General features: G+C 44.9%; 42 protein-coding genes. 24 read left to right on the top strand and 18 right to left on the bottom strand.

Annotation, left to right across the window (positions count from 1 at the left end; all coding sequences use genetic code 11):
- Positions 1 to 250 (top strand): sodium/glutamate symporter (locus tag IQQ51_RS26975; RefSeq protein ID WP_322632750.1); only part of this gene is annotated, 250 nt, incomplete at its 5' end.
- A 201-nt stretch (positions 251 to 451) separates the two neighbouring features.
- Here IQQ51_RS26975 and norW read toward each other — a convergent pair.
- Together norW and norV are read right to left on the bottom strand one after the other, a co-directional pair.
- Positions 452 to 1,621 (bottom strand): NADH:flavorubredoxin reductase NorW, encoded by a 1,170-nt coding sequence (gene norW / locus IQQ51_RS11325; protein WP_193841112.1) that lies wholly within the window; start codon positions 1,619 to 1,621, stop codon positions 452 to 454.
- Between the two features lies 1 nt (position 1,622).
- On the bottom strand, positions 1,623 to 3,122 hold the full coding sequence (gene norV, locus IQQ51_RS11320) for an anaerobic nitric oxide reductase flavorubredoxin (RefSeq protein WP_193841111.1): 1,500 nt from the start codon (positions 3,120 to 3,122) through the stop codon (positions 1,623 to 1,625).
- Between the two features lie 251 nt (positions 3,123 to 3,373).
- On the opposite strand from norV, the gene IQQ51_RS11315 reads away from it, so the two are divergent.
- Positions 3,374 to 3,793, top strand: a complete 420-nt coding sequence (locus IQQ51_RS11315) for a hypothetical protein (RefSeq protein ID WP_193841110.1) — start codon at positions 3,374 to 3,376, stop codon at positions 3,791 to 3,793.
- 113 nt (positions 3,794 to 3,906) lie between these two features.
- On the opposite strand, the gene IQQ51_RS11310 is transcribed toward IQQ51_RS11315, so the two are convergent.
- Positions 3,907 to 4,563: an NAD(P)H-dependent oxidoreductase gene (locus IQQ51_RS11310; RefSeq protein WP_193841109.1), complete on the bottom strand. Its 657-nt coding sequence runs from the start codon at positions 4,561 to 4,563 to the stop codon at positions 3,907 to 3,909.
- 291 nt (positions 4,564 to 4,854) lie between these two features.
- Positions 4,855 to 5,721: a glycerol kinase gene (locus IQQ51_RS11305; protein WP_193841108.1), complete on the bottom strand. Its 867-nt coding sequence runs from the start codon at positions 5,719 to 5,721 to the stop codon at positions 4,855 to 4,857.
- A gap of 571 nt (positions 5,722 to 6,292) precedes the next feature.
- Here IQQ51_RS11305 and IQQ51_RS11300 point away from each other — a divergent pair.
- From IQQ51_RS11300 to IQQ51_RS11290, 3 genes are all read left to right on the top strand, one after another.
- Positions 6,293 to 8,182, top strand: coding sequence for a PTS mannitol transporter subunit IICBA (locus IQQ51_RS11300; protein WP_193841107.1), 1,890 nt, complete (start codon positions 6,293 to 6,295; stop codon positions 8,180 to 8,182).
- Between the two features lie 183 nt (positions 8,183 to 8,365).
- Entirely contained in the window at positions 8,366 to 9,514 is a 1,149-nt protein-coding gene (locus IQQ51_RS11295) for a mannitol-1-phosphate 5-dehydrogenase (protein ID WP_009846102.1), read from the top strand.
- A gap of 50 nt (positions 9,515 to 9,564) precedes the next feature.
- Entirely contained in the window at positions 9,565 to 10,101 is a 537-nt protein-coding gene (locus IQQ51_RS11290) for an MltR family transcriptional regulator (protein WP_017065079.1), read from the top strand.
- A gap of 259 nt (positions 10,102 to 10,360) precedes the next feature.
- Here the strand turns inward: IQQ51_RS11290 and nagB are convergent, their stop codons facing one another.
- Both nagB and IQQ51_RS11280 read right to left on the bottom strand, forming a co-directional pair.
- Positions 10,361 to 11,161, bottom strand: a complete 801-nt coding sequence (nagB, locus tag IQQ51_RS11285; RefSeq protein WP_019819998.1) for a glucosamine-6-phosphate deaminase — start codon at positions 11,159 to 11,161, stop codon at positions 10,361 to 10,363.
- 606 nt (positions 11,162 to 11,767) lie between these two features.
- Positions 11,768 to 12,121: a DUF413 domain-containing protein gene (locus IQQ51_RS11280; protein ID WP_019819999.1), complete on the bottom strand. Its 354-nt coding sequence runs from the start codon at positions 12,119 to 12,121 to the stop codon at positions 11,768 to 11,770.
- A gap of 154 nt (positions 12,122 to 12,275) precedes the next feature.
- Here IQQ51_RS11280 and IQQ51_RS11275 point away from each other — a divergent pair, with 154 nt between their 5' ends.
- Positions 12,276 to 13,166 carry a LysR family transcriptional regulator gene (locus IQQ51_RS11275; protein ID WP_029405267.1) on the top strand — a complete coding sequence of 297 codons (891 nt, stop codon included), beginning with the start codon at positions 12,276 to 12,278 and terminating at the stop codon, positions 13,164 to 13,166.
- A 183-nt stretch (positions 13,167 to 13,349) separates the two neighbouring features.
- On the opposite strand, the gene IQQ51_RS11270 is transcribed toward IQQ51_RS11275, so the two are convergent.
- Positions 13,350 to 13,553: a hypothetical protein gene (locus IQQ51_RS11270; RefSeq protein WP_017061519.1), complete on the bottom strand. Its 204-nt coding sequence runs from the start codon at positions 13,551 to 13,553 to the stop codon at positions 13,350 to 13,352.
- Positions 13,554 to 13,789: 236 nt separating this feature from the next.
- Between IQQ51_RS11270 and IQQ51_RS11265 the strand changes: the two genes are divergently transcribed.
- From IQQ51_RS11265 to IQQ51_RS11255, 3 genes are all read left to right on the top strand, one after another.
- Positions 13,790 to 15,166, top strand: a complete 1,377-nt coding sequence (locus IQQ51_RS11265) for an AlkA N-terminal domain-containing protein (protein ID WP_193841106.1) — start codon at positions 13,790 to 13,792, stop codon at positions 15,164 to 15,166.
- A gap of 25 nt (positions 15,167 to 15,191) precedes the next feature.
- Positions 15,192 to 15,674, top strand: coding sequence for a methylated-DNA--[protein]-cysteine S-methyltransferase (locus IQQ51_RS11260; RefSeq protein ID WP_048614083.1), 483 nt, complete (start codon positions 15,192 to 15,194; stop codon positions 15,672 to 15,674).
- 170 nt (positions 15,675 to 15,844) lie between these two features.
- Entirely contained in the window at positions 15,845 to 16,231 is a 387-nt protein-coding gene (locus IQQ51_RS11255; protein ID WP_193841105.1) for a hypothetical protein, read from the top strand.
- On the opposite strand, the gene nhaD is transcribed toward IQQ51_RS11255, so the two are convergent.
- Together nhaD and IQQ51_RS11245 are read right to left on the bottom strand one after the other, a co-directional pair.
- Complete coding sequence (gene nhaD, locus IQQ51_RS11250; protein WP_048610290.1) at positions 16,228 to 17,667, bottom strand: sodium:proton antiporter NhaD; 1,440 nt, start codon at positions 17,665 to 17,667, stop codon at positions 16,228 to 16,230. The genes IQQ51_RS11255 and nhaD overlap by 4 nt on opposite strands.
- 282 nt (positions 17,668 to 17,949) lie before the next feature.
- Positions 17,950 to 18,126: a hypothetical protein gene (locus tag IQQ51_RS11245; RefSeq protein WP_017061524.1), complete on the bottom strand. Its 177-nt coding sequence runs from the start codon at positions 18,124 to 18,126 to the stop codon at positions 17,950 to 17,952.
- 526 nt (positions 18,127 to 18,652) lie between these two features.
- On the opposite strand from IQQ51_RS11245, the gene IQQ51_RS11240 reads away from it, so the two are divergent.
- The 4 genes from IQQ51_RS11240 (at position 18,653) to IQQ51_RS11225 (ending at position 21,403) form a co-directional block, all read left to right on the top strand.
- The gene (locus IQQ51_RS11240) at positions 18,653 to 19,390 is read left to right on the top strand and encodes a nucleoside recognition domain-containing protein (RefSeq protein WP_048610036.1); all 738 of its coding nucleotides are present in this window, start codon (positions 18,653 to 18,655) and stop codon (positions 19,388 to 19,390) included.
- Complete coding sequence (locus tag IQQ51_RS11235; protein WP_004737023.1) at positions 19,390 to 19,857, top strand: YjiG family protein; 468 nt, start codon at positions 19,390 to 19,392, stop codon at positions 19,855 to 19,857. Before IQQ51_RS11240 ends, IQQ51_RS11235 begins: the two co-directional genes overlap by 1 nt.
- 626 nt (positions 19,858 to 20,483) lie before the next feature.
- The gene (locus tag IQQ51_RS11230; RefSeq protein ID WP_193841104.1) at positions 20,484 to 20,870 is read left to right on the top strand and encodes an MAPEG family protein; all 387 of its coding nucleotides are present in this window, start codon (positions 20,484 to 20,486) and stop codon (positions 20,868 to 20,870) included.
- 8 nt (positions 20,871 to 20,878) lie between these two features.
- A complete protein-coding gene (locus IQQ51_RS11225) occupies positions 20,879 to 21,403 on the top strand; it encodes a hypothetical protein (protein ID WP_017061527.1) in 525 nt (174 codons plus the stop codon).
- Positions 21,404 to 21,444: 41 nt separating this feature from the next.
- Here the strand turns inward: IQQ51_RS11225 and IQQ51_RS11220 are convergent, their stop codons facing one another.
- Complete coding sequence (locus IQQ51_RS11220) at positions 21,445 to 22,080, bottom strand: START domain-containing protein (protein ID WP_193841103.1); 636 nt, start codon at positions 22,078 to 22,080, stop codon at positions 21,445 to 21,447.
- A 49-nt stretch (positions 22,081 to 22,129) separates the two neighbouring features.
- Between IQQ51_RS11220 and IQQ51_RS27755 the strand changes: the two genes are divergently transcribed.
- Positions 22,130 to 22,252 (top strand): hypothetical protein, encoded by a 123-nt coding sequence (locus IQQ51_RS27755; RefSeq protein ID WP_265584314.1) that lies wholly within the window; start codon positions 22,130 to 22,132, stop codon positions 22,250 to 22,252.
- Positions 22,253 to 22,269: 17 nt separating this feature from the next.
- Here IQQ51_RS27755 and IQQ51_RS11215 read toward each other — a convergent pair whose 3' ends face one another.
- A complete protein-coding gene (locus tag IQQ51_RS11215) occupies positions 22,270 to 22,746 on the bottom strand; it encodes a YHS domain-containing (seleno)protein (RefSeq protein WP_193841102.1) in 477 nt (158 codons plus the stop codon).
- A 110-nt stretch (positions 22,747 to 22,856) separates the two neighbouring features.
- Here IQQ51_RS11215 and IQQ51_RS11210 point away from each other — a divergent pair, with 110 nt between their 5' ends.
- On the top strand, positions 22,857 to 23,681 hold the full coding sequence (locus IQQ51_RS11210) for an AraC family transcriptional regulator (RefSeq protein ID WP_193841101.1): 825 nt from the start codon (positions 22,857 to 22,859) through the stop codon (positions 23,679 to 23,681).
- A 232-nt stretch (positions 23,682 to 23,913) separates the two neighbouring features.
- On the top strand, positions 23,914 to 24,792 hold the full coding sequence (locus IQQ51_RS11205) for a 6-pyruvoyl trahydropterin synthase family protein (RefSeq protein ID WP_048610300.1): 879 nt from the start codon (positions 23,914 to 23,916) through the stop codon (positions 24,790 to 24,792).
- 99 nt (positions 24,793 to 24,891) lie between these two features.
- Here the strand turns inward: IQQ51_RS11205 and IQQ51_RS11200 are convergent, their stop codons facing one another.
- On the bottom strand, positions 24,892 to 25,932 hold the full coding sequence (locus IQQ51_RS11200; protein WP_193841100.1) for an acyltransferase: 1,041 nt from the start codon (positions 25,930 to 25,932) through the stop codon (positions 24,892 to 24,894).
- A 123-nt stretch (positions 25,933 to 26,055) separates the two neighbouring features.
- Positions 26,056 to 27,012, bottom strand: coding sequence for an AEC family transporter (locus IQQ51_RS11195; RefSeq protein ID WP_048610304.1), 957 nt, complete (start codon positions 27,010 to 27,012; stop codon positions 26,056 to 26,058).
- 161 nt (positions 27,013 to 27,173) lie between these two features.
- On the opposite strand from IQQ51_RS11195, the gene IQQ51_RS11190 reads away from it, so the two are divergent.
- Both IQQ51_RS11190 and IQQ51_RS11185 read left to right on the top strand, forming a co-directional pair.
- Positions 27,174 to 27,767: a TetR/AcrR family transcriptional regulator gene (locus tag IQQ51_RS11190; RefSeq protein WP_193841099.1), complete on the top strand. Its 594-nt coding sequence runs from the start codon at positions 27,174 to 27,176 to the stop codon at positions 27,765 to 27,767.
- Between the two features lie 257 nt (positions 27,768 to 28,024).
- On the top strand, positions 28,025 to 28,873 hold the full coding sequence (locus IQQ51_RS11185; protein WP_017061536.1) for an alpha/beta hydrolase: 849 nt from the start codon (positions 28,025 to 28,027) through the stop codon (positions 28,871 to 28,873).
- 136 nt (positions 28,874 to 29,009) lie between these two features.
- Here IQQ51_RS11185 and IQQ51_RS11180 read toward each other — a convergent pair whose 3' ends face one another.
- Both IQQ51_RS11180 and IQQ51_RS11175 read right to left on the bottom strand, forming a co-directional pair.
- Complete coding sequence (locus IQQ51_RS11180) at positions 29,010 to 31,544, bottom strand: glycosyl hydrolase family 18 protein (RefSeq protein ID WP_193841098.1); 2,535 nt, start codon at positions 31,542 to 31,544, stop codon at positions 29,010 to 29,012.
- Between the two features lie 400 nt (positions 31,545 to 31,944).
- Positions 31,945 to 32,409: a DUF2850 domain-containing protein gene (locus IQQ51_RS11175; protein WP_017065063.1), complete on the bottom strand. Its 465-nt coding sequence runs from the start codon at positions 32,407 to 32,409 to the stop codon at positions 31,945 to 31,947.
- 307 nt (positions 32,410 to 32,716) lie between these two features.
- On the opposite strand from IQQ51_RS11175, the gene IQQ51_RS11170 reads away from it, so the two are divergent.
- The gene (locus IQQ51_RS11170; protein ID WP_017057600.1) at positions 32,717 to 32,998 is read left to right on the top strand and encodes a pyrimidine/purine nucleoside phosphorylase; all 282 of its coding nucleotides are present in this window, start codon (positions 32,717 to 32,719) and stop codon (positions 32,996 to 32,998) included.
- A gap of 211 nt (positions 32,999 to 33,209) precedes the next feature.
- On the opposite strand, the gene IQQ51_RS11165 is transcribed toward IQQ51_RS11170, so the two are convergent.
- A complete protein-coding gene (locus tag IQQ51_RS11165) occupies positions 33,210 to 34,082 on the bottom strand; it encodes a pirin family protein (protein WP_193841097.1) in 873 nt (290 codons plus the stop codon).
- 158 nt (positions 34,083 to 34,240) lie between these two features.
- On the opposite strand from IQQ51_RS11165, the gene IQQ51_RS11160 reads away from it, so the two are divergent.
- Positions 34,241 to 34,525, top strand: coding sequence for a hypothetical protein (locus IQQ51_RS11160; protein ID WP_048610314.1), 285 nt, complete (start codon positions 34,241 to 34,243; stop codon positions 34,523 to 34,525).
- Positions 34,526 to 34,550: 25 nt separating this feature from the next.
- On the opposite strand, the gene IQQ51_RS11155 is transcribed toward IQQ51_RS11160, so the two are convergent.
- Positions 34,551 to 35,744, bottom strand: a complete 1,194-nt coding sequence (locus IQQ51_RS11155; protein ID WP_193841218.1) for a GGDEF domain-containing protein — start codon at positions 35,742 to 35,744, stop codon at positions 34,551 to 34,553.
- Between the two features lie 315 nt (positions 35,745 to 36,059).
- Between IQQ51_RS11155 and IQQ51_RS11150 the strand changes: the two genes are divergently transcribed.
- Positions 36,060 to 36,398, top strand: coding sequence for a DUF1840 domain-containing protein (locus tag IQQ51_RS11150; RefSeq protein WP_193841096.1), 339 nt, complete (start codon positions 36,060 to 36,062; stop codon positions 36,396 to 36,398).
- Positions 36,399 to 36,583: 185 nt separating this feature from the next.
- Here IQQ51_RS11150 and IQQ51_RS11145 read toward each other — a convergent pair whose 3' ends face one another.
- The gene (locus tag IQQ51_RS11145) at positions 36,584 to 37,354 is read right to left on the bottom strand and encodes a hypothetical protein (RefSeq protein ID WP_193841095.1); all 771 of its coding nucleotides are present in this window, start codon (positions 37,352 to 37,354) and stop codon (positions 36,584 to 36,586) included.
- Between the two features lie 369 nt (positions 37,355 to 37,723).
- On the opposite strand from IQQ51_RS11145, the gene uhpT reads away from it, so the two are divergent.
- From uhpT to uhpB, 3 genes are all read left to right on the top strand, one after another.
- Positions 37,724 to 39,118: a hexose-6-phosphate:phosphate antiporter gene (gene uhpT, locus IQQ51_RS11140; RefSeq protein WP_048610001.1), complete on the top strand. Its 1,395-nt coding sequence runs from the start codon at positions 37,724 to 37,726 to the stop codon at positions 39,116 to 39,118.
- Between the two features lie 147 nt (positions 39,119 to 39,265).
- Positions 39,266 to 39,874, top strand: coding sequence for a transcriptional regulator UhpA (gene uhpA, locus IQQ51_RS11135; RefSeq protein ID WP_017061545.1), 609 nt, complete (start codon positions 39,266 to 39,268; stop codon positions 39,872 to 39,874).
- Positions 39,875 to 39,912: 38 nt separating this feature from the next.
- Positions 39,913 to 41,329, top strand: a 1,417-nt coding sequence (gene uhpB / locus IQQ51_RS11130) for a signal transduction histidine-protein kinase/phosphatase UhpB (RefSeq protein ID WP_265584313.1), incomplete at its 3' end; no start/stop codon positions are given.

Genomic DNA, 41,329 nt, shown 5'->3' with positions numbered 1-41,329 from the left:
GTTAGGTATCTTCTCTTACTTTGTGACGTTCAAAGTAATGGGTTCTAACTACGACGCAGCGGTTATGGCGGGTGGTCACTGTGGTTTCGGCCTAGGTGCAACACCAACAGCGGTAATGAACATGGGCTCTTTGGTGAATCGATACGGTCCATCGCCACAAGCCTTCATGGTTGTGCCAATTGTTGGTGCCTTCTTTATCGATATCGTTAACCTGATTATCCTTCAAGGTTACATCTCGTTTATTGGTTAATGTCCGCCTTTGCTTAAGTGCGATAAGCTCATCGCACTAAGATGAATACAAGAAAGCCAGTCTGTTGACTGGCTTTTTTATTGCTTGCTTATACTCGAGTTGCTCTAGTATAAGCATCAAATTTTCCCGAATTTGATGTGCATTTTTGTGTTGAATACAGCCGAACTATGTAATGAGTCGACTGCTTTTACACCTCTGTACTTATGATGGTGAACTGATTTGCAACTCCTTTAGTAAAGGAAATGCAGCCTTGATGTGCTCTCCTGTGACAATGAATCCAACCAACTGGTTATCTTCATTGAAGCCTTTGGTGACAATGCCTTTAGGATCGAATCGAGTTTCCCAGCTCTGAGCTGTGTGAATATCGCGCCCTGCCAGCTGAATCGGGTAACTCGGTGTTTTCACCTTGGTGATCATATGAGGCAAGCTGAGCTTTACTTCACCCACTTTGACCTCTCCTGTATCCATAGTCAGCTGCTTCGCCAACACGTTTGCCGACAAGATTGCTGGCTGAAGATAAGCCATCACACGACCTTCAATTTCAGCGCAATCACCAATCGCATACACATTGTTGGCGCTGGTTTTCAGGGTGTCATCGACCACAATGCCTCTGTTGATGTCTATTCCCGCTTGCGTGGCTAAAGTCGTATTTGGCCTTAATCCTGCTGCGGCAATCACGATATCTGCTCGTATTAATCGAGAGGCGGTAGTTTGCAGCCTGACTCCATCATGAAGGTAAGTCGCTCGACAAATCGCAGAGTCGGTTTCGACGGTAACCCCTGCTTTTGCCAGCTCCCTTTCCAACTCAAGTGAAACGAAAGGCGGCACAAGGCTGTTCAATAGATAACTTGCGGGTTCGATAATCGTGACATCTTTGCCCGCAGTTTGAAGGTCGAATGCAAGCTCGACCCCAATCAAGCCTCCACCAATCACAGTGATGCGTTGTGCGTCATCAACCTGAGCCTTGTGTTTCTCGAACTCTTCCAAGCTATTGAGAGTAATGGTCGCGCTGCGTTTTAACCCTTCCGCTGGTGGTATGAAGGGCGTTGCGCCAGTCGCTAATACCAACTTCGAATAGTGGATGATTTGCCCGTCAACATGAACACACTGCTGCTTGGTATCGATTTCACTGACGAAAGCTTTGGTTTTGATGACCACGTTGTACTGCTCAGCCAATTGCTGAGCGTTATTAACGGCTAACGACTGTGGTGTTTGAGCCTGGCTGAATGCGTGTGAAAGATTCGGTTTACTGTACTCAACCCCTGCATCTGCCGTGATCATGGTAATCGCGACATCTTGGTCAATTTTACGTACCATCTTTATGGTTTGTAGGGCGGCGAAACCACCGCCCACAATCACAATGTTCGACATGTTACTTCTCCACAAACACTTCTTTGCCTAAATGGCATTCTGGGCAAAGGAAATCATCCGGCACTTGTGCCCATGGTGTTCCTGGTTCAACGCCTTGGTAGGGTTCACCCAATTGTGGGTCGTACACCCATTCACACACAGTACAGCGCCAGCAAGTGCAGTCTGCGCTATGTACAGGCTTATCTTGCGCTTCTTCTGGCTTCTGCTCTGCCGTGTCTTTTAGCTCTGTTGGGGTGCTTGTCGGTGCTGATTCAATACGTTGAACGTTGCGCTCAACTTGCTTAGGCTCACTAACCTCGTCCGCATCGGTGCGCCAAACCTCGGCCAGTGTCATCCCGTAATCAATACATTGACGAAGTGCGTCTGTATCTGGTTTCCAGTGGATGTGCTGAGGTGCGCTCACTTCGAAGTTGGCTTCACGTAAGCGAGCATCGATGCGTTTTACTGCGCCGCCAGTCCAGCCTGAAGATCCAAATGCTGCGGCTCTTTTTCCTGCAAAGCGCAGGCCGTGTATTTCTTCAAGTAGCGCGGCGATTTGCGGCATCATCACGTTGTTCATGGTCGATGAGCCAACAAGTACACCCTTCGAGCGGAAGACATTGGCAAGGATGTCATTCTTGTCGTGCTTAGAAATATTGAACACCTTGATTGCCGTTTCTGGGCTGCCTTTACGGATACCCTTAGCGATAGCATCAGCCATCATGCGAGTGTTGTTGGACATGGTGTCGTAGACAATCGTGATGCGATCTTCATTGTAGGCTTTCGACCACTCGTAATATTGTTCAACGATTTGAGTCGCATTGTCACGCCAAATACAGCCGTGAGAAGTAGCAATGACATCGATCGGCACGCCTAAGCTCAGTACTTCTTCAATCTTTGCTTTAACCAGCGGCGCAAACGGTGTCAGGATGTTCGAGAAGTAACGCAGACACTGTTCATGCAGTTCAACTTGGTCTAGCTGGTCATTGAATAGGTTTTCGTCGCAGTAGTGTTGGCCGAAAGCGTCGTTACTAAACAGGACTTCATCACCGGTTAAGTAAGTCGCCATTGAATCTGGCCAGTGCAGCATTTTCATCTCTACGAAGATAAGTTGCTTTCCGTTACCGACATCAAGGGTGTCACCGGTTTTGACGGTTCTGAAATTCCAGTCTGGTTGGTGGTGGTGACCAACAATGGAGGTCACTCCAGCTTCAGTACAATAAACCGGCGTGTTGGGAATTTTAGCAAGCAGCGCAGAGAGAGCGCCTGAGTGGTCTTCTTCAGCGTGCTGGCAAATGATGTAGTCGATCTCATTGATATCGATTTCCATCTCTAGGTTTGCAAGGAATTGCTCAGTAAAGCGATGATCGACAGTATCGACAAGCACTGTCTTCTCTTCACGGATCAGGTACGAGTTATAACTCGTACCTTTGTTCATGTGGTATTCCTTACCGTGGAAGTGCTCGGTTTCCCAATCGTGGACACCGACCCAATGAACATTTGATTTAACGTGAATAGTCATAATGATAATACCTTATTGAAATATCTAAGGCTCTCATTGCACTAGTCGTGCCATGTTTTTAAATTGTTGTTTTGGTTGTGTTTGTTTGATTTTCGAGCTTAGTTTTGAGTCTAAATGACATGTTTGTTTTTGTAATTAAAATGAATCATTAGTGTCAATTAGACATTGTGGTACTTACAGCCTCTTACAGTCTGTATCTGAACAGCATGATAGTTTCAGCTTGTTTAAATAATGTCTGAATAGGAAAAGAAATGTTGAAGAAATTACTTACCTTCGCTGCTTTATTGCCAAGCATGGTTTTTGCTGAGTCAACGGTATATCTAGGTGGTGACTTTCTCACGAATGACTCAAAATACGCCTTTCAATATGGCTTCTACTTTCCCGCAAGTGCTGAGCTTGATTTTGGCTACGAGCTTGAATACGCAAAGTACAGTGATGACGTGCATTCGTTTGGTGTGAATATCAAACCACAGTTCCCATATGGCAATTTTTACTTCGCGCCAATTGGTGGTGTTCATTACTTCAATGATGATATTGATACGGCTTTTGTGTATGGAGCAGAGCTTGGTTACACGCGAGGTGCGATGACATTTAAGACGGGTTATAAAGAAATAAGTGAGGACTTTGAGTACAACGATAATGTGTACGTGGGTCTCGCGGTAAATTTTTAGTTGTTGATAGGTTAGGTTGGTGGTCGGCTTCAGATACAAAAAAGGCCAGACGAGCGTCTGGCCAAATAAAGCAGTGCGATTTGTTTGTGTCAGCTATTACAGATCAGTGTCTGTTATAGCGTAGTCACGACTTCATCAAGAGCTAGGCGCGCTTTTGGTTTGCCGTAGTTGTAGTCTTCGCCGTCTTTGTGGTAGCCGATAGCCAGTGCTACATCAACAATGTGACCTTCTAGTTCCTCAGCAAACTCTTCGCTGATCATAGCTGCGTCTACACCTTCCATAGGCGTTGAAGCGATACCTAGACGAGCGAGTGTGTGCAGCGTGTTACCTAGTGCGATGTAAACTTGAGACTTAGTCCAGTTACCGTTGAAACCTGTTTCGTCTGTGTTCATTTCTGCGAATGCGTAAGCACCTAAGAACTGCTCGTACATTTCAGCTGGTAGGTGACCAGAGCTTACTTCTGTATCAGCACGCTTCGCGAATTTCTCTTTAGTGTACTTAGGATCGTGAGCAAACAGGATCGTGTGTGACGCTTCTTTCGCATGTGGTTGGTTAAACTGGAACATGTTTTCGAAAGTATTGTGGAAGCGTTGTTTTGCTGCGTCACTCTCAATGATGATGAATTTCCAAGGCTGAGAGTTGATAGAAGAAGCTGACAAGCGAAGTGCTTCTTTGATTACTTCCATGTCTTCCGCAGAGATGCGTTTTTCTGCATCGTATTTTTTAGCTGTGTAACGAGTGTTTAGATCAGTAATGATTGGATGAGTCATGTTGAATCCTAATATCTATCAATAATAAATGTTGTAGGGTTTTATGTTCAGTCACGTCAACAATAAACGGATAACCAATTTAAACGAATCTCAATAGATTGAACGTCTAAATAGTTATCGAACATGCCCCAATAAATCGAGTATCTGCGGTAGCTCAAGTCGATGGGTGTAAGATAATAGAAGAATGACTCGGGAAAAATAGCGAACATATCAAATCACTATGGTTAATAATGTCCATAATGATTCAATAAGTGTGATCTTAATGGAGGTGGAATCTCTAGATTCAGTAGCTTAGTACGCTTTGATACCATATTGGCGCAATAATGGCGGAAGCACGTTGTCTAGGTTGGGGATATCTTCTGGCGTGATTTCTATTAAACCAAAACCATGCTCTTCATAGATTTTTCTCGTCGCTTCACGTTTATCTTCGGCGATTGGCGCAGAATCGGTTCCCCAGAACTGGATGTACACTTTGCCACTTGGTAGATAAAAATCGCTGATCACTTCTTTTGATATTGGCAGCGGACGCTCGTACGCATGAACCACTCCTGCCATATAAAGCCAGTTATCGATGATCAGCTCTCCCTTTGAACGAACATAATGCCCATCTAAGCTTCGGTGCTTCGCCTCAAATTTCTGACGAAAACTGGAGAATGACACATCGGTCGAGTGGCTTTCAGCATCATGCCCTAGGAATTCAACAACAGACTGCTTCAAACGTTTATTGCGAACCAGTGAGTCGTGCCATACCACGAATAAGTTTTGAGTCGCTTTGTCTTCTCTTTGTTCACCTCCGGCTTTTAAGCCTGTAGAGGTGACATGCCAACCGTCTTCTTCTTTTGTTATCCAACCAAGCTCGTTGAGCAGTAAGTTGATTTTCTTTGCGCTGAGTTGAAAGGCACTACCAAGCTGGGTGGCGGTGAGTGTTTTCCCTGAGAATGAGTCCAAATCGATAAGCAGTTTCTCTGGCCAGACAATAAAGACACCAAACTTCTTGTGTTCGACATATTCCCCACCAAAGCTTTCTCCCCGTTCTGTGAGAATCCAACGTTCTTGTGAACGCACTATATAGCCCGCTGTTTTTAGATCGCTAAATAAAGCTTTAGCTTCTATGCCTTTTTGTTTAGCGAGTGCGGATGTGGAAATTTTGTCTGACATAGTCTTTTCTCAAATAGCGGAGTGATCAGCTGATGGGTGTTGGAGATATATATGATGCGATAGCGTTGGTAAATACCATATCACATCTATCAATGCTAACTGCAGTCCAGTGGTCTATGTTTTTAGTAGAGCGTTAGGTCTCGTTTTGTATGTTTAGCAAAATGTAGCTCGATCTGTAATTAAATTACAGGTATAGCGATTTTGCTCATCTAGGTGCATATTTTATATACGTGACACGATGTTCTTTTATACGGTTTATATAGATCTTAGATGCTGTATTTTATTAAGTGTGATTTTAATCACTATTTATTTTTAAGTATTACAAAATAAAATGTGATCTTGATCGCGTGTCAATGATATCCATTCTCATTAATTTGGCTTTGTAATTTAAATTCATGGTGTTTTTGTGATCTAAGGTGTGCTTGTTAACCCGAAAGTGTTTTTCGTGTGTGATGGCTATCACGAAAGTTGGGCTAAGGTGCATTTTGGAAATGTTGTGATACATTTTAATCGACTTTTGAGTACACACTTTCGGTCATTTGACCAACCAATACATTACGGGGTTCTACCTATGTTATCACCAGAAGCAAAGATTAAGGTTCAAAACTTTGGTCGTTTCTTATCCAATATGGTAATGCCAAACATCGGCGCATTTATTGCGTGGGGTTTCATTACTGCACTATTCATCCCAACGGGTTGGTGGCCTAACGAAACGTTAGCATCAATGGTTGGTCCTATGATTACATACCTACTGCCACTATTGATTGGTTACACCGGTGGTAAAATGGTTGGTGGTGACCGCGGTGCGGTAGTGGGCGCTATCACAACAATGGGTGTTATCGTTGGTACTGATATCCCAATGTTCATGGGTGCAATGATTGTAGGTCCACTAGGTGGTATCGCAATTAAGAAATTCGATGAAGCTGTTCACGGTAAAGTGAAGAGTGGTTTCGAAATGCTAGTGAACAACTTCTCTGCGGGTATCATCGGCATGATCTGTGCGATCATCGCGTTCATCGTGATTGGTCCTGCGGTTAAGATTCTGTCTGGCGGACTTGCGGCTGGCGTAAACGCAATGGTAGAAGCGGGTGCACTACCTCTAGCATCTATCTTTGTTGAACCTGCGAAAATCCTATTCCTAAATAACGCAATCAACCACGGTATCTTCTCTCCACTAGGTATTCAGCAATCTGAAGAGATGGGTCGTTCTATCTTCTTCCTAATCGAAGCAAACCCAGGTCCTGGTTTTGGTCTTCTACTTGCTTACATGGTGTTTGGTAAAGGTAGCGCGAAGCAATCTGCTGCTGGTGCATCTATCATCCACTTCCTAGGTGGTATCCACGAAATTTACTTCCCTTACGTTCTAATGAACCCACGTCTAATTCTTGCGGTAATCGCAGGTGGTATGGCGGGTGTATTCACTAACGTAATGTTCGATTCTGGCCTTATCTCTCCAGCATCTCCAGGTTCTATCTTCGCAGTCTTACTGATGACGCCAAAAGGCTCTTACATCGGCGTGATTCTATCGGTTATCGCAGCAACGGCAGTATCGTTTGTTGTAGCGTCAATCCTTCTTAAAACATCAGCGCAAGATGATGAGGAAGATTCACTAGAGAAAGCTTCTGCACAAATGAAAGACATGAAAGCGTCTTCTAAAGGTGCAGCAGCAGAAGCAAACGTAAACCTAGCGGATGTAAAAGCAGTTTATGTAGCGTGTGATGCGGGTATGGGTTCAAGTGCAATGGGTGCAGGTCTACTACGTAAGAAAGTAGCAACAGCTGGCCTAGACATTGAAGTGACCAACTACGCAATCAACAACCTACCGGCTGATTCGCAAATCGTTATTACGCATAAAGACCTAACAGACCGTGCTCGTAGCACTGTGCCAGGTGCGATGCATATGTCTCTAAGCAACTTCCTAGACGGCGGCGTATACGACCAACTAGTTGCAGAACTTGCCGATGCTCAAAGTGGTGAAGCGAAAGTAGAAGCTCCGGCTGCAGCAGCTCCAGCGCAAGAAGGCAACAAGCTTGCACTCACTGACGACAGCATCTTCCTTGGCCTTAAAGCGACTCAAAAAGAAGACGCAATCAAGTTTGCTGGCGAACAATTAGTAAAACTTGGCAACGTATCACCAGAATACGTAGATGGCATGTTTGCTCGTGAAGAGCTTGTGTCTACTTACCTAGGTGAGTCTATCGCAGTACCACACGGCACAATCGAAGCGAAACAGTACGTACAAAAAACCGGCATCGTTTTCTGTCAGTATCCTGAAGGAATTCAGTGGGGCGAAGATGAAGATGATATCGCGAAGATGGTTATCGGTATTGCCGCACAAGGCGATGAGCACAACATGGTGCTGATGGCTATTACCAATTCACTCGATGATGAAGAAGCTGTGGAATGCCTACAGAACACAACAAACCCTGCTGATGTTCTACGTATTCTCAACGGAAACTAAAAAGCTCTAGTCAAGCTCCTGAGTGAAGGAGGCCGGTATCCCCCTACTGGCCTCATTTTCGGTCTTAATCTTTCTAACAAGATTCAGTCTGAATAGCTTACTGCTTAATGCCTAGGGCACATCGTCAAGGCATGTTGTTGAGCAGTTAGCTATCTAGATTCAAATATTTATAAGGTCAAAATTATGAAAGCGTTACATTTTGGTGCAGGTAATATCGGTCGTGGTTTCATTGGTAAGCTTCTTTCTGATGCTGGTATGAAGGTTACGTTTGCTGACGTAAATGAAACGGTTGTAAATGCGTTAATTGAACGCCAAGAATACCCAGTTAAGATTGTTGGCGAAGAGTGTGTTGTCGAAGTTGTTAAGAACGTGACAGCAGTAAACTCAGCGACAAGCGCAGTAGTAGATTGCATTGCTGAGTCTGATCTTGTGACGACTGCAGTGGGCCCTACGGTTCTTAAAATCATCTCTAAGTCTATCGCTCAAGGCATTGAAAAGCGTGCAGCAGCAAACAACACAGCACCAATGAACATCATCGCGGCAGAGAACATGGTTCGCGGTACTAGCCAATTAAAAGCAGCCGTGTTAGAGCACCTTTCTGATGAAATGAAAGCGTTCACTGAAGAGCACATTGGCTTTGTTGATTCAGCGGTTGACCGTATTGTTCCACCGGCAGAAGCGGGCGAAACAGACCCTCTAGCGGTAACGGTTGAAACGTTCAGCGAGTGGATCGTAGATCAAACACAATTCAAAGGTGAGATTCCAAACATCCCAGGTATGGAATGCACTGACAACCTAATGGCTTTCGTTGAGCGTAAACTGTTCACGCTAAACACGGGTCACTTGGTAACGGCATACCTTGGTGTGCTTGCAGGTCACGAGACAATCAAAGACTCTATCGAAGATGATGTAATCCGCGCTGAAGTAACGGCAACGATGGAAGAGAGTGGTGCGGTTCTGATTAAGCGTTACGGTTTTGATCCAGAAGCTCACGCTGCCTACATCCAAAAGATTCTAGGTCGTTTTGCTAACCCGTTCCTACGTGATGAAGTAGACCGCGTTGGTCGTCAGCCAATTCGTAAACTGAGCCCGCAAGACCGCCTAGTTAAGCCTCTAAACGGTACATTAGAGTACGGCCTACCGAATGCTCACCTAGTAAAAGCAATCGCTGCTGCGTTCCATTACAAGAACGAAGACGACCCTCAAGCGGTTGAACTTCAAGCAATGTTCGCAGAAAAAGGCTTTGCTGAGACATTAGCGCATTATTCTGAGCTGAATAGTGACTCAGAAGTTGTTAAACTAGCGGAAGAAGCTTATCTAGCATTGAAATGATAAACCATCAAAGTGCCACACCAGTGGCACTTTCTTATTGTCGAGCCGTTATGCCAATACAAACAAGCCATGAAACTGAATTACTCGAAGCCCTTTCGGAAGCTGAGAGTGCTGGCGCCTGCCTAATGGCTGCTTACGATGCATTGGACGACACGGTAGATGCCGTATTAAAAAACATCTTTAAGAAAGACGACACTGCAATTAAGTTCGTTGTAGAACCACTTCTCAACAGTGGTGGGCCGTTAGGCGAGATCATGATTCGTGCTAAGTTGCTACTCGGGCTTGGCGTGATCAGTAAAGAACTCTACGACGATCTCGAGGTTTTCGTTACCTTGAAAGAGTGGGCGAAAATACAGGGTGAAGACACCAGCTTTACAGAAGTTGATGTGATATTTGAGCTCAACAAGGTGCACGCAATTCAGCGTATTATGCCTATCGAATATGACGCGGAGATGGTGGAAACGATGTCTGGCCCAATGCTTGAAATGTTCTTGGGGCGACATAATCAAAAGGTGAAGTCGACGATCGTATTGGCTATCACTGACATTATCACTACCCTATGCCGAGATAACGCGTTGAGCTCTTAGCTCTAGTTTGCAGCCCTGCTTATCTTGTTTCACATCCTACATATCTTGTAGCTGTTGGTTCGTTTCAATACAAAGTTTAAAATGATGGCGGTTTCTCTCGTTGGAGAAATCGCTTTGTTGTTTTTGTTCCTCTAAAAATATCCGATACCTCTCCCCATTAAATACAAAATCAACAGGCACAAAAAAAGCCACATTCAGTGGCTTTTTCTATTCAAGACGCTCTGTTTATTTAGAGAGCCTTTTTATTCAAGACAATCGATTATAGGTCTTGGATGTTCTCAGCTTCTAGCTCTTGGAAGTAGCGTAGAGTCTTAACTTTTAGCTCTTGTTGAGCTGGCTCATCAGCAACGATGATAGCTTTACGGTGCATCTGTAGAGCTGTAACAGTCCACATGTGGTTTACAGAACCTTCGATAGCCATTTGAAGCGCTTGAGCTTTGTTGTGGCCTAGAGAAAGGATCATCACTTCTTCTGCATCTAGAAGAGTCGCAACACCGATAGTTAGTGCGTATTTAGGAACTTGGTTGATGTCGCCATCGAAGAAACGAGAGTTCGCGATACGAGTGTCTTCAGTCAACGTTTTGATACGAGTGCGTGAAGATAGCGAAGAACCTGGTTCGTTGAATGCGATGTGACCGTCGATGCCTACGCCGCCCATGAACAGGTTGATTTTGCCGTATGAACGGATTTTCTCTTCGTATGCCGCACAGTGAGCATCGATGTCTTCAGCTTTGCCGTCTAGCAGGTTGATGTTTTCTGCTTGGATATCAACGTGGTTGAAGAAGTTCTCGTGCATGAATGTGCGGTAAGATTCTGGGTGGTTTGGTTCGATACCAACGTACTCATCCATGTTGAATGTTACAACGTGCTTGAAGCTTACTTCGCCAGCTTTGTAAAGTTCAATTAGCTCAGCGTAAGTAGTTAGAGGTGTGCTACCAGTAGGAAGACCTAGTACAAATGGACGCTCAGCAGTTGGAGCGAATTTGTTGATCGAATCTGCGATATGACGAGCAGCCCATTTACCTACTTTTGCTTTGTTGCTTAATGGAATAAGTCTCATTGATTTTGCCCCTAGAAATAAAATTTTATAGTGTTCCGAAACATTAATTCGCATTATAAAATAAGTTATCCAGTTCCGCTATTGTTTTAGGTCAAGTTTTTGCTTTTTTCGTCGTATCTGTGACTGGAACTCTCAAAATTGCACAATTATTGTATGGATATTTGGTGGCGTTAAACAAGATTAATACGTTTGTCATATACAGCAATATCGATCTAATTCAGCACCTGAAAGGGTTGGTGTGCTTCTAGGTTTTGATACGCTTTTGCGATAATGGCGTCGCTCGAGCCATTGACGAACTTTGGTGTATTAACGTGTTTCGGCGTATAGACAAGCGTTGAGCGTATAGTTGAAGCTAGAAAAATAATGATGGCAATGGAGCGCTATCGTGATAAAAGACAGGGACAGGATGAAGAACGATGAATCTCAGTGGGATGAATACCCATAAGATTGAACGAGAGCCGTGTTTTAGTCACGCTATCGCTATGAATTGTATGTAAATATTGGTAAAAACGGACAGGTTGGCTAAACTTATCAATTACAAAGAAGATGTGTGTTTGAAGGCAAAAAAAAGCCCAAAGTGATGAGGTATCACTTTGAGCGATTTTACTAATCTTCTAACACTAACTCACTTTCGTATTCTTCCCTAGGCACTTCGCCGCGTTTGCAGCCGTTTAGGGTGTGAAAGCGACGGCGTCCACGAGCCAGTTGAATGTACTTCAACCAAACACGCTCTAACTTGGACTTTGCCTTATGAGGGTGAGACAACACTTTAATGAAGTGTTTTTCTTCTGCATTGATTGGTGCTAGTTCACCAGTTTCAAGTGCAAGCATAGTGTCACCAAACAAGGTTAGGATTTCCTCTTCTGAAAGAGTAAAATCACCCGACTTAGCGAACCCTCTCGGGAATTTAATGGTGTCATAAAAACGTTTTTTTCCGTGTCGGAATTCGGTCTCAGACATATCAGCCTCAGTAATGTGGTTAGATAGAAATTAGTGTTTATTGCTCACGCGAAAATATTGTTAAAAGGCTAAAATAGGAAACAAAACGTTTTTGCCTTTACGATAAACAATCCTAGATCGGCTAGTTAGCAGATTTATTACAGAGATGTATTTGATGGATGTGAAAGTATTTAGAACCTTTCTTGAGGTTGCAAGGGTGCGCCATTTTGGGCGTGCAGCTGAAAACTTGTATTTAACACAAGCGGCGGTGAGTGCGCGGATCAAACAGCTTGAAGGCTATTTTGATACTCAGCTCTTCATTCGTGACCGCAATAACATCAAACTCACATCTTCCGGTGAACGTTTGATTGGTTATGCCGAAGTGATGGTGTCTACCCTACAACAAGCCAAATTTGAGCTGTCGTTAGAGAGTGGTAAAGCCTTGCAGTTAACGCTGGGCGGCACGCCGAATATTTGGGATGCGTATCTACAAAACTGTTTAAGTGTGGTAACCGACTCTTTTGGTGGTTACGGCTTTATGGCAGAGGTGATGGGGCGCGAGCAACTGAACCGCAATTTGTTAGAACGAACCTTAGATATGGCTTTCGCGTTCGATCAGATCAAAGCGGAAGAGCTGAACTGTAAAAAAGTCGCTGACTTGGTTTTGGTGTTGGTATCAACGCAGCAAGATGATCTGGAATCTGTATTCCAACATAAGTATGTGTATGTGGATTGGGGAACGCGTTTTGGTTCTGAACACGCAGAACGTCACCCTAAAGTGCCAGCACCTTATCTACGCACCTCTACAGCCCGTATCGCCCTCGATTTCATTTTAGAGAAAGGCGGCAGTGCGTATCTTCCGGTGTCTCTAGTCGAACCTTTTATCGATTCGGGTCAGCTGCATAAGGTGAAAGGGGTTGAAGACTGGTATCGCCCAATTTATCTGAGCTACCGTAAAAGCAGTACTTCGGTTGATGCGATCATGCAGGTTGAGAAGTTGGTTAACGAGATTGACCCATCGACGGCTTACACATTGCAGCAAGCTGCTGAACAAGCGCCTGAGTAACGGCATTCGCGGTAAGCAATGGCTTTGTTGATTAGATTCAATAAAAAATGGCTCCCAACTAATTGTATAGTTGGGAGCCATTTTTGTTTTAAACCAGAAATGTACTTCTTTTCGGAACTAGAGATCGTTTCTAATTCCATAAATATCGTTTAAGCCTGGTATGTGTAGCCTTTATTAAAAGCCCTATAGGTTCATTAGATTCTCAATAGACTCTTCAAGAGAGTGTGACATGTACGAATGGATTTGATTGCCATCCGTTGCGTCAATCTCGATCATAGAAATCCCGTTGTCCGCTTTGTCTTCAAGAAAGCTTAGAGACTGCTCGACTGATTGACTGGTGAGAACCTGTTGATTTGATAAAACAATACGACATGTGTGTAGAACCATAGCCTTTTCCTTTTTATATTCGATAGGTCTCTGCATCTTGGCGTGCTAAGTACCGATCGTTGACGTTGTGAGAAGAATGCCTTCTCTAGGTTAAATTTAGTCGAATTGAATAAAATTAAAACCCTTTTTTGTGATTTATCTAACCTTCACTTCCGAAAGTGGCTAGCGACAATGGTGGTTCACGGTTAACTTTTAGGTATCGGATCAAACGCTATGGTAAATAGGAAGAGTACGGCATGTCGAAAAAGATCAATAACAACAGCACCTTAACCAGTGAACAGTGCCATTTGGCTCGATATGCACGAGATGTTCGCTTTGATGGGATGTTTTTTACAGCGGTGAAAACGACAGGAATTTTTTGTCGCCCGATTTGCCCAGCCACACCACCCAAAGAAGAAAACGTCGAATATTTTTCCCATCAAGCTCAAGCATTGAAAGCGGGGTATCGTCCTTGTTTACGTTGCCGACCAGACAGCGCGCCTTTTTCGCCGGCTTGGAAGGGTGTCGAAACCACTTTCTTGCGTGCGATGCAGCTGATTGATAATGGCGCACTGAATTCAGGATCTATCGTCGACCTTGCAACGCGGTTAGGTATTTCCGATCGTTATTTACGAACCTTATTCGACAATTACATCGGTGTGTCACCCAAGCAATATAGCCTGTACAGCCAACTGATGTTCGCCAAGCAGTTGCTACACACCAGCAGTATGAGCATTACGGATGTCGGCTTTGCTAGCGGCTTCAATAGTACGCGCCGTTTTAATGATGCCTTTCAAAAAGAGCTCCAGCTTTCGCCAACCCAAATTAGGCGAGCCAAGCCAAGTGACACTCTGAGTAATCATATTCAGCTTGGTTTTCATGGACCCTTAGATTGGAACCACTTGTTGGGTTTCTATCGACGAAGAATGATTGAGGGCTTAGAAGACGTTGGTGAAGATTATTATCAGCGTTCGGTAAATGTGAACGGATCAAAGGGTTGGTTCAAGGCGACTTTAGCCAAAGAAAACCGCTTGGATATTGAATTTGAGTTGGATGATATAAGCCAATTAAGAAGCTTGATTGCGAATATCCGCCGGATGTTCGATCTTGATGTCGATATTGCCAAGGTCGAGACGTTTTTTACGACTATCGATCCTAATTTGGTGGCTAAGAGTGGCATCCGTATTCCTGGCGTGTGGAGTGCTTGGGAGGCAGGCGTGAGAGCGATTCTCGGGCAGCAAGTCTCGGTAACGGCGGCGATTGGTCAACTTAACTTATTGGTCAAAGAGCTTTCTGATGAACATGAGAAAGCCAGCTTCCCAACACCAAAACAGATAGCGGACGCTGATGTTAGCTTCTTGAGAATGCCGGGAAGCCGCAAAGAGACCCTAAAGCGTTTTGCCGAATACATGGTCGACAATGAAGCTGAGCATCCTTCCAAATGGATTGAGTTAAAAGGGATTGGGCCTTGGACGATTCAATATGCACTGCTTCGCGGGTTAAGCGAACCTAATCATTTGTTGGTTGGTGACTTGGTGGTGAAGAAGTTTATTGAGCATCGCCCCGCCATCAACCCGGAGAGTGTTTCGCCTTGGGGTAGTTACGCCACGTTCCACTGTTGGAATCAGTCTTAATCGGAATACTAAGCTAGGAGATATCATGGACAACCGTTTTACTTACTATGAGAGCCCATTGGGAACCGTGACGTTACAGGCGAACGATGAAGGCTTGCTCGGCCTTTGGTTTGAAACATATACCACCAAGCCGGAACAGTTAGGTGTTCAAGATGATAGCTTTCCAATCTTTGCATTGGCTATCGAGCAGCTTAACCGTTATTTCTCGGGTGAAGCTATCCAATTTTCTGTGCCGATCGCAGCCAAGGGCACGCCATTTCAGCAGTCGGTTTGGCAGGCGCTGACGACCATTCCTTATGGAGAGACTTGGAGCTATGCACAACTGGCTGATGCGATAGGCAACCCGAAAGCCGTTCGTGCTGTGGGTTTGGCGAATGGCAAAAATCCGGTTTCAGTGATTGTGCCGTGTCACCGTGTGATTGGTAAAAATGGCAAGCTGACCGGGTATGCAGGTGGCGTAGAACGTAAACAGCGCTTATTGGTGATAGAAGGAAGAGAGCAAGACTAGAAAGCGATTTGGCAATGAGCCTGTCGAGATGCTGACTGAAGATCACGTATTACTCATGGTGAAGGCGAGTGGTTCTTAAAATGTGACTTTGCATTAAAATCAACGCTTTCTGGAAAATATCGATTTGGTTGCATATTCTTTGACTATGTTCTCTAGGCAAGGATGCCCAAATGAATAGATTCCCGTTACTAATATCTGGCTGCAGCTCTGTATTATTGCTGACCGGTTGTTTAACTGATACCAGTCGACCTTTCGAGGTTCCACAGCTTGCTCTGTTCAAAGGTATGTATGAGAACGCAGATAATGACAGTTATCTACTTTTTGAATCTGGGCAAGTGACTTATCAAACAACGGACAATTCCGTGACTCGAACCTATCGTGTCGATGATGACTTGATCACCATTGAGTTCAATTCTGGAAGCAGCCGAACTGACTCTAGACTGGTTATGCGCATTCAACATCAGGGCGAGATGTTAACTTGCAACCAATGCCCAGCGATACAATTGAGTAACGTCTGGACACTTGTTGAGAAGCCTCTGAAAGACAGTTCGAATTAGAAAAGCCCACCATTAAGCCATAGGTGAGCCGCGATACTGACGGCATAGCCAATCATGATCACTGGCATCCATTTCAAGTGGCCAAAGAAGGTGTATTTACCATGCGCCGCGCCCATTAACGCCACACCTGCCGCACTACCAATAGATAACAAGCTGCCGCCAACGCCTGCGGTTAAGGTGATCAGTAGCCAGTTACCCATCGACATTTGAGGCTCCATCGATAACACCGCAAACATCACCGGAATGTTATCGACAATCGCAGATAAGATCCCCACCATGATGTTGGCCCAAATTGGATCCCACTGGCTGTACATCACGCCAGAGGCAAGCTCCAAGTAACCAAGCAGGCTCAAGCCACCGACACACATCACCACGCCGTAGAAGAACAGCAGGGTGTCCCATTCGGCATGCGACACTCTTCGAAATACATCAAAGGGCACGACTGAACCGAGCCTTTTCAATGCCCCCTCATCATTGTTGGCAATCGCCACCGCTTTTTTCTTCGCTAGAGAATTTGGCAAGGTCTTACGCAAGAAATAGCCAAAGAACTGTAGATACGCCAGTCCCATCATCATGCCCATCACGGGAGGGAAGTGGAGTACGGCATGGAAAGCAACCGCAGTGCCGATGGTCATGATGAACAACAACACGATGCGTCTTGCACCGCGTTTTAATTCAACGTGCTGATGCACCGTGTCGGGTTGGGTTGTGGGAACAAAGTAAGACATGATCATTGCAGGGACGAGGTAATTCATCACTGAAGGAATAAACAAGGGGATGAACTCACTGAAGCTCACATAGCCAGCCTGCCACACCATCAACGTTGTAATGTCACCGAATGGGCTGAATGCGCCGCCAGCGTTAGCGGCTATCACGATGTTTACACAGGCTAGGTTAACGAATTTAGGGTTAGATCCTGCGACTTTCAGAACCACGGCGCACATCAATAGAGCTGTGGTGAGGTTGTCAGCGATAGGTGAGATAAAGAAGGCCAGAATACCGGTTAGCCAGAACAGAGAGCGGAAATTAAAGCCTTTGCCCACCATCCACGCTTGCAGCGCATCAAACAGTCTTCTCTCTTCCATGGCGCTGATGTATGTCATGGCGACGAGTAGGAAAAGTAGGAGCTCAGCGTATTCCAATAAGTTGTGTTCGAGCGCTTGCTTAGCGACTTCAACAAGGTTGTGTTCTTGGTAGATAAAACCAATGATTATCCAGATCAGGCCTGCTGCAAGTAACACTGGCTTAGATTTTCGGAGCTTTAGGTACTCTTCCATCATCACCACGATGTAGGCGATAACGAAAATGGTCAGGGATAGGTAGCCAGCGAATGAGTTGGTGAGCTTGAGTGGTTCTCCCAACTGAGAAGTGGCAGCACCTGCTACCGTAGAAAAGAGTAACAAAGAGAGAACAGCAGAAAGCTGGATACCTAACATGGATTACGCTCCGAAGTTAATAAGTTATTAACACGGGTAAAAGCGTAGACCTAAATAACCATGTGCAGTGTGATAGATATCTTAATAATTCAATAGATTATAATGAAAGGAATAGACTGTGATGTGAACGAAATACGGTCTTGCATGCTCAAAATTACTGTCTTCCACACTTAAGTTAAAGACTAAAGACTAAAGACTAAAGACTAAAGACTAAAGACTAAAGACTAAAGAAAAAGCCCTACCGGACTCAGTGCCGATAGAGCTTATTCGAAATTGCCAACATTATGCAGCATTGAGATCAAACGTCAGTGTTTGTTCTGCTGCACATACTTCAACAGGCCAGCCATAGGATTGGTATTCAAGCGCAAGTTTGTCCGCCACTACGCGAGATACCGTCGCAGTGATCCACATGCCTTTGCCCATTACTTGATATTTAAGCGTTCTCATTTCCATAGTCATCACCGTTCTCCTTCTATATTGGCTGCGCGAAGTCTATAGCACCTCTGGGGGCTGAAATTTCGAATTAAGCTCAAATTCTTTATAAAATGGCTCACTGTTTACGCTTGGCTCAAAACTCAATCAACTAAGGGAAAACGGTTGCATTCTGGAAGTGAAATCACTCTTTAAGTCTCTGTATTATAATCGAATTAAAATTAACCAGAAAAACAATATAAGAGATCTCTTACAACATTATCAGAGATCGCACTAGGTAAAAACTTCTCACTAGAAGCCAGACTTGTGTGGCGATTGTGTGCGTTTTTGGTTGCGCTGTTGAAGCAAGATTTGTTTAGTTTTGTATGTGAAATATTCTAATTTATTTAGCGTATGGTCCTGCTTTTAAATCCAAATCACAGTTTTATATGTTGCTGTGCTTCTTTTATTCAAACCGATACGCTATTTGATTTTGGTCATTAACCTTTCGCTCATTAGTTTGCACTATCTATACGTGTTCTGTTCCACATAAACGAGATGTATAGAGGTCCTTATGACTAATCCAACCAAAACCGATCGTAAAGTCACGATCGGCAGCTATATCGCACTCGCGTTCGCGATTGTGTTCTTTTCAGGTTTAATGCAGTCCAATGAATGGTATGGAGTGTTCGATTTTACAACGCTCAACGGTTCATTCGGTAAGGTCGCTTACGATGTGAGTGAAACGGCCGATGGTATTCAAGCGGCAACGACGTCACTGCGTGGTAAAGGCGGTAGTGGTGCTCGCGACGGTTTCATTTTTGCTTTGACACTTATTCCGACCGTGATGTTTGCACTGGGTATGATCAACGTACTTGAGCACTACGGTGCACTGGATGCAGCTCGTAAACTGCTGACACCTCTGCTTCGCCCTCTGATGGGGATTCCGGGTAACTCAGGCTTGGCACTGATCGCGTCTTTGCAAAGTACCGATGCTGGTGCTGCGATGACACGTCAACTGAAAGATGAAGGGCATCTCACTAAACGCGAAACCGATGTGTTTACCATGTTCCAGTTTACTGCGGGTGCGGCGATCGTTAACTTTTTCTCTTCAGGTGCGGTGCTGTTCACTCTAACCGCGATGGACGGCTCTTTAGCGGTGACATCGTCAATTGGTTTGGCTGTCGCTGTGATGTTTATCTTTAAGTTTGTCGGCGCGAATCTGTTCCGTATTTACCTCAACATTACTGAAGGCAAAGAAGACAAACCAAAATCAGACAAAGAACAAAAACTGGAAGAGGAAGTAGCATAATGAGCGAAGTTAAAGCAAAGAAACCAATGGTTACTGATATTTTCGTTGAAGGTGCTAAGAAAGGCTGGGTTATTGCTACTACCTCTACGGTACCGAATGTTCTGATGGCGTTTGTGATCATCAAGGCATTGCAGATAACGGGTGCGCTGGATTTGATGGGCAGTGTATTTGCTCCAATTATGGCGGTATTTGGTTTACCTGGCGAAGCGGCAGCAGTATTGATTGGTGCGTGGATGTCGATGGGTGGCGCGGTGGGCGTGGTTATCACGCTGTTTGACCAAGGTATTCTGAACGGCAACCATATCGCTATCTTGGCGCCAGCTATCTACTTGATGGGCTCTCAGGTGCAATACATGGGCCGTATTATGGGACCAATTGGTACTGAAGGTCGCTACATCCCGGTGATGATCGCGATTTCGGTATTGAATGCGTTTGGTGCAATGTTCTTGATGAACATTATTTTGTAACGTGACTTTGAACGGTTAGCTGCGAACAGCTTTCAGACGTTACAAAAAAGGAAACCCCGTTTGGCTTTCACCAAACGGGGTCTATTCTTTTCGTAGCCATCCTGCTACTGCGCGTTACTTATCTTTCAATAGGTAACTGGTGCTCCCTGCATCGTTCCTTGACGTGGCTAAATCCTTTAACCTATCCAATTCATCGCCGTCCTAGCGGTGTCCTTGCAAACTCATCATCCTGATAAGCGACTCTATCCTAGAGCATAACTTCCTTGCTGATAACTCATCCTAAGCCATCAAATCTTCATCCTGAAGATACCTAATCCGTTAGGCTTTTTCCTGTTCCTGCCAACTCCCTGTCGACATGTGTATTAAACACTGCAGAGGCTTTGCTCACAATCCACCTCAAGAAATAAATGTACCCGCTGATCGAAAGAAGTATGCGTGGATTCATACAAAACAAGGGCTTGGGTTTGTATTTTAGGAATTTTCTGCGAAGCTTGATTGTGATCTCTTACGTTCAGTGTGAGAGATCTCTTACAAGTGCTCGGGCGCGATTTTCATTTTATCTCGGCAGGTGTTGTCGAACAGATAACAAAGAACACTGAGTAAACACAAAAAAATAGGGAAATATGATGGTTACAGCACTTTACGCAGCCTTGCTGACGGTCGTAATGATTTGGTTAGCGATAGAGGTGATCAAGCAAAGGCGAATCAATCTTGTTGCTCATGCTGATGGCGGTGTTGAGTCGTTACAGATAGCACGTTCGGCACAAAGTAACGCTATGGATTACATCCCAATCACGGTGATTTTGATGGGATTGGTAGAGATGAATGGTGCCGGTGTGTGGCTGATTCATGTCATTGGTGTCGCGTTTATTCTGGGGCGAGTGATTCATGCGAAAGGGATCTTAGCGAAGAATTTCAAAGGTCGAAAAGTGGGGATGGTGTTAACGCTTATCTGCATGATCTCTTTGATTGTCCTAAACTTAGCTTACCTACCTTTTGATAAAATGTTCTAGGGAGCATTATGGCGTTGCGTCTTCCTCCTGCTTGGGCAATTGTCCTCGCAGGCTTGATACTCAACATCATGGCGATTGTCATGTCGAGCTTGGTGCTCGATAAAATTGAAGCTGAGAAAGCGGAATACAACGATCGAAAATACGGCAATGTGTACTCAATACAGCTTGCTTGGAATACGATTGAAACCCTAGAGCGCAAGCGTGAAGCGATTTTGATTCACCTTGATAAACCAGAAACGGTGCAGCCAACCACAGTTCTCGATGAAGCACTGCGTGGGCAACTTAGGCGTTGGGTGAGTAGCGAAGTGCCAAGTATCTCTTTGGCTCACTTACCGAAACTGATGATGCTGATAAACAGTGCACAAGAAGCGCAACGAACCCGAATCGATGACTACTATTTGGATAACCTGACCTTGGTTGAGTTAATCCAAAGGCTTGATGAGAAAATGGCTTTTTATAAGAACATCGCCCTGTTTCTTCAAGTATTTGGCTTGGCGCTTATCTTAGCGCGCGATCTCGCTAGAAGACCTTAGTCTTTAACTTTATTTCCTCTATTTACTTGTCTACTTTACCGTTAGCGAGACTCACTTGGCAGGTTAGGGTGCTGTTGGCCTTGGTACTTTGGTAACTGTTCTTTTAGCCCTTTAAATGTGCTCAGTGCACTGCCTATCGATAACTTGTTCATCAACCAATTCGGTAGGATGCCACCTGCGTTCGCATAAGCGGTGTAGGTGATGTAGGTATTGCCATTAGTCAGCGGTTGCAGTGTCCAAAGTGCGTCCACATCGTAGATTCGAATGTATCCCGACTCTTTCGCCAAATAGTTCGACGCATCCTTTATCGACAAGACAAACTGCCCATCCTCGATGCTGTATTTTGAGTAGGTCACCATGTCTCGATCTCTGGCAGGCCACGGTGCTTTGAATTGGGTATAGACGATGTTTTCCGCCTCAGATATCTGCATTAACACACGGCTTTGCGATACATTATCTATCCAGTTTGGCACGTTCTCACTGTCTTCCAATAACAGTAAAAAACCGGAGTAAGTGGTGGGCGTTTGCATCTGTGCTCGTATCTCGACCAAGCCTTCGCTGTGTGGCCTTTTATCTATCATGATGCCATCTTCACTTTTGACGAACTGCCACGGGTTGGCATAAGTCAGTGTCGATAGGGCGCAGAGGCCGAGTACCAAAATCCTAGGTAATGTCATTATTCTTCCATAAAAAGAAAAGCTTATCTTCTAGGATTATAGAATAGAAATGGACTTTGTAGGTGTTGCTAATCGCTTTGGATTGACCTCTTTGGGGAAAATCCCAATGAAAACGGAAGCGTTCGGTCGCTTCCGTTTTATTCTTGGGCAATGGATAAGCGCTGTAGGCTAGAGCTTATAGCTTATAGCTTATAGCTTATAGGCTTCTACGGTTTTGATGGTTGTCCAGTTGCTGTTGGCGTCTTGGATGAACTCTTGTGTATTCTCCAGCCAGCGTTTCTGAACCGATTTGTCTAAGTTCAGATACAACTTCCCATCTTCCACTTTCCAAGCGAGAGGGTCGGTTTCAAACTTCTTACCCATGGCTACTCCAAACGCGCAGTAACCGCCATATTGAGGGGCATAGGCTTCTGGATTGGCTCGAAATTCATCTCTGTTTTCACTGTTCGCAAAGTTATAGATCGCATTCTTATAGGTCGCTGTGAACTCAGATGTGCCTTTTAATGGGCCTTCATTGGCAAAGTAAGCGACAGGATCATAGCCTTTGATCGCGAGGTCATTGCTGTCGACACTCATATCAAGGTCTGCTGCCATTAACGAAAAGCTGGTGCCTAGTAACGCGGCCAATAGAGTGATTTTTTGACTGGTCGATTTCATGTGTGACATATCAAGTTCCTTGTCAGTGTTGGTTATCTTGTTTGAAATAATTTAGCCCACTCGTCCGGTCTATAGAGGGACAAAAGAACTAAAAACTAAGCGAATCGTTCGGAGGATGCATGGATCTGCTTTCACAACTCATGGAACATTTCTCGATACGCACTGGCGTTTTCTATTCTGGAAACCTGTGTGGGGTGTCGTCATTTAACGCGCAACAAGGTAAAGAGGGGCATCTTCATGTATTGAGCGCAGGGGAGTTGAGCTTGTCTAGCGCTCATACGGAACACAGGCATTTGTCGCAGCCTTGCATTGTTTATTTGCCGAATAGCACACCACATGCGATAGAAGGCGTGGGAGACGGCGCGGAAGTCGTGTGCGCGAACGTGCAGTATCGTTCCGGGCAGATGAATCCTTTATTGTCGGCTCTGCCTGACGTAATAGTGATTCCGTTTGAGGAGGCACCTAACTTAATGCCAGTGATCGAGGTGTTATCTAATGAGTCGAGCCAAGAATCGTCGGGGCAGCAGTACTTAATGGACAAATTGAGCGATGCCTTGATGGCTTTGATTTTTCGTCATCTCATCGAACAACAGAAAATTGATAGCGGCGTTTTCTCGGCACTTGCTCACCCACGATTGGCTTCTGTGGTCTCGGCTATTCATCGATTACCTGCTCGTCATTATTCGATTGCCGAAATGGCGTCACTGGCCGCGATGTCTCGCACTCAGTTTATTGAAGCGTTCAAACGGGAAGTGGGTGAAACGCCGGGAGATTATGTGCAAAAGTGGCGAGTCTCTGTGGCTCAATCTCTGTTATTGCAAAATAAGCCGATCAATTGGGTCGCTGATGAAGTGGGTTACAATAGCTACTCAGGATTCTCACGTGCTTTTCAACATGTTGCCGGAGTGTCGCCGCGCCGTTGGCTAAAACAAAATGCGTCGTGAAACGCCGGGCAATCCCCACTCGGTTTATGGCTATTCGCATCAGGCTGGTCTATGTTTTAGCGGAAATTGTATGTAGTTTGTTCTTTTATCGGAAGAGGGTGTAAAAAGGTGGACTTTATAAGCGCGTTGTAACATCCTGCCCGTCCTATTTTATCTAGACACCAATGAGACGAAGTGCCTGCTGAACATTATTCAGCCTCCCGTATCTCATTAAAGTATTAAGGAGTTCAACTTGAACCTATTTGTAAGAGACCTTACCGTTATCGATTCTTCATACATCTGTGAGCACAGAGGGGTCGTAGGAGATAGTTGGATTTTAGATGTCACCATGTCTGGTGAACTTAATGAAATGAGCATGGTGCTGGATTTTAGCAAGGTCAAAAAGCAGATCAAACAGCTTGTCGATGAGCATGTTGATCACCGCTTATTGCTGCCAATGCAAAGCGCTGCAATTGTTCTTCAAGGGAGCAAAGCGGGCTACTCTAAGGTTGATGTGTTGCGTGGTGACAAGAGCCTTCATCTACATTGCCCTGATGAAGCATATTGCCTGATTGATGCAGAAGCGATCACCATCGAGAGTGTGACCGCACACGTTTACAATATCCTTCGCGATAACCTACCAAGTAACGTCACCGGGTTAGAGATCACCCTTCGTCATGAGAACATTAATGGCGCGTTCTACCACTACACCCATGGTTTGAAAAAGCATGATGGTAATTGCCAACGCATCGCCCATGGTCACCGTTCTCCAGTCGAAATCGTGGTTGATGGTCAGCGTGACGAGCAACGCGAACAAGCATTTGCTCAGCGTTGGGAAGACATTTATTTAGGGTCTAAAGAAGACCAGGTTTCAGTTTCATCACTTAACCTGAGTGAACACGCGAACACTGTTAATGATGAAAGTCACTATGGTTTCCGCTACACCGCACCACAAGGCGAATTTGAGCTGGCGATTGCTAAGAGTGAAACAGAAATCTTGCCGACGGATACCACGGTGGAATTACTTGCGGGCTATATTGCGGATCAAGTTGAACCGAGCCTAGCAGAGAGCCAATCACTACAAATCGTCGCTTATGAAGGTGTTGGCAAGGGCGCAATGGCGTTCCGATAACACTTGAACGAGTGATACAGTCTCGTTACTGACATGATGAAATAAAGGCAAGGTAATCCGTTATCTTGCCTTTATTTTTTGTGGCTCTTTAAAACTGATTTAGCGAAGTAGCACGCGTCGCAGTGGTGTTTTCTCGATCCCAGCAACCAACCCAAAGCTCAACAATACGGTGCCAAAAAATACCGTAACGTCTTTTGCCAATTCCGTAATACCTAAAACTCCACAGACATTGAATAACACGATAATGATCAGCAGATGGCAAACGTAGATACCCAGCATGCGATTTGAAATGGCACGCACCCAAGCGTAGTTACCCATGTTTGGATTAGCCAAAAGCCACATAAACACGCCCATCCCCCATAACGCCGTGCCAAACAAGAAATCATTCATGTTGAATCCGACGTCGAACGTGGTGAGCCATGCCGCCTCAGCAAAGTGAATCAACATGCCTAACGCTAATAACCCCAACGCTTTAGTTGATGACACCTTCCATTGATTCTGACGAATAAGGAAACCTAAGGTCACCATTAACGTGCTAAAGAACGGGCCATTACGCGTGAAGAAAGGTGCTTCTAACCCGGTTAGCGTTACGTAGCTGCCCGCTAAAACACCATAAACGTAAAGTACAATAGCCGTTGGTAATAGCAGTTTGTCGAGTTTCATTTCGACTATCAAAGCAATGATCAAAACGGCACATACGAGAGCGGGAATAAACCATAAATGCACCAATCCGCCCTCCAAGAAAGAGTTAAGTGGTGTGTTCATTAAAAAGCCCCAATAGCCTTGGCGCTCACCTAGGTATCCAAACTCTTCTACTTTCGCGAGGTTGAATGGCATCACTAAGCAAATGATGCTCCATACCAACCAAACCTTAAGCAGTGGTTTAGAGTAGTTAATGACGGTTTGCCACGGGGAGGCAGTCAGCTTGGGCTGAATAAGATAACCGGAGATTAGGAAAAACAGAGGTACCGCAAAACGAGCGGTTTGGTTGAGTACATAACCGATCCAAGGCACTTCATCTATTTGCCAATAAGTGAGTGCCATTTGACCGTGTAAACCAATGATCGCCAAGATAGCAATCACTCGGCCTAACTCGATACTGGCGATGTGTTGTGAAGGCGTATGTTGAACGGAAGACATATCAGATCTCTTAGTAAAATTTTTACGAAATCTAGCAGTCTTTATGCCCAACCAGTTAGTCCTAAATCAAGGCTTATGACCTTTGTTTCAAGGCTTATGTCGGTTTTTTGAAGCCTGTCGCAGCTATATTAAATCCATTGCAGTAAGTACAAAAATACCGAGAGTACAAGTGATAAGAGAAACAACAGTAGTAAGCGCGATGATGTTAGCCGCCAGTGTTGAGTTTCCTCCCATCGCACGAGCCATAACGTAGCTTGCCGCTGCCGTTGGTGCTGCGCTCATCAAGAAGATAAGCCCAAGATCGAGCCCTTCAAATCCTAAGTACCCAGCCGCCAATGTAATCAGTAACGGTGAGGCAATTAACTTGTAGCTAGAGGCAAACCACGTCGATAACTTTTCTTGTTTGAGCGAGCTGATATCGAGCGACCCACCGGTACATAGCAATGCTAACGGCAACGTCATGTTGGCAAAGTATTGACCAGCGTCAGTGACCATTTTTGGGATAGGGATAGAAAGCGCATAGAAGACGACCGCTAAGAAAATAGCGATGATCAATGGGTTTTTGGTAATCGACTTGGCGATTACTTTAATCGCTTTCGCGCCAGTGTCTTCGCCTTTGGGTGTCAGTGCAATCACGGCTTGAATGTTATACAGCACGGTTAGGGATGCGACATAGATAGCCGCCAATGCCACGCCTTGGTTGCCATAGATATTAGCCACATAGGCGAGGCCGATGATCGCGGTATTAGCGCGAAATCCACCTTGGACAATCACACCTTGATCTTTCGAACCTTTAAATACTAACTTGGTCGAGAAAATCGTGAACAAGAAAAAGACAAAGTTAGCGATGACGCCAAAGGCAACTAACGCGCTACTGGCTGAAAAGTTGTGATTCGATTGAACAATACTCAGAAATAGCATTGCGGGCAGGGTGACTTGAAATACCACCTTAGATGCGACATCAATGAAATTGTCATTGATTAAGCCGATTCGCTTGAGCATCACACCAAGAAACAGCATTAAACAGATAGGGCCTGTTACCGACGCCGAAAACGCAAACTGTTCCCAAAGTGTGTTCATTGTTTTTCCTTTGTTAGCCGATTTCAATTTCCTTTGAATATTGTCGCATTTTTCCACAATTCTTTGATAATACAAAATGAATACCAAGGGTTAAGTAAAAAATCTTGAAAAAAAGAACGAACGTGCTAAAAATAATGTATCAGATTTATTATTGGTGAATAATGAGCAAGGGAAAGATAACCAAAGAGTATATTTTGAGCCATGCATTCGCGCTTGCGAGTGAGAATGGGCTTGAGAGTTTGACGATTGGCGAGTTAGCCAAGCAGTGTGGCATGTCTAAGAGTGGCTTGTTTGCACACTTCAACTCTAAAGAGAACCTGCAACTCTCTGTACTCGAGTATTCCTACGCCATATTCACCGAAAGAGTCATCATTCCCGCAAGAGAGCTGGGAGATGGTGATATTGAAGCGAAATTGAAACAGCTGCTCGACAATTGGCTAGGCTGGAACCATTCGTTCCAAGGCAGTTGCATGTTTATTGATGCATGGAAAGATGCGGGCAGTGAAACGTCTGTGATTCAGAAAGCACTGCAGAAAACCATTTCAGTGTGGATTGACTACTTGACGATTCAGGTAGCAAAAGCGGTTGAGAGCAAACAGTTCAGAGCCGATTTAGATCCTAAACAGGCAACTTTCGAGTTATACGGCCTCTACTTGAGTGCGAACTTGTTCTACTCGTTGCGAGGCCAACAAGCGAGCCACACCCATTTTTGGAGTGGTGTACAGCGCTTACTCACTAGCTGGAAAGCGGTTTAACTCGCCAAGCCACTTGGTTAGGAAATCCATAGAGTTCGCAAACCAGTTAGTTTGCAAGCTTCTTAGCCCGCAAACTATTGAACTCGTAAAGCATGTGACTTTGCGTAACTACGGTTTGCAAAAGACTTTAAGAGAAGTGGCGGCAAGCAGCCATAAAAAGCGCTATCGCCATTTTTTATACTAACAAATAGCACGGTCGTTCGATTTTTAGGGCCGAGCTCGATCCGCCAATGATAATGGCGATACAAGGAACGGTCATGAGTGACAAAATCTACTTTAATACATCGAACAAATTCAGCTTCAAGCGCAGCTTGATTGGCGCAACAACCAACCTGCATTACATCCTAGCGCCGAGCCATGCGAAGAAAACAGCACGTAAGCTGCTGCTCACTCCAATGCGTACTGAGCAAAAAAATGCTGATCCCCAAGGGCTTATCAAGAGTGAAATTAAAGGTCGTGATGGCGTTATAAAAACGTACTCTTTAGGTACGGGTCCTGTTTGGGTGCTGACTCATGGCTGGTCTGGCACCGCGAGTCAGTTCTTCCCTCTGATGGAACACATCGCCGCTAAAGGCTTTACGGCTCTGGCTTACGACCATCCTGCTCATGGTGGCAGCGATGGTGTGCATGGTCATATTCCTGCGTTTGTGAACGGTCTTGAAGCGATTCTAGATTCGGTAGGTGAGGTAGCTGGTTTGGTCGGTCACAGCATGGGTACGGCTTCTGCGTTGGAATGTAAGCACGTTAAATTGGAAAACAAGCCACTATTGCTGATTGCACCTGTACTGGATTATCTAGAAAACCTCTTTGGCAGCGTCGCGCGTTCAGGTTACTCAATGAAACTGTTTGAAGCGGTAGTCGGAGAAGTAGAAGAGCAGTTTAACTACCCAATTCAGTCTGTTGATCCCTATGGAAAGCTAGCGCTTCGTGAGTCTCAGACGATCATCGTTCATGATGAGCAAGACAAGTTTACTAAGTTTGATGTGTCTCAGCGTGCGGCTAATGAAATGGGTCGCGTTACCTTGATTGCGACTCAAGGGCAGGGCCACGGGCGAGTAATGAAGTGCCCACAAGTATTCGAGAGTTTTGATAACTTGATTGGTTAACTTTAACGAATCAAGCAATTAGAACGCCAGCTAAGAAAACAAACACTAAAAAGGCCAACCAGACATTATCTGGTTGGCCTTGCTTTTAGGTGTTTAGTCGACGCTTAGTTCGCGTTTAGCTAAACCCTATTTTTAGTTAGCAGCTTGCAGGACCGATCTCTTTCCACACACCCCATTGGCCTGTCGTTGTTGGATCTTCACCGGTTGTCCACCATTTCGCTTCCCAAACCTTACCGCCTTGAGTTACTTGATCGCCACCCGTGTAAACCGCGCCTGAATCCCAAGCGTTAGTACACGTACCGCCGCCTGTGGTTTTCTTAATAACTTTCACTGAAGTAGCCGCTACCGATGTCTCTGTGCCATCGCTGACCGTTACAGAGAAGTTCAGCGTTGTATCTTGCGTGTATTCCGCCGCGACAAAGCTCACTGAAGAACCTTGAACCGTTGCATCAATACCAGCAGGTACATCCCATGTGAAGGTCAATGTGTCTTGGTCTGCATCGCTCGAAGCTGAAGCATCAACCACGACTACATCACCCGCATTAACTTCAGCCGGAGCCGTAACCACAGCAACTGGTGCTGTATTGACTGGGCCTGTGTCTTTAGGAGTTACCGTTACAACAACGGTGTCAGTTGCAGTAGCGCCTTCGTTATCAGTTACCGTTAGGCTGAACGTGAGTGCTTCTTGTTGCGCGACTTCAACCACATCGAAGCTTGCAACAGCCGCATTCGCGTTCGCCAGCGTTACTGCCGTGCCGCTTACTTGTGACCAAGCATAGCTCGCAATCGTACCGTCGCTGTCTTTTGAAGCGCTGCCATCTAGAGAAACAGAAGCCGGGCCTTCAACTGATTGGTCTGCACCTGCAGCTGCGGTTGGTTTGCGGTTGACAGGATCTGTCGTACCGCCAGCAAGACCTTCATGCATCGCATTCAGAATGTCGCCGTTATCTGCATCAATTTCCCAAGAGAATAGACCCGCAAGACCAAGGCTACGAACGTACGCGCCTTTTGCTTTAACTGAGCGGTCATCATCAAATGTGATTAGCTGGCCTGAAGTGCGGTTCCAAACGTAAGGCGCTTCTGCCATTTCGTCGTAGCCATATTCGAAGCCGTTGATGCCTTGGTTGTTCGCGCCAAGCATGTTTGCTTTAATACCTTTGTAATCAATAACGCCATCTTCCCATACGCCTTGCGCAGAGCTACCTTTCAGTTTGCCGTTACCTACGCCTGTCATAGGGTCGCTAGGATCGGTGAGTGATGATGGTAATACGCCTTCCCAACCACGACCGTACATCGCTGTACCAACCACAAGCTTGTTCGCTGGAACACCTTGCTCAAGCAACAATTGAATGCCGTTGTCTGTGGTGTAAGCAGGGCCTGTGTACTGTTCGCCATTTTCATCAAGGCCTGTGCCATCACATTGACCAGGGCGCATAAAGTTACCGCAGTTGAGTGCTGTTTGGTGACCTAAAACGTTATTCCAACCGCCGTAGAAGTCGTAAGTCATTGCGAAGATGTAATCCATGTATTGGATAGCATCGCCGTAGTTCACGTCTTCAATCTTATCGTGGCCGACACCAATCGCAGAAGTGAGCTCGTAAGTACGACCGTTTTCCGCTTCTAGCTCATCTAGCATCACGCGAAGTTCTGCCATCAATGAAATGTAAGCTGGGCCATCATTTACAGGGTCACCAAGGTCTGGCGCCGCACCGCCTCCACCAGGGAATTCCCAATCGATATCCACACCGTCGTAGAATTTCCATGTGTTGAGGAATTTCTTAACCGATGCAACGAAGGTGTCACGGTTGGCTTTGGTTGTGAAATCAAAGAACGGGTCAGACAGCGTCCAGCCACCAATCGATGGGATGATCTTCAAATCAGGATTACGCTGTTTTAGCGCCATCATCATTGCGTAGTTACCCTTGATCGGTGAGCTGTATTCGTGTCCCGCTTGAGGAAAGCTCTTTTGGAATGCCGCCCAAGGATCATGAATTACCACTTCGTAATCGTTAACACCCTGACAAGCTGTCATGAGTGCGTTGTAGCTGTTACCACCTACTGATTTAACTGATTCGTTCGGACCACAAATTGGGATGAAGCCATAAAGGATATGGGTCAAGTTGTCAGCGGGTAGGTTATCAACGGTGTAATCACGGCCGTAAATACCCCACTCAACAAAGTAAGTACCGACTACCGTGTTTGGATCTGTGTTGTACGACTTGTTGTTCGGATCCACATTCATCGCAAGTGGCGCTAAGTGTGAGCCATCGGTATCAGCGATCGTGATTTGAGCTGGTGCGCTCTTGCTACAACCTGTTTCATCACATGCTTCGATTTCCATCTCAAATAAGCCGCCTTGGCCGTATTCGAAAGAAGCTGTGGTTTGGCTGCCAGTGATTGGGCCGGTGGCCACTTTAACGCCATCAAAGTAGATGTTGTACGTGTTTCCTGACGTTCCGCTCCATTGGTTGAACTTAACGTCGACCTTCGCTTTGTCGTGATATTTCACCATCTGGTTGTAGCCAGAGGTGGTTTCCATCGCGAGTTCAATTTTAGAAAATTGCAGGTTGTTGGAACCGTACATGTCGATGCTAGGTGCTGTTGGAGCAGCTAATGCTGTACCAGATAGCGCTAGAGCAATGCTTGCAGCACAGGTATTTATACGAATCATACTATTTCTCTCATTCCTTGAAGATTACGAGAACCCAATGGCCCCATAAACGGCTCCAATCAGTTTTGAAGGAGCTTCCCAGTCAGTATTCGAGAGAGTTTTAATTTCATAACTGAAAATAAATCCGTTTTCGATGGACAACTAAAAAATTGTATCTTGTTACAATTCTGTTGCTTAACGAATGAGAGGCTGAGTCCATGTTTTATAAAATAAAACATCCTTCAGTAGGAAAATCTCACAAGTGAAAATTCACGACATGAAGTTATGAAAAGGTGCGACAAACTATAAGAAAATACTGTGGATTGAAGCAGAATCACAAAGTGAAGTATGTTGAGCGAGTGTGTTCGATCGACGAGTAAACTTGAAGGCGAATGCAGTTCGGAGTAAGGAGAAGCGAGGTCTATCTTTTGAATTGTTCAGCTAAGGAAGCGCGTCGTTGTTGCATGACACTATGGGTATCACCAGTCGCAGTATCTTCGTAGCCTTCTTTAATAAATTGCTGAGATGGTACGCTTGGCTCTAATCGCTTCAAGCGAGGCGAATCGTAAGTACCACTGATGGTGTAAACGGTGGTTCCAGAGCCAGTGTTGATCGTGACGATCTTACCGTCAAAATCGAATGAGGTAGTGATAAGACGATGATTCATCATCACACCGTTCTCTGAAAGTGTCAGGATATCGGTGTTGTAAGGTGGCGCCGCAATCTCTATCCATGTGCCATAGACGTTGCTTGGGCTGACAGATTGCTGGTGGGCTTGGTAAGCAAAATAGCCGGCGGTGAGGGCAACCATAAAGCCAGCTAATAGGAAGCCGTAGAGTAACGAGTTGGCAAATAGATCTCTGCTTTTAGTCGGCTTTTTTGCCATTATCTCTTCATTTTTCGACTGATATTGTTTTAGATTCTATTAACTAAAACCTTAGTTTGCAAAAATTGTTCTAAGAGTTAGAAGCAGGATCGAATGTTCTAATAAATTTGGTTGCATTAGTGGTTTTTAGCCTTGCTCCTCAGTATTTACGTTATCCATGAAAGCGAATTCCAGAAATGCTTAAGCTATGCGTATTTATTTCTTGTAGGAAAGTCTCGAATTGGTTAAAACAATTATCACCTAAATTTACGCATAGGCTTACTCGGTGAGCTCAATAATTGCAATTTGAAGATAACAAGGAAGTACAATGATTAAAGAAAACACATACTTTGAAGGTGGCGTTAAGTCGTTAGCGTTTAACCAGTCTGGTGCTGATGTGAGTGTTGGTGTAATGGCGGCTGGTGAGTACACTTTTGGTACTGCGGCTCCAGAAAAGATGACCGTTGTTAAAGGTGCTTTGATTGTAAAGCGTGTTGGCGATGATGACTGGACGACATACCAATCTGGTGAGTCTTTTGACGTTGCGGGTGATTCATCATTCGACCTACAGGTAAAAGAAGCGACGGCTTACCTGTGTGAGTACTTGTAATCAGGTCTAAATTTGTTCAATCAGGGCATCGTTTGTCTCTGATTGAATAGAAAAAAACCACGCTCTAGGAGCGTGGTTAAATAAGTGATAGTAACCGGCAGTGGATAGTGTCACTTGTTTTTGTAGTCATCAAATGGATGACCAAATCGTTGTTCGTTGCAAAATCTCTTCAATCTTCAAAGCTCAAAGCTCAAAGCTCAAAGCCAAGACATCAGTAAGTCTCAAACACACCGTTGTTGTAGTCTTGAATTGTCTGTTCAATCTCTTCCATCGAGTTCATGACAAACGGACCATAGTGCACAACAGGTTCATTAATCGGTTCACCAGAAAAAATCAGTACCCCTGAATCTTCCAAGCTACCCAAAGACAGCAAGTCAGCTTTGGTGAGCAGGGCAAGTTGACCTTGGTTGATCACTTTGTCGCCGATCTTAATACTACCCTTGTACACGTAAGTCATGGCATTGTGATTAACATTAGTCCCTAACGTGACTTTTTGCCCAGAATGAGAGCGCCAATCCGCAACGCTTAATGGCACACCTGTTTTCTGTAATGGCCCCTGCGCTCGTAAAGCCTCTGAATCATCGTCAGTTTGGTTGTGCAGTTCAAACTCTCCAGCAATCACTCTTAACAAACCACTTCGTTCACTTTGATGTTCCGCGATGCTTTCACTTTGGAAATCGTGATACTGCGCTGGTTGCATTTTGTGTGTCGCAGGTTGGTTTATCCAAATCTGAAAACCATGCAGCGCACTTTCTTCCATCATTGGCATTTCGCTGTGAATGACACCACGGCCTGCGGCCATCCATTGCGCGCCACCGCTGCGCAGTTCTCCAACATTTCCCATATGGTCTTTGTGTTGGAAGTGACCTTGGAGCATGTAAGTGAGCGTTTCTATCCCACGGTGAGGATGTGGAGGAAAGCCGCCAACATAGTCTTTGCTTTCATCCGACTTAAGTTCATCAATCATTAAAAATGGAGAGAAACGTGCGTTATTAAAACCTGCGAGTCGTCGGATTTTGACGCCATCACCATCTGAGGTGGCATGTGCTGCAATCACATGATCTACTGCTCTTACATTCGTCATTTTGAAACCCTCGTAAACTTGAATAGCTGTAGTTTATGTAATTTGATTTAAAAAGAAGATGGCACAACGTTGAGTGACTTATTCGAAAATCTTGAACAGGTAACAATATGAAATTATGTCTATACTTGAATAGAGAGTAGACCGCCAAGGAGGCCGCTATGGCAGTTCAGCAAAAACATGGCGAAAGGCATGGTCGGATGGGTTTTGATAACGACTTTACAACGGAGCAAAGTCAGCGTTTTACAGAGGTTGCAAACAGTGCGGTAAAACGCCGCGTGAAAAAACGCGAGATAGAAGCGCCGTTTATTCAGTCAGCTAAGCAAGCCGCTTTTAAAACCGTGGTGAGGCGACCTAAAGGGAATAACCCAAACCGAACACGTCAAGTCATATGGATTATTATGATCGGGTTAGTGAGCCTTTGGCTTATGTACTTTGCAGGTTAGCAGCGCCGCTCAGTGATAGGAATGGCTAGCGTTGGCGCGTTTTTAATAGCGTAACATTGTTCCCTTCGATCTTCGCTTCAAAGCAATCTTCAAGTTCAGATGAATCCGGTGCTGAGCTGCTAATAAGGCTCGTTGGTAGTTCTTCTATCAAGGTCGATACTGGGTTGTCGTGATAATAAGCGTATCGGTTTTTTCCTGAATGCTTGGCCACATACATCGCTTTATCAGCACATCTCGTTAGCTCATGTAATTCTTGTGCATCTTGCGGATACAAAGAAACTCCAACACTGAGCGTTAACTCCTTGATTCTCTCGTTTGTTTGGCAGCCGCTTTCGAACAGCCCGCAAATCCTATCCAGAATACCATCTAGATCTTTACGTGTAGGAATATCGTAGAGCATCAAAACAAACTCGTCTCCAGCAAAGCGCGCGATGGAATAATCGTATTCATGGCTTTTTCTGTCTCTGGTTCGAATGTTGTTGCTCAAGCGATTGGCAAAATGCTGTAAGACACTGTCTCCCACATCATGCCCGTAGCTGTCGTTAATGCCTTTAAAGTCATCTATATCCAAAAAGACCAATGCCGTAAGTGATCGCTCACTATCTACTGTGGCTAGTTTTTCTGTCGCCCAGCGTTCAAAGCTCCAACGGTTTGCCAAGCCGGTTAACTGATCTCTGTAGGCGAGATCTTCAATGCCTTCTTTATACAGGCGTTGAATATAACTGACGGCTTTTGTGTAGTAGTAGGCGGATGTGTGGCACACCAAGCTCATGGTAAATAAGCTAAGGACAAATCGGTGTGTGCTGTTAAATGGCAAAGAAAAGTTGTTGGGCATTGCTGTAATCAAGGTGCTGATGAACAGGCAAAACGAGGTGCTGAAGATAATGCCAATTCTGAAATCATTAATGAAAATGACCGCGGCTAGAATTGGGTAGAGCCAAAGTATGCGATCGGGGATGGCGTGACTGTACAAGAATAGGATGACGCCCTGAACTAGAAGAACAGCACTCAGGATCAATTCGGAGTACTCAGGGTTGATGACTTTTCTTACATATAAAGCGTTAGAGATGGCAATGATGGCGAAGCACAATTCGAACATTGACAGCGTGTAATGCTGGCCTTGGAAGTAAGCCCAAGTATAGAAAATGAATAACGCAGCGGCAGTCAGTGAAAAGGAGTGGACAATTTTTTGCTTACGGGTGGATCGTATGTCCGCCATTTCTTCTAGGTGTCTGCCGACGAGCCTTTTCATGTGATCTGTGCCAAAGTTTTTGATAATGGTGTTAATAGTAGATTAAATAACAAGCTATGCAGAGGCTTAGATGTCTATTTAGTGTGACTACTATCAAGGTTTCATATGAAAGGCTGTTCAATTAATTCAAAATAGTGATGTATATCACCGACGGTACAGGTCATCTCTAAAAGATTAGATTTAAGCATCAAATCTGTAACCGTTGTTTGATGTTTATCTACTTGCTTTCAAGTGAGTTACTCCACATAGTTTGTAAACGACCAAAATTAAGAAAGGCTCATTATGTTAATTACCTTTAGTTGTAAAGCTCATGCTAGTGTCACGATGTTCGGTGAAGTCGGCCTCCAGTTCATCAAGATGCTTGGGCATAGCGGCTCCATCCCAGGCGCTCTGGATGCTTCAGAGGTTCCTAAAGCTCTGGATAATCTACGTGCTGCGATTGCAGCAGAGCAGAGCAAGCCCGTAGAGCAAGAAAATACTGATGACGACAATGAAGAAGAGGTGGTTGAAGCGCCTGTTAATATCGGTAGCCGAGCGTTCCCACTGGTTGAATTATTAAAGGCCGCCATCAAGGATGAATGCGAAGTGATGTGGGAAGACGGCAGCGGTAAACGACTGTAGTACGATTCGCGCGAAAAGTAACAAGCCTATTGAATCTATTTTAATAAGAATGGATGTTGAACCAGTATCGGACACACCATGGAGTTTGATGGTGATGAACCGATACTGATGTTTTATTTGATCAGCGATTTAGAAGCTAGTAACTAATAACTAATAATTAATAACGAACCGCTCATAACGAAAAGCTAGCTGGCTTTGTTAAATCGAATCGATTGTATTTTCTTTTCACTACCATCTAGGTAAGCGTAGCTTTCTAAGATCCAAAGTTGGCTATTGAGCATTCCCAATTCAATGCGAACATCAGCACTATTTACACCCTCATAGATGACATCTTGGATGTTAGTTGGATAAAAATTGTAACGATTATTTTGAGATTGAGGCTCGCCAGCAAAGTTGACATTTACCTGGGTAGCTTGGTTAGTGACATCCATTTGGTAGCCTTGAGCTTCATCGTAAGAGAACTGAGCCGTTAGGTTGACTCCTTGTGAATTAGCTACGCTCACCTCTGCTTGACTAATGCTGTTCAGTTTTCCTGTCGACTCTAAGTCCGAGATGGTATCCAGAGTGTTAACGTGATTGTGGATAGTGACATCCCATTCGCCAATGAAATTATTGAGCTCTTCCCAATTTTGTTGCTTCGTCTCTGTTGCTGCTGTGGCATTGACGTTGGTGTGCGCAATGGCTTCGTTACGGCTATCGTGACGGATGTTGTCTCGATTACTTCTAATGTCGTTACCTGCACCTGCAACCCCGCCGGCTACTCCGCCGACAACGGCACTTTTCATTGCTAGCTCTGCATCACCTGTTAATGCACCTATCGTGAGTCCTAACAGTGCGCCACCGACAGCGCCCTGCTTGGTGCTCGCATTGGGATCATCTTCACCAGGTGTCACACACCCAGCAAGTAGTGGAAGGCTAATAGCAATCGCAAGTGATGATTTGACCATTGAATTCATAGTTGGAACCTAAAAATGTGTTTATAAAAGGATCCAAACTTTATCAATGCAATGTCAGGCAACCATTATGAATAATGCTTTGTTTGTTGCGAAGTGTTTCACTTGTTTCTGTTTATTTACAAGGTTCGTCAGCCTTGAAATGAGTGACTTTTGTTATCGATATATCAATCCATAACACACCGTAAACAAAGTGATGCTGTTCACGCTTTCTTGACTCCCAATTCTGAACTAAGAATTTTTCCTAGTTATTCTAAGACCCTCTCTCATGCGGTCGATTTTTAGACTCCTTATTATTTCCCTGTCAAATAACAAACAATGCATGGTCGCAATTATGCCGTGCAGACCTCATAAATAATAAGAGAGTTCACAATGTTAAAGTTCCTAGATCAGGTTCGAAAACCGACGCTGGATCTTCCGGTCGAAACTAGAAGAAAAATGTGGTTTAAACCATTCCTACAATCTTACCTCGTCGTGTTCATTGGTTATCTAACCATGTATTTGGTCCGTAAGAACTTCAATGTCGCGCAAAACGACATGATTTCTACTTATGGGTTGTCGATGACGGATCTAGGTCTTATCGGTCTGGGTTTCTCTATCACTTACGGTATCGGTAAAACTGTCGTTTCCTATTATGCCGATGGTAAAAACACTAAGCAGTTCCTACCATTCATGCTTGTCCTTTCTGGTATTGCCATGTTGGGCTTCAGCTTCAGTATGGGCGGCGGCAGCGCTAGCTTATTCTTGATGGTTGCCTTCTATGCGTTGAGTGGTTTCTTTCAAAGTACCGGCGGTCCTTCAAGCTACTCGACCATCACTAAATGGACGCCTCGTAACAAGCGTGGTTCTTATTTAGGCCTTTGGAATATGTCGCACAACGTGGGTGGCGCAGGTGCGGCTGGTGTTGCTCTGTTCGGTGCTAACTACCTATTTGATGGCAACGTGATCGGTATGTTCGTGTTCCCATCAATCATTGCGATTGTGGTTGGCTTTATTGGTATGCGCTTTGGTAATGACTCTCCAGAAGCCTATGGTCTAGGTACGGTTGAAGAGTTGTTTGATGAAGAAGTCAGCGAAGAAGATACGGCTGCTGAAGAAAATCAAATGACTAAGAAAGAGATCTTTGTTGAATACATCCTGAAAAACAAAGTGATCTGGTTGCTCTGCTTCGCGAATATCTTCTTATACATTGTTCGTATCGGTATCGATCAATGGTCTACCGTTTATGCGTATCAAGAGCTAGGTCTATCAAAGGAAACGGCGATTTCAGGCTTCACTCTGTTTGAGGTTGGTGCACTAGTCGGTACGTTAATGTGGGGTTATCTATCTGACCTTGCGAACGGGCGCCGTGCTTTGGTTGCTTGTGTGTCGCTTGGCCTTATCATCGTTTCTCTAGAGTTCTATCAACATGCAACAAGTGAGTTCATGTACTTAGCATCACTGTTTGTGCTTGGTTTCCTTGTGTTTGGTCCTCAGTTGCTGATTGGTGTTGCTGCAGTAGGTTTCGTGCCTAAGAAAGCAATCAGTGTTGCAGATGGTGTGAAAGGCACATTTGCTTACTTAATTGGTGACAGCTTTGCCAAACTTGGCTTAGGCATGATTGCAGACGGCACGCCTATTTTTGGCTTAACGGGTTGGAAAGGCACGTTCGCAGCGCTTGATACGTCAGCTGCCATTTGTATCGTGTTACTGCTCTTCGTTGCGGTTGCGGAAGAGAAGAAGATTCGCCACGCTAAGAAAATGCACTTAGCGTCTCAAAACGCGTAGCGAGTCTCACGTGCTTTATCTGATTAAAGCACGTGAGATCATACCAATCGTTAGTTCGATTCAGTATCATCTCTATCAATAAACTTAATTTTAGATAGCTCCTGTTGGGGCTATTTTTCTTTCTTACTCTTAATTCTGGTTAATATCATGATTAATGTTGCGCTTGTTGATGACCACGTCATTGTTCGATCTGGCTTTGCTCAATTACTCAGTCTTGAAGCTGATATTACGGTCGTGGGGGAATTCAACTCTGCGGCAGAAGCACGCCTAGGATTGCCAAGCTGTCACCCTGATGTCGTGATCTTGGATATCTCAATGCAGGACGAAAGTGGCCTGAGTTTATTGGAAGAGATTCCATCTGGCATTGCCAGCATCATGTTGAGCGTTCATGACTCTCCGGCGATGGTTGAGAAGTCATTAGAGTTAGGAGCCAAAGGTTATCTCAGCAAGCGCTGTAGCCCTGATGAGTTAATCCAAGCCGTACACACGAGCGCAAATGGTGGCTGTTATCTCACGCCCGATATCGCTATAAAGCTTGCGACGCCCATGAAGAATAAAGCCTCTTTAAATCAGCTCACCCGCAGAGAAAGCGAAGTGTGTCAGCTATTGGCAACAGGGCTCGATGTAAAATCTATTGCCGTAGAGCTAGGAGTTAGCCATAAAACGGTGCATGTACATCGAGCCAATGCGATGGACAAACTCAATGTTAAGAACAACGTCGAGTTAGCTAAATTGTTCACACAAGACCAGTACTAATGCGTTCCTATCTAGCCACCTCCCTGTGTGGGGTTTTTATGGCTGGCTGTGCATGGTTCTGTTTATGGGTTATTGCCTTCTATTTCATTAATGACCCTGAGTTAGCCATTCTGCTTTTCCCATTCTCACTTCGATTGGGAATGACGCTGCACACTCGCACCCACTATTGGCCCGCTATCTATATTGCAGAGTGGGGGCTTGCGATCGCTTTAGCTCTGCTACTTGATGAACCTCAATGGCTGACGATCCTTATCGCCAGTGGATTGAGTATTCCTGCCACTCTCATTGCCAAGCGTTATTATTCTGGTGACCAGAATCGTCACTTGCTAGTGATGGCGAGCTTAATCATGGTCACCGCATCAATTAACGTTGCTGTGGTGGGTTCTCATGTACCAGCCGTTTACATGGTGTGGTTAGCGAGTATCACGGGTGGACTGATGCTGGTGCCGATGTGTTATCTGGTCTGGAACTATCTATTCCAAAATAAGTGGGCGCCACTAAGCTCTTACTTAATCAACAATGTCGTTGAGTTCAAAATTCGTCACATCGCTTTATATAGCGTCTTGTTGGTGGCCAGTATTTTGATACAAACCAGTTTGCCTGATGAACTAAGGCGCTTCGCCCCGTTCTGTATGGCTATCCCTATTATCTTGCTCGCTGTTCGTTACGGATGGCAAGGCGCTCTGCTTGCAACAATGTTAAATAGTGTCGCGTTGATTGCTGCCCACAGCGGAACATCCAAACTCGAAATTACCGACTTACTCTTGTCTCTATCTGCTCAAACTATCACAGGTATACTGCTTGGCCTTGCGGTTCAAAAGCAGAAAGATCTCAACTCCAAATTGCGGAGCGAGCTCTCTAGGAATCAAAATCTTTCACGTCAGTTAGTTACCGCTGAAGAATCGGTTCGTCGTGATATTGCGCGTGAACTGCATGATGAAATCGGCCAAAACATCACGGCAATTCGTACTCAGGCAAGCATTATTAAACGCGTCGATGCCGCTGAGATGAGCGTTCGCTGTGCGGGTACCATTGAATCATTATCTTTGAATGTTTATGACACCACCAAACGTCTACTTACAAAACTAAGACCTAAGATGTTGGACGATTTGGATCTAAAAGATTCTGTGGAACAGCTTATTCGAGAGATGGAGTTTTCTGATCACGGCGTTGATATCCAGTTAAATTGGCAAGGTGATTACTCGTGTTTGAGTGACACGCTTAAGGTCACTATCTTCAGGCTGTGCCAAGAGTCTCTAAACAACGCCTCTAAATACGCCAACGCGAGCGAAATCAGAATTGAACTGATTTTAGATGATCAGGCTTATCTTCGGATCTCAGATAATGGCGTTGGTTTTACAGCGCAAGACCTTCTCAAAGGAATGGGGGTTCGTGGTATGCAAGAGCGTGTTCAGGCGCTCGGCGGCAAGATGACAATCAACGCTAATGGCTCAT

Origin of the sequence: Vibrio sp. OPT18 (assembly GCF_015163615.1) — a bacterium.
GTDB classification, from domain to species: Bacteria; Pseudomonadota; Gammaproteobacteria; order Enterobacterales; family Vibrionaceae; genus Vibrio; species Vibrio coralliirubri.
Note: the sequence above shows the minus strand (reverse complement) of the source record. Positions and strands in the feature narration are given on the sequence as shown.

What these genes read in the sequence shown, in the direction of transcription:
- norW (WP_193841112.1), bottom strand. Translation starts at nt 1,621, where the DNA reads ATGTCGAACATTGTGATTGTGGGCGGTGGTTTCGCCGCCCTACAAACC.
- norV (WP_193841111.1), bottom strand. Translation starts at nt 3,122, where the DNA reads ATGACTATTCACGTTAAATCAAATGTTCATTGGGTCGGTGTCCACGAT.
- IQQ51_RS11315 (WP_193841110.1), top strand. Translation starts at nt 3,374, where the DNA reads ATGTTGAAGAAATTACTTACCTTCGCTGCTTTATTGCCAAGCATGGTT.
- IQQ51_RS11310 (WP_193841109.1), bottom strand. Translation starts at nt 4,563, where the DNA reads ATGACTCATCCAATCATTACTGATCTAAACACTCGTTACACAGCTAAA.
- IQQ51_RS11305 (WP_193841108.1), bottom strand. Translation starts at nt 5,721, where the DNA reads ATGTCAGACAAAATTTCCACATCCGCACTCGCTAAACAAAAAGGCATA.
- IQQ51_RS11300 (WP_193841107.1), top strand. Translation starts at nt 6,293, where the DNA reads ATGTTATCACCAGAAGCAAAGATTAAGGTTCAAAACTTTGGTCGTTTC.
- IQQ51_RS11295 (WP_009846102.1), top strand. Translation starts at nt 8,366, where the DNA reads ATGAAAGCGTTACATTTTGGTGCAGGTAATATCGGTCGTGGTTTCATT.
- IQQ51_RS11290 (WP_017065079.1), top strand. Translation starts at nt 9,565, where the DNA reads ATGCCAATACAAACAAGCCATGAAACTGAATTACTCGAAGCCCTTTCG.
- nagB (WP_019819998.1), bottom strand. Translation starts at nt 11,161, where the DNA reads ATGAGACTTATTCCATTAAGCAACAAAGCAAAAGTAGGTAAATGGGCT.
- IQQ51_RS11280 (WP_019819999.1), bottom strand. Translation starts at nt 12,121, where the DNA reads ATGTCTGAGACCGAATTCCGACACGGAAAAAAACGTTTTTATGACACC.
- IQQ51_RS11275 (WP_029405267.1), top strand. Translation starts at nt 12,276, where the DNA reads ATGGATGTGAAAGTATTTAGAACCTTTCTTGAGGTTGCAAGGGTGCGC.
- IQQ51_RS11270 (WP_017061519.1), bottom strand. Translation starts at nt 13,553, where the DNA reads ATGGTTCTACACACATGTCGTATTGTTTTATCAAATCAACAGGTTCTC.
- IQQ51_RS11265 (WP_193841106.1), top strand. Translation starts at nt 13,790, where the DNA reads ATGTCGAAAAAGATCAATAACAACAGCACCTTAACCAGTGAACAGTGC.
- IQQ51_RS11260 (WP_048614083.1), top strand. Translation starts at nt 15,192, where the DNA reads ATGGACAACCGTTTTACTTACTATGAGAGCCCATTGGGAACCGTGACG.
- IQQ51_RS11255 (WP_193841105.1), top strand. Translation starts at nt 15,845, where the DNA reads ATGAATAGATTCCCGTTACTAATATCTGGCTGCAGCTCTGTATTATTG.
- nhaD (WP_048610290.1), bottom strand. Translation starts at nt 17,667, where the DNA reads ATGTTAGGTATCCAGCTTTCTGCTGTTCTCTCTTTGTTACTCTTTTCT.
- IQQ51_RS11245 (WP_017061524.1), bottom strand. Translation starts at nt 18,126, where the DNA reads ATGACTATGGAAATGAGAACGCTTAAATATCAAGTAATGGGCAAAGGC.
- IQQ51_RS11240 (WP_048610036.1), top strand. Translation starts at nt 18,653, where the DNA reads ATGACTAATCCAACCAAAACCGATCGTAAAGTCACGATCGGCAGCTAT.
- IQQ51_RS11235 (WP_004737023.1), top strand. Translation starts at nt 19,390, where the DNA reads ATGAGCGAAGTTAAAGCAAAGAAACCAATGGTTACTGATATTTTCGTT.
- IQQ51_RS11230 (WP_193841104.1), top strand. Translation starts at nt 20,484, where the DNA reads ATGGTTACAGCACTTTACGCAGCCTTGCTGACGGTCGTAATGATTTGG.
- IQQ51_RS11225 (WP_017061527.1), top strand. Translation starts at nt 20,879, where the DNA reads ATGGCGTTGCGTCTTCCTCCTGCTTGGGCAATTGTCCTCGCAGGCTTG.
- IQQ51_RS11220 (WP_193841103.1), bottom strand. Translation starts at nt 22,080, where the DNA reads ATGACATTACCTAGGATTTTGGTACTCGGCCTCTGCGCCCTATCGACA.
- IQQ51_RS27755 (WP_265584314.1), top strand. Translation starts at nt 22,130, where the DNA reads ATGGACTTTGTAGGTGTTGCTAATCGCTTTGGATTGACCTCTTTGGGG.
- IQQ51_RS11215 (WP_193841102.1), bottom strand. Translation starts at nt 22,746, where the DNA reads ATGTCACACATGAAATCGACCAGTCAAAAAATCACTCTATTGGCCGCG.
- IQQ51_RS11210 (WP_193841101.1), top strand. Translation starts at nt 22,857, where the DNA reads ATGGATCTGCTTTCACAACTCATGGAACATTTCTCGATACGCACTGGC.
- IQQ51_RS11200 (WP_193841100.1), bottom strand. Translation starts at nt 25,932, where the DNA reads ATGTCTTCCGTTCAACATACGCCTTCACAACACATCGCCAGTATCGAG.
- IQQ51_RS11195 (WP_048610304.1), bottom strand. Translation starts at nt 27,012, where the DNA reads ATGAACACACTTTGGGAACAGTTTGCGTTTTCGGCGTCGGTAACAGGC.
- IQQ51_RS11190 (WP_193841099.1), top strand. Translation starts at nt 27,174, where the DNA reads ATGAGCAAGGGAAAGATAACCAAAGAGTATATTTTGAGCCATGCATTC.
- IQQ51_RS11185 (WP_017061536.1), top strand. Translation starts at nt 28,025, where the DNA reads ATGAGTGACAAAATCTACTTTAATACATCGAACAAATTCAGCTTCAAG.
- IQQ51_RS11180 (WP_193841098.1), bottom strand. Translation starts at nt 31,544, where the DNA reads ATGATTCGTATAAATACCTGTGCTGCAAGCATTGCTCTAGCGCTATCT.
- IQQ51_RS11175 (WP_017065063.1), bottom strand. Translation starts at nt 32,409, where the DNA reads ATGGCAAAAAAGCCGACTAAAAGCAGAGATCTATTTGCCAACTCGTTA.
- IQQ51_RS11170 (WP_017057600.1), top strand. Translation starts at nt 32,717, where the DNA reads ATGATTAAAGAAAACACATACTTTGAAGGTGGCGTTAAGTCGTTAGCG.
- IQQ51_RS11165 (WP_193841097.1), bottom strand. Translation starts at nt 34,082, where the DNA reads ATGACGAATGTAAGAGCAGTAGATCATGTGATTGCAGCACATGCCACC.
- IQQ51_RS11160 (WP_048610314.1), top strand. Translation starts at nt 34,241, where the DNA reads ATGGCAGTTCAGCAAAAACATGGCGAAAGGCATGGTCGGATGGGTTTT.
- IQQ51_RS11155 (WP_193841218.1), bottom strand. Translation starts at nt 35,744, where the DNA reads ATGGCGGACATACGATCCACCCGTAAGCAAAAAATTGTCCACTCCTTT.
- IQQ51_RS11150 (WP_193841096.1), top strand. Translation starts at nt 36,060, where the DNA reads ATGTTAATTACCTTTAGTTGTAAAGCTCATGCTAGTGTCACGATGTTC.
- IQQ51_RS11145 (WP_193841095.1), bottom strand. Translation starts at nt 37,354, where the DNA reads ATGAATTCAATGGTCAAATCATCACTTGCGATTGCTATTAGCCTTCCA.
- uhpT (WP_048610001.1), top strand. Translation starts at nt 37,724, where the DNA reads ATGTTAAAGTTCCTAGATCAGGTTCGAAAACCGACGCTGGATCTTCCG.
- uhpA (WP_017061545.1), top strand. Translation starts at nt 39,266, where the DNA reads ATGATTAATGTTGCGCTTGTTGATGACCACGTCATTGTTCGATCTGGC.